The sequence below is a fragment of the Pseudoalteromonas sp. Angola-4 genome (assembly GCF_028599265.1).
In the GTDB taxonomy this organism is placed as follows: domain Bacteria; phylum Pseudomonadota; class Gammaproteobacteria; order Enterobacterales; family Alteromonadaceae; genus Pseudoalteromonas; species Pseudoalteromonas atlantica.
Window position 1 is genome coordinate 1 of the sequence record NZ_JAQREK010000016.1, and the last position, 57,671, is coordinate 57,671.

The 57,671-nt window shown below is 41.3% G+C and carries 51 protein-coding genes, 5 tRNA genes and 1 riboswitch (1 of these 57 running past the window's edge); of the genes, 13 read left to right on the forward strand and 43 right to left on the reverse strand.

The features are described from left to right. Positions 1-775: 775 nt before the first annotated feature. The 18 genes from PSH48_RS16075 to xerD all read right to left on the reverse strand — a co-directional run bounded on the left by PSH48_RS16075 (position 776) and on the right by xerD (position 18,534). Positions 776-2,518: a potassium/proton antiporter gene (locus PSH48_RS16075; RefSeq protein WP_004587502.1), complete on the reverse strand. Its 1,743-nt coding sequence runs from the start codon at positions 2,516-2,518 to the stop codon at positions 776-778. 210 nt (positions 2,519-2,728) lie between these two features. Continuing rightward, the gene (locus tag PSH48_RS16080) at positions 2,729-3,439 is read right to left on the reverse strand and encodes a hypothetical protein (protein ID WP_138576921.1); all 711 of its coding nucleotides are present in this window, start codon (positions 3,437-3,439) and stop codon (positions 2,729-2,731) included. Positions 3,440-3,641: 202 nt separating this feature from the next. Further along, on the reverse strand, positions 3,642-4,499 hold the full coding sequence (locus PSH48_RS16085; RefSeq protein ID WP_138576923.1) for a hypothetical protein: 858 nt from the start codon (positions 4,497-4,499) through the stop codon (positions 3,642-3,644). A 14-nt stretch (positions 4,500-4,513) separates the two neighbouring features. Then, the gene (locus PSH48_RS16090; RefSeq protein WP_138576925.1) at positions 4,514-5,536 is read right to left on the reverse strand and encodes a LysM peptidoglycan-binding domain-containing protein; all 1,023 of its coding nucleotides are present in this window, start codon (positions 5,534-5,536) and stop codon (positions 4,514-4,516) included. Positions 5,537-5,756: 220 nt separating this feature from the next. After that, positions 5,757-7,133, reverse strand: a complete 1,377-nt coding sequence (locus tag PSH48_RS16095; protein ID WP_029773935.1) for a Na+/H+ antiporter NhaC family protein — start codon at positions 7,131-7,133, stop codon at positions 5,757-5,759. Between the two features lie 187 nt (positions 7,134-7,320). Then, positions 7,321-8,985: a penicillin binding protein PBP4B gene (gene pbp4b, locus PSH48_RS16100; protein WP_273611870.1), complete on the reverse strand. Its 1,665-nt coding sequence runs from the start codon at positions 8,983-8,985 to the stop codon at positions 7,321-7,323. A gap of 9 nt (positions 8,986-8,994) precedes the next feature. Next, positions 8,995-10,170 carry an exo-beta-N-acetylmuramidase NamZ family protein gene (locus PSH48_RS16105; RefSeq protein ID WP_273611871.1) on the reverse strand — a complete coding sequence of 392 codons (1,176 nt, stop codon included), beginning with the start codon at positions 10,168-10,170 and terminating at the stop codon, positions 8,995-8,997. Positions 10,171-10,421: 251 nt separating this feature from the next. Beyond that, positions 10,422-10,498 (reverse strand) — tRNA-Arg (locus PSH48_RS16110). Between the two features lie 138 nt (positions 10,499-10,636). After that, positions 10,637-10,713, reverse strand: a tRNA-Arg gene (locus PSH48_RS16115). A gap of 147 nt (positions 10,714-10,860) precedes the next feature. Continuing rightward, a tRNA-Arg gene (locus PSH48_RS16120) sits at positions 10,861-10,937 on the reverse strand. A gap of 149 nt (positions 10,938-11,086) precedes the next feature. Continuing rightward, positions 11,087-11,163 (reverse strand) — tRNA-Arg (locus PSH48_RS16125). Positions 11,164-11,197: 34 nt separating this feature from the next. Next, positions 11,198-11,290: transfer RNA gene (locus tag PSH48_RS16130), tRNA-Ser, on the reverse strand. Positions 11,291-11,418: 128 nt separating this feature from the next. Next, positions 11,419-11,601 carry a hypothetical protein gene (locus tag PSH48_RS16135; RefSeq protein ID WP_024031585.1) on the reverse strand — a complete coding sequence of 61 codons (183 nt, stop codon included), beginning with the start codon at positions 11,599-11,601 and terminating at the stop codon, positions 11,419-11,421. A gap of 396 nt (positions 11,602-11,997) precedes the next feature. After that, positions 11,998-13,533 carry a lysine--tRNA ligase gene (gene lysS / locus PSH48_RS16140; protein ID WP_004588007.1) on the reverse strand — a complete coding sequence of 512 codons (1,536 nt, stop codon included), beginning with the start codon at positions 13,531-13,533 and terminating at the stop codon, positions 11,998-12,000. A 26-nt stretch (positions 13,534-13,559) separates the two neighbouring features. Next, positions 13,560-14,658, reverse strand: a protein-coding gene (gene prfB, locus PSH48_RS16145; RefSeq protein ID WP_096041210.1) for a peptide chain release factor 2 whose coding sequence is annotated in 2 segments (ribosomal slippage) — positions 13,560-14,582 and positions 14,584-14,658 — 1,098 coding nt in all. Because the reading frame shifts where the segments join, the coding sequence is not laid out codon by codon here. 144 nt (positions 14,659-14,802) lie between these two features. Then, positions 14,803-16,524, reverse strand: a complete 1,722-nt coding sequence (recJ, locus tag PSH48_RS16150) for a single-stranded-DNA-specific exonuclease RecJ (RefSeq protein ID WP_273611872.1) — start codon at positions 16,522-16,524, stop codon at positions 14,803-14,805. 294 nt (positions 16,525-16,818) lie between these two features. Further along, the gene (dsbC, locus tag PSH48_RS16155) at positions 16,819-17,547 is read right to left on the reverse strand and encodes a bifunctional protein-disulfide isomerase/oxidoreductase DsbC (RefSeq protein WP_004588004.1); all 729 of its coding nucleotides are present in this window, start codon (positions 17,545-17,547) and stop codon (positions 16,819-16,821) included. Positions 17,548-17,607: 60 nt separating this feature from the next. Next, the gene (xerD, locus tag PSH48_RS16160) at positions 17,608-18,534 is read right to left on the reverse strand and encodes a site-specific tyrosine recombinase XerD (RefSeq protein ID WP_054983744.1); all 927 of its coding nucleotides are present in this window, start codon (positions 18,532-18,534) and stop codon (positions 17,608-17,610) included. 106 nt (positions 18,535-18,640) lie between these two features. Between xerD and fldB the strand changes: the two genes are divergently transcribed. Continuing rightward, positions 18,641-19,162: a flavodoxin FldB gene (gene fldB / locus PSH48_RS16165; RefSeq protein WP_004588002.1), complete on the forward strand. Its 522-nt coding sequence runs from the start codon at positions 18,641-18,643 to the stop codon at positions 19,160-19,162. A gap of 34 nt (positions 19,163-19,196) precedes the next feature. Here fldB and PSH48_RS16170 read toward each other — a convergent pair whose 3' ends face one another. Continuing rightward, a complete protein-coding gene (locus PSH48_RS16170) occupies positions 19,197-20,144 on the reverse strand; it encodes a DMT family transporter (protein WP_273588921.1) in 948 nt (315 codons plus the stop codon). Between the two features lie 192 nt (positions 20,145-20,336). Between PSH48_RS16170 and PSH48_RS16175 the strand changes: the two genes are divergently transcribed. Next, positions 20,337-21,251, forward strand: a complete 915-nt coding sequence (locus tag PSH48_RS16175) for a LysR substrate-binding domain-containing protein (RefSeq protein ID WP_054983746.1) — start codon at positions 20,337-20,339, stop codon at positions 21,249-21,251. A 2-nt stretch (positions 21,252-21,253) separates the two neighbouring features. Here PSH48_RS16175 and PSH48_RS16180 read toward each other — a convergent pair whose 3' ends face one another. The 3 genes from PSH48_RS16180 to PSH48_RS16190 form a co-directional block, all read right to left on the reverse strand. Next, complete coding sequence (locus tag PSH48_RS16180) at positions 21,254-21,700, reverse strand: DUF2147 domain-containing protein (RefSeq protein WP_273611873.1); 447 nt, start codon at positions 21,698-21,700, stop codon at positions 21,254-21,256. 177 nt (positions 21,701-21,877) lie between these two features. Further along, positions 21,878-23,884 (reverse strand): alpha-amylase, encoded by a 2,007-nt coding sequence (locus PSH48_RS16185; protein ID WP_273611874.1) that lies wholly within the window; start codon positions 23,882-23,884, stop codon positions 21,878-21,880. 155 nt (positions 23,885-24,039) lie between these two features. Beyond that, the gene (locus tag PSH48_RS16190; protein WP_273611875.1) at positions 24,040-24,738 is read right to left on the reverse strand and encodes a tRNA1(Val) (adenine(37)-N6)-methyltransferase; all 699 of its coding nucleotides are present in this window, start codon (positions 24,736-24,738) and stop codon (positions 24,040-24,042) included. A gap of 76 nt (positions 24,739-24,814) precedes the next feature. On the opposite strand from PSH48_RS16190, the gene srmB reads away from it, so the two are divergent. Together srmB and PSH48_RS16200 are read left to right on the forward strand one after the other, a co-directional pair. Next, a complete protein-coding gene (srmB, locus tag PSH48_RS16195) occupies positions 24,815-26,044 on the forward strand; it encodes an ATP-dependent RNA helicase SrmB (protein WP_004587997.1) in 1,230 nt (409 codons plus the stop codon). 229 nt (positions 26,045-26,273) lie between these two features. Next, on the forward strand, positions 26,274-26,594 hold the full coding sequence (locus PSH48_RS16200) for a BON domain-containing protein (RefSeq protein WP_004587996.1): 321 nt from the start codon (positions 26,274-26,276) through the stop codon (positions 26,592-26,594). An 807-nt stretch (positions 26,595-27,401) separates the two neighbouring features. Here the strand turns inward: PSH48_RS16200 and PSH48_RS16205 are convergent. Together PSH48_RS16205 and yaaA are read right to left on the reverse strand one after the other, a co-directional pair. After that, on the reverse strand, positions 27,402-28,358 hold the full coding sequence (locus PSH48_RS16205; RefSeq protein ID WP_273611876.1) for a mechanosensitive ion channel family protein: 957 nt from the start codon (positions 28,356-28,358) through the stop codon (positions 27,402-27,404). A 123-nt stretch (positions 28,359-28,481) separates the two neighbouring features. Next, positions 28,482-29,261: a peroxide stress protein YaaA gene (yaaA, locus tag PSH48_RS16210; RefSeq protein WP_273611877.1), complete on the reverse strand. Its 780-nt coding sequence runs from the start codon at positions 29,259-29,261 to the stop codon at positions 28,482-28,484. A gap of 254 nt (positions 29,262-29,515) precedes the next feature. Here yaaA and tal point away from each other — a divergent pair, with 254 nt between their 5' ends. Together tal and PSH48_RS16220 are read left to right on the forward strand one after the other, a co-directional pair. Continuing rightward, entirely contained in the window at positions 29,516-30,466 is a 951-nt protein-coding gene (gene tal, locus PSH48_RS16215) for a transaldolase (protein ID WP_054983753.1), read from the forward strand. A gap of 305 nt (positions 30,467-30,771) precedes the next feature. Further along, positions 30,772-30,960: a DUF3545 family protein gene (locus tag PSH48_RS16220; RefSeq protein ID WP_004587992.1), complete on the forward strand. Its 189-nt coding sequence runs from the start codon at positions 30,772-30,774 to the stop codon at positions 30,958-30,960. 180 nt (positions 30,961-31,140) lie between these two features. Here the strand turns inward: PSH48_RS16220 and ung are convergent, their stop codons facing one another. The 8 genes from ung to PSH48_RS16260 all read right to left on the reverse strand — a co-directional run bounded on the left by ung (position 31,141) and on the right by PSH48_RS16260 (position 38,856). Continuing rightward, on the reverse strand, positions 31,141-31,803 hold the full coding sequence (gene ung / locus PSH48_RS16225; RefSeq protein WP_154945553.1) for a uracil-DNA glycosylase: 663 nt from the start codon (positions 31,801-31,803) through the stop codon (positions 31,141-31,143). Continuing rightward, positions 31,800-32,660 (reverse strand): cobalamin-binding protein, encoded by an 861-nt coding sequence (locus PSH48_RS16230; RefSeq protein ID WP_273611878.1) that lies wholly within the window; start codon positions 32,658-32,660, stop codon positions 31,800-31,802. The genes ung and PSH48_RS16230 overlap by 4 nt, the downstream gene beginning before the upstream one ends. Then, positions 32,660-33,259, reverse strand: coding sequence for a cob(I)yrinic acid a,c-diamide adenosyltransferase (gene cobO / locus PSH48_RS16235; RefSeq protein WP_273611879.1), 600 nt, complete (start codon positions 33,257-33,259; stop codon positions 32,660-32,662). Before cobO ends, PSH48_RS16230 begins: the two co-directional genes overlap by 1 nt. Beyond that, positions 33,243-34,733 carry a cobyric acid synthase gene (locus PSH48_RS16240; RefSeq protein WP_273611880.1) on the reverse strand — a complete coding sequence of 497 codons (1,491 nt, stop codon included), beginning with the start codon at positions 34,731-34,733 and terminating at the stop codon, positions 33,243-33,245. Before PSH48_RS16240 ends, cobO begins: the two co-directional genes overlap by 17 nt. A 5-nt stretch (positions 34,734-34,738) precedes the next feature. After that, entirely contained in the window at positions 34,739-35,743 is a 1,005-nt protein-coding gene (locus PSH48_RS16245) for a FecCD family ABC transporter permease (RefSeq protein WP_273611881.1), read from the reverse strand. Positions 35,744-35,747: 4 nt separating this feature from the next. Further along, positions 35,748-36,557 carry an ABC transporter ATP-binding protein gene (locus PSH48_RS16250; protein ID WP_273611882.1) on the reverse strand — a complete coding sequence of 270 codons (810 nt, stop codon included), beginning with the start codon at positions 36,555-36,557 and terminating at the stop codon, positions 35,748-35,750. 68 nt (positions 36,558-36,625) lie between these two features. Continuing rightward, positions 36,626-36,756: riboswitch (cobalamin riboswitch) on the reverse strand. Between the two features lie 99 nt (positions 36,757-36,855). Beyond that, positions 36,856-37,788 carry a porin gene (locus PSH48_RS16255; RefSeq protein ID WP_064385689.1) on the reverse strand — a complete coding sequence of 311 codons (933 nt, stop codon included), beginning with the start codon at positions 37,786-37,788 and terminating at the stop codon, positions 36,856-36,858. A gap of 198 nt (positions 37,789-37,986) precedes the next feature. After that, complete coding sequence (locus PSH48_RS16260) at positions 37,987-38,856, reverse strand: LysR family transcriptional regulator (protein WP_004587984.1); 870 nt, start codon at positions 38,854-38,856, stop codon at positions 37,987-37,989. A 90-nt stretch (positions 38,857-38,946) separates the two neighbouring features. Here PSH48_RS16260 and PSH48_RS16265 point away from each other — a divergent pair, with 90 nt between their 5' ends. Both PSH48_RS16265 and PSH48_RS16270 read left to right on the forward strand, forming a co-directional pair. Next, positions 38,947-39,321: a DUF413 domain-containing protein gene (locus tag PSH48_RS16265; protein ID WP_004587983.1), complete on the forward strand. Its 375-nt coding sequence runs from the start codon at positions 38,947-38,949 to the stop codon at positions 39,319-39,321. An 87-nt stretch (positions 39,322-39,408) separates the two neighbouring features. Further along, positions 39,409-40,644 (forward strand): response regulator, encoded by a 1,236-nt coding sequence (locus tag PSH48_RS16270; RefSeq protein ID WP_054983768.1) that lies wholly within the window; start codon positions 39,409-39,411, stop codon positions 40,642-40,644. A 52-nt stretch (positions 40,645-40,696) separates the two neighbouring features. On the opposite strand, the gene rarD is transcribed toward PSH48_RS16270, so the two are convergent. Then, positions 40,697-41,614 carry an EamA family transporter RarD gene (gene rarD / locus PSH48_RS16275; RefSeq protein WP_273611883.1) on the reverse strand — a complete coding sequence of 306 codons (918 nt, stop codon included), beginning with the start codon at positions 41,612-41,614 and terminating at the stop codon, positions 40,697-40,699. A 130-nt stretch (positions 41,615-41,744) separates the two neighbouring features. Then, entirely contained in the window at positions 41,745-42,200 is a 456-nt protein-coding gene (locus PSH48_RS16280) for a thioesterase family protein (RefSeq protein ID WP_004587980.1), read from the reverse strand. Between the two features lie 134 nt (positions 42,201-42,334). Here PSH48_RS16280 and recQ point away from each other — a divergent pair, with 134 nt between their 5' ends. The 4 genes from recQ to PSH48_RS16300 all read left to right on the forward strand — a co-directional run bounded on the left by recQ (position 42,335) and on the right by PSH48_RS16300 (position 46,949). Further along, complete coding sequence (recQ, locus tag PSH48_RS16285; protein WP_004587979.1) at positions 42,335-44,158, forward strand: DNA helicase RecQ; 1,824 nt, start codon at positions 42,335-42,337, stop codon at positions 44,156-44,158. A gap of 7 nt (positions 44,159-44,165) precedes the next feature. After that, complete coding sequence (locus PSH48_RS16290; protein WP_029772370.1) at positions 44,166-44,450, forward strand: DUF3630 family protein; 285 nt, start codon at positions 44,166-44,168, stop codon at positions 44,448-44,450. A gap of 146 nt (positions 44,451-44,596) precedes the next feature. Further along, positions 44,597-46,306 (forward strand): POTRA domain-containing protein, encoded by a 1,710-nt coding sequence (locus PSH48_RS16295; protein WP_024031559.1) that lies wholly within the window; start codon positions 44,597-44,599, stop codon positions 46,304-46,306. 70 nt (positions 46,307-46,376) lie between these two features. Continuing rightward, on the forward strand, positions 46,377-46,949 hold the full coding sequence (locus PSH48_RS16300; RefSeq protein WP_273611884.1) for a mechanosensitive ion channel domain-containing protein: 573 nt from the start codon (positions 46,377-46,379) through the stop codon (positions 46,947-46,949). A gap of 74 nt (positions 46,950-47,023) precedes the next feature. Here the strand turns inward: PSH48_RS16300 and PSH48_RS16305 are convergent, their stop codons facing one another. Genes PSH48_RS16305 through PSH48_RS16315 form a run of 3 tightly spaced genes read right to left on the reverse strand, consistent with a single transcriptional unit; the run spans position 47,024 to position 49,413 of the window. Then, positions 47,024-48,082 carry a succinylglutamate desuccinylase/aspartoacylase family protein gene (locus tag PSH48_RS16305; protein ID WP_024031557.1) on the reverse strand — a complete coding sequence of 353 codons (1,059 nt, stop codon included), beginning with the start codon at positions 48,080-48,082 and terminating at the stop codon, positions 47,024-47,026. Continuing rightward, complete coding sequence (gene rimK / locus PSH48_RS16310; RefSeq protein WP_004587974.1) at positions 48,069-48,974, reverse strand: 30S ribosomal protein S6--L-glutamate ligase; 906 nt, start codon at positions 48,972-48,974, stop codon at positions 48,069-48,071. Before rimK ends, PSH48_RS16305 begins: the two co-directional genes overlap by 14 nt. A 10-nt stretch (positions 48,975-48,984) precedes the next feature. Then, a complete protein-coding gene (locus tag PSH48_RS16315; RefSeq protein WP_004587973.1) occupies positions 48,985-49,413 on the reverse strand; it encodes an ATP-dependent zinc protease family protein in 429 nt (142 codons plus the stop codon). 278 nt (positions 49,414-49,691) lie between these two features. Between PSH48_RS16315 and PSH48_RS16320 the strand changes: the two genes are divergently transcribed. Next, on the forward strand, positions 49,692-50,663 hold the full coding sequence (locus PSH48_RS16320; RefSeq protein WP_029772374.1) for a zinc transporter ZntB: 972 nt from the start codon (positions 49,692-49,694) through the stop codon (positions 50,661-50,663). A 54-nt stretch (positions 50,664-50,717) separates the two neighbouring features. On the opposite strand, the gene PSH48_RS16325 is transcribed toward PSH48_RS16320, so the two are convergent. The 6 genes from PSH48_RS16325 to parE all read right to left on the reverse strand — a co-directional run. Beyond that, a complete protein-coding gene (locus PSH48_RS16325; protein ID WP_004587971.1) occupies positions 50,718-51,893 on the reverse strand; it encodes a polysaccharide lyase family 7 protein in 1,176 nt (391 codons plus the stop codon). Positions 51,894-52,575: 682 nt separating this feature from the next. Next, on the reverse strand, positions 52,576-52,911 hold the full coding sequence (rraB, locus tag PSH48_RS16330; protein ID WP_004587970.1) for a ribonuclease E inhibitor RraB: 336 nt from the start codon (positions 52,909-52,911) through the stop codon (positions 52,576-52,578). Then, on the reverse strand, positions 52,911-53,624 hold the full coding sequence (locus PSH48_RS16335) for a 1-acylglycerol-3-phosphate O-acyltransferase (protein ID WP_273611885.1): 714 nt from the start codon (positions 53,622-53,624) through the stop codon (positions 52,911-52,913). The genes rraB and PSH48_RS16335 overlap by 1 nt, the downstream gene beginning before the upstream one ends. A gap of 169 nt (positions 53,625-53,793) precedes the next feature. Continuing rightward, a complete protein-coding gene (parC, locus tag PSH48_RS16340) occupies positions 53,794-56,088 on the reverse strand; it encodes a DNA topoisomerase IV subunit A (RefSeq protein ID WP_121637001.1) in 2,295 nt (764 codons plus the stop codon). 10 nt (positions 56,089-56,098) lie between these two features. Then, a complete protein-coding gene (locus PSH48_RS16345; protein ID WP_024031553.1) occupies positions 56,099-57,193 on the reverse strand; it encodes a PQQ-dependent sugar dehydrogenase in 1,095 nt (364 codons plus the stop codon). 30 nt (positions 57,194-57,223) lie between these two features. After that, on the reverse strand, positions 57,224-57,671 hold the final stretch of the coding sequence (gene parE / locus PSH48_RS16350) for a DNA topoisomerase IV subunit B (protein WP_055254871.1). 1,442 nt of this gene lie beyond the right edge of the window; only the last 448 of its 1,890 coding nucleotides appear in the window; its start codon lies off the right edge, out of view; its stop codon occupies positions 57,224-57,226.

Below are 57,671 nucleotides of genomic sequence, written 5' to 3' on the forward strand. Positions count from 1 at the left end.
AATGGACAATGCCAATCCATAATTGGAATCTGACATTGTCGCAATTGGCCATCCACTTCGAAGGTAGGTTAGATGGTGTGCTAGATATTTAGCAACTTAGGCTGACACAGAATTCTGAACGCTCTCTATGGCTTAATGAAAGCATATCTAATTTTGGTTCTAGTATATTTACTCCCCTAAGTTTGATGCTGGTAACAGCAATTATTTATTATTTTTTAATTTTAGGTTATGAAAATAATTACGTGTATAAAATATATGAACCTTTAAATGAATACATAATTAGTATTTCAAAAAACTTAAATGCCTTAGCCAAAGGAATACCACCATATGGTAGGTTTTTAAAAGAAGGGATGGAGTTCGTAACTTTGATTTACCATATTTTCTTTTTAACTTTTACTTGGCACTTTATAGTGGCAGTAAAACGATGTACAAAAAGATAGGTATATAACCTAAGGAAAAGTTTCTGTGTACTCTTTTAAAAAAGTGAGCTACTTAGCTGACTTTTAAATATTTAAACAATCCAAATTGAATAAATAGTTATTCTCGTTACCAAACAGAACTGACTACAAGCGATAGTAGTCAGCCAAAAACCTTGAATAAGGTTCCATGCTATATTTAGGTTTTGGTCTTATACACAGCGCCAGCAAGCTGTACGCCTACAACATACACTACATATAATTAGCTTTGGGTTTGCTCATTGCATCGGTGATACGTTGGGTTTCGTGTCACTCAACCCAACCTACGTCGCTAATATCTTGTAAATCATCGGTAATGGTTACTGCTTTAAAAGCCGTTGTTCTGGATTGTGTAAGTATTTTAAGCCGATGGTCACTATACGTGTATGTACCATTGTTATAACGCGTAGTTGAACATTACCAATAACCACAATTGAGCCTTTACTGATTTCTCCTGAGAGCTTTTGGTTGATCACCTCTTCCAAGCTTATGCCCTCTGGCGCGTCTATTTTCATGTGATATGAGTAAAATATATCACCTACTAGCGTAACCCCTTTCACTTTAAGTTCGTTGCGCGCTAAGTGACTGTCTTGGTGGTTTGTTTTATCGGTTGCTGTAAAAACTAAATCAACAAAAGGTCTGTTAGCGGGTTTTAAAACTACAAATAAATGATCGTTTGGTTTTAATTTAGTAGAGCCGCGTGGCGGTATGATTGAAGGCCCTCGTGTGATCATGGCTACAACTACACTTTCTGGTAGTGCAGCATGTGACAAACTGCGCCCAGAAACGCGAGAAACCTCACTTAACGTGTACTCTACAATTTCTATATCAATATCATTTAGGGCGGTAATTTCGAGCGTTGCAGCTGCTAAATCGGGTGGCGGCTCTATTAAACTTAACTTTTTAGCCATCCAAGGCATAGTTGAGCCTTGCAACGTGGCCGAGATTAACACCACGAAAAAAACCACATTAAAAATAAGCTCCGCCCCTGAAAGGCCAAACAACAGTGGGAATATAGCTAAAATAATCGGCACTGAGCCTCTTAGCCCCACCCAAGATACAAATAATGTTTCGCGATTATTAAAGCCAAATAATTTTAAAATTGGCGCTACCGCTAGTGGGCGAGCAACAAAAATAAGTGCCAGTGCAATTAACAACCCTTCTAGCCATACATCAACCAACGACGAGGGGTTAATTAAAAGCCCTAACACAACAAACATGGTTATTTGCCCAAGCCACGCTAAACCGTCATGAAACAGAAAAATACCGCGTTTATATACAAATTTACTGTTACCTAAAATAACGCCGGTTATAAATACAGCTAAAAAGCCACTGCCGCCAAGCGTTGCAGAAAGGCCAAAAGAAAGCAGCCCAAATGCGGTTACCATTACTAAATACAAACCTGATGCATTTAATTTTATTCGATTAATAAACCACACCGACACCTTACCAATTAAAAACCCACAAACGGCGCCTACGCCCATTTGCTGGGCAAATAACTGCAGTAAACCCAGCCCTATTGGCATGTCGTTCACTAGCATTTCGAGCAAACCAACCGTTAAAAAAATAGCCATTGGGTCGTTCGAGGCACTTTCTATTTCAAGGGTTGATTTAAGCTTTTTATTTAAGTGAATACCGGCGCTACGTAAAAGTGCAAATACGGCAGCGGCATCTGTAGAGCCCACAATAGCGCCCAGCAAAACGCCTTGTAATACGGGTAAGTCTAAAATATAAGTGGCGACAAGGCCGGTAATTACAGCCGTTAAAAGCACCCCGACCGTTGCTAAAGCCGAAGCAGGTTTCCACACTTGTTTAATTGAACTGGTTGGCGTTTGTAGCCCACCATCAAATAGAATAATAGCCAGTGCTAACGTGCCCAGAGCATGCGCAGCCTCTGCGTTATCGAATGATATACCGGCAATACCGTCTTCACCTGCAAGCATGCCCACCAGTAAAAATAGCACCAGCACGGGTAAGCCAACGCGCGCAGATAGCTTGCTCGAGATAACCCCTAGTAAAATTAAAATGGCACTAACAAGAATGATATTATCTATTACAAACATAGTGTGGGTTTACAGCCTTGTATAAGTTAAAAAGTAAGAATTTATAGCTATTAAAAAGCTTAAAGCTCATGCCATACAATAACCTAAAAAATATAAATACGGGTACTTAACTGCATATTTAAAACAAAAAAACCTGCGATTAAGCAGGCTTTCGTATATTTAGTAGAGTCCTCTCATAAAATATTTAAAACTGTCTTTTCAGCCTTAACTCTATGAGAATCCGTTTTCAATATCCCTAAAAGTCCATTGTCCATTTGGATCAGCTATATCGATTAACTCACACGCTTTTTTATTCCAAGCCGCTAAACACGTAATGTAGTTAGTTAATTGATGATAGGCTCTATCCGGCGCATCAGGACGTATTCTTGACATAGTGAAACCTGAATAAGTAGCGCCACTACCTACCCAACTAACAATAGAGGATACGGCTCCACCTCCAGGAACAACAAAACCAACTGTAGTTGTGACCAGTCCTAATATAGTAGCTGTTCTTTCTACTGCATTACCTGTTTTCATAATATCACTGCTTATTACAGGGTGTAATAAAGCTAACAAATTAACTGCTTGTGGTTGATTAGAAGCAACGGCAACATCATTGGATGTTTTGGAAGTATTAGTTGGTGCGGCTCTCCCACCACGCATTGCAGGTAGTAGGCTATTAAAAGATTTTTGGCTATTATTACTTGTGGAAAAAGTTACTGACTGTGTACTCAAGCCTCCGGCTTTAACTCTTTTTTCATCTCGTGGCGTTACAGTTGATTTATAAGTGCGCTGTAACCTCCTATAAACAGCTGCACTGCATTGAGTCATTTGTATAGCTAATGCTGCTTGCTCTTTGAAGTCTCGACCGATTGCTCGCTCTGATAACTGAGTTAGCTGATTTTTCTTTTTAAGAGCTTGCTGACCAATCATAATATCCATAAAAATGTCCTTATTTATTATTTAATTGGTGAAATCATATCATTTAAAGTTACGTAGAGAAATCCTGACTAGTTACTATTACAATGATTTAAGGTACATAAAAAGCTGCTTCAGAGTATTCGATTTATGCTTCTTTAACAGAGGAATATCTTAAGTATGAACCATGACTATATGTAAAACATAAGCCCTTTACTAAATTTACTTAGTGAATTATTTGAGGCTTAATATTACTAAAATCACTGTGGATTGTAATCTCTACATTATCAGGTTTTATAGCAACATCGCTTAAACCCGTATTAGTGAAATACTCTTCGAAGCCCTGCTGATATTCAGGAAGAACCTGCTTATATGCAGTAATAAATAAACTCAGCTTTTTAGCTATAGTTGGATACTTAGCTGCAAGGTCTCGTAGCTTTTCAGGTTCAGAAAAAGCAAATTCGGCGAAAATATTAAAGTCGTTCTCAATATTAGTTTTACCGTAGGTAGATAAAAATCCATTTTCATAATCAGGCCCTATACTTCTATCTTGCGTTAAAGCCTCATAATTCGAGGAAGCAGGACTCCAACTTTCAGGCAACAGACCTTGCCATGCAAGATTAACAAAAGGGGAGCGTAAATAAATTAAAGAACTAAGCTCGTGATGAACTCCCCGTAACGAATTTTCATAATTGAAGTTAGTACCGTTCTTATCTGAGATATTTGATAATATTATAGAGTTTCTTGAATATGTTCCCCCCGCTTCAGCCCCCTCCATGAGCATAGGTCCTGAAATATAAATAGCATTAATAAATTTGGAAACAAAGCCTTCAGGGTAAACCTCCAGCGCGGTTTCAATGCCATCAAGTGACTCTGAAGAATCCTCCAAAGAAGTGCTTTGCATTTCAAGTGTAGGCGGCTTGCCTTCAATTCCTAAAAATTGTTCAGGGAAAAATAAACGAGTATCGCCAGCTCGGATATCTAATTGGTATGTTTTACCTAAGCGCTTAGCTTGTTCTGATGCACTTTCTAAGTAAGTACATCCACTGAGAAAAAATAAAAAAACAATTGAAAATATTCTCACTAAATAAACCTCTTTTAATGGGCGTGTCTAAGTGTTGCGACTGGGACTATAGAAGTGCTAAACCTAACAACTGCGGGTAATACAGCGGGAATAACTACTGCTCTAGCAGAACCCCATAATACAACTCCCCTCGCTGTCATCCCTGCAGCTGCAGCAAAACTAGCGGGATCATCAGCGACTCCTGCACCTAATGTGACGTAATCTTCTACTAAAGTACCAATAACAATTAATGTAGCTCCAGCAAATAGTCCTATAGCTAAGGGCTTATCCCATACACTACTGTCAGGGTTATGTTCTCTAGCACTTTTACCATCTGAGCCCGTAAATGTTACTTCTAAAACAAACGACACTTTTTCAGCTATATAGTTAAATTGATTAATTTTTCCTTTTAATTGAGGGAGCTGCACTTCATATTTTAATTTTGGTATTGGTGAATTTGATGTGACTTCAATTCCCAGTGATGTAGTTGGGCTGTTTGGAGTAGTACTCTTAGAGACAATATTAGTTCCAAGCGTTAACTTTTTAGTTTTTTCGTCGAAAGCTAATTTTGTTTCACTAATTAATGCTCCAAAAGCTTTATTAGCTTGAGATGTTACCGTCGCCTCTAATTTTTTATCGTTAACTACGTAATTAACAGGATATTTATCTACACTAGATAAAACAATATTACCTGTCATTTTAATTTCCACTATAGCATTAGGGAGTACAATTGGAGGTTGTCTTATATCATCTAACTTATAGCTTAATGAAATTGGCGAAGTGATTTTAGGGAGTTGTTTTTGTGAAGACTCATTAACTGTATTAAATGCTCTGGCATTTTGCTTAATTTTAATTTGAGAAATATCTAAAGAAGGTATGAGTATTTTTTGCCCTGGATAAATTAGGTCGGGATTAGTTATAGGCTTATTAGTAATAGCCACAACTTCTTTTCGGTTATTAAACTTCCATAACCTAGGCCATTCCATTGGAGACCCTAAGTGTTTAGAAGATATATCCCATAATGTATCACCTTTTTTTACAATGTATTCCTTTACCATTTTTATTCCTAATATATTTAAATTCCATTATGGGCATAAATATACGAGGACAAACCCACCATGTCAATTTAGCTTAACTCTATTGGATGATATTCATCTATAATATTAATAAACTGATATTCATCTATAATTTCAGTTTAATTAAGCATTGTATAATATTAAAAAGCCTGCAATTAAGCAGGCTTTTGAGTGTTTGGAATTGTCGTATTCTAAAATGCGTTTATAACACAATTATGCTTGTTACTAAGTACGCTATAAACGTCAGTGCGCCGCCAAATAACGCATACGGTAGCTGCGTTTTAACGTGGGTGAGTAAATCACACCCCGAGGCGAGTGCCGATACGGCGCTGGTGTCGGATATAGGCGAGCAGTGATCGCCAAATATACCGCCGCCTAAAATAGCGCCTACCACAAGTGAAGGTGGTAAACCGAGTGCTTGAATAAGCGGTACACCAATAGGAATAAGTATGGCAAATGTGCCCCATGATGTACCTGTAGTAAACGACATAACCGCGCCGGTTAAAAACAGCACTGGTACAATTAAGTAAATAGGTAGGTAATCGCCCACTAGTGATGCGACAAATACGCCCGTGCCTAGCTCTTTTAAGCTTGCGCCCAGTGTAAGTGAAAGCAATACAATGCTCACCAGCGGTAATAACTCGCCCATGCCTTTAAAGCCGGTATCGACTAATTGATGGTGAGTAAATTGGCGCGAGCTAATCATTAAAACATATGCAACCACAATGGCTAATACCGTTGCGTATAAAACTGATTTAGAGCCGCTGCCTTCTGCAAGTACGCCGTTGCCGGTGTAAAACATAAAGCCTACCATGCTCACAATTAAGGTAAGTAATGGCACGAGCATGTAACGCGCTTTAGAGCCTTTTACTTCTTCCTTTAGGTCGGTTTTTTGTAGCTCTAGTTTTTGCTCGGCTTCTTTCATTGGGCCGTGTACTTTATCAAACGCGATAGTGTAAAACACAATGACTAGCGTGATAATGGCGTAAAAGTTGTACCCTACGCTGCCCCATAAAATAGAAACCGCCGATTCGCTTAGCTCGTAATTGCCAAGTAAACCCAGTACAAATGCGCCCCAACCGTTAAGTAATATTAAAATACACACAGGTGCACTGGTGCTATCAATAATATAAGCAAGGCGGGCTCGGCTCATTTTAAATTTGTCGAACAGGCCACGCGATACAATACCTGAGGTTAATACGCTGAGGTTTGACTCTATAAATACCGCGATGCCGGTAAACATGGTTAAAAAGCCAACTTGGCGCTTACTTTTTGCAATGCCTTTATTCATAAGCATATTAACGGTGGCTGCTACGCCGCCAGATTCGCGTATGTAGGCAAGCAAGGCACCAATCATAATACTAAATATTAAAATGCGAGTGTTACCCGGCGAGCTGGCTACCGATATTATGCGCTCAATGGTATTTAAAAATGTAGCAAATAAGGTATTACCCTCGCCTTGTATAGCGAGTAAAAATTCTGACGAAGCCACGGCCACCAAAAGTGCCATTATTACTTCTTTTCGCCAAAATACGATAGCGATAGCAATGAGCGGCGGTAATATAGAATACCAAGACATAAATTAACCTTTATTAATAGCGAAGTGCGTTCGCTTTATTCACGTTGAAACGCTTATTTTACAGGCCGTTTTAAAAATGAGGCCTGAATTTGTAAACCGCTTAGCTTAATGGATTGGCTTAGTTAAGTCACCTGCAAATAAATCACTTAAGGCACTGCACTTAGGCCGTTTTAGCCTAAACGATAATTTATTGATTTAGTAGTGCTTCGTAAATAAGCGATACCACCGAGCCATATTGCGCGGTCTCATATTGTTTGCCCAAAAACTGGTAATGTTTTTGGCTTCCTTTTATTTTTGTGTGCCGCGCATTGGTCAATAAAATAATGGCTAAATCGTAGGTTGGATCAATAACCGTTACTGTGCCCGTCCAGCCAGTGTGCCCATACGCTTGTGCGCTTGCGTAAGGGCCAAAATGCCAACGCCTGGCTTGGTTGTTACCTGCAAGCCTAAAGCCTAGGCCATAGGTTTCGTTGTTTAATTGTGGCGTTACAAACTGCGCTAAGGTTGATGCGCTAAATAACTGGGTATTGCCAAAACCACCTTGGTTTAATAGTACTTGGCAAAGCACAGCTAAATCGGGTGCATTACTAAATAAACCGGCATGCCCTGCTACGCCATTAAACGAATAAAATGCTCGCTCGTCGTGCACTTCGCCTTGCAAAACATTGGTACGAATATTTTCAAAGGCAATACGGCCATCACGGGTATTGCCGCTAAGCTCGGTTGCTGCAAATTCAGCGCGTTTAAAGCCCTTTTTAAGTGGGTTAAATACCGTATTGGTCAGTTTAAGTGGGGCGTAAATGTGTTGCTCTAGGTAGTCATCAAGTGGTTGCCCGGTTATTCGCTCAACTAGTACGCCTAAAATCATGTAATCAATATCGGAGTAAACGGCTTGTGCGGGGTATTTATTGCTCAGCGGTACTTGCGTAAGTAACAGCTGCTTTGTGGTTTGGCTATTTTGCGAAAAATACGCATCGCCAGTTTTAGCACCTTTACGATGAAAATCAAACACAGGCGGGTAACCCGCTGTATGCGTAAGTAAATTTTTAACTGTGCGCAGCTCGCGGCCATCACCTTTGTATTCGGGTAAGTAACTTTGTACGGAGTTGTTTATATTTAAAAGCCCTTCACTTACAAGTTTCATAAGGGCAAAATTAGTGGCAAATATTTTGGTGTTAGAGGCTAAATCAAACAGAGTATGTGTTTGCATTGGCTCTGGGCGTAGTAGCAGCAAATCACTTTGTTGGTACTGTTTGGCATCGCCATAGGCACTAAGCTTTATGAGTTCGCCACTTTTAATAACGGCTAATACCGCCCCCGGAAAACCTGCTTGTATGTCTTTTTCAATAAGGGCATCGACCTGGCTAAAGTCTATATTACTTTGCGCAGCGGTATTTAAGGTTGGAAACTCAAAGCGCAAGGTAAGGCTTGCGCCTTTAGGTTTAATATTTTCAACCTTAAACGTATTTACCCCGTTGTGGGTGCGCCTTGCTAGCGAATACTCGTATAAAGTATTAGCGGCTAATTGGTTGGTAATATTAAGCTTTTGGTTATTTATAAAAATATCGGCGCTTATCGCGTTATTATTTTGAATTAATAACTGCCCTCGCCCTTTATACGCTTTAAATGTGCCACGGTTATTTACGTACTCACGGCTGCTTGGGTTAGCCTCAGGAAAAGTGACAATAACTTGGGCGTTTGGAAGCGTTACTAATTTGCTTTGCTTAAGCTCACTTGCTGTAAACTCATTTGGCTTATTTGCCATACTACACGCTACAAGAGTCGCGCTAACAAGCGCCAGTAAAGCCGTTTTAAAACAGCTTCTTAATTTTTTGTTTATTACTAAAGCCATTTGCTCCCCTTACTTGTACAGCAAATAAGGCGCTCGTTGCTTTTTAAATGCTGCAAGCCCTTGCTGCCAACTTTGTTTTATTTGCCGCTCTGATTGCCCTGCTTCAATAGCTAAACGTAGTTTGTTAGTGCCAGCCAATTTATCCATAAAATCAGCGCGTTCAAAAAAGGTAATATTGTTTTTAGTTAATTTATTATAAGCCGTTATTAAGTAACTTAAATCAAGCCCGCGCGTGTTTGCTGTGCGTAAATCGAGCCCTTTTACAGGGGTATTTTTAAATTTAGGGTTTGCTGCCGCCCCTTTAATAGAGCGCGGTGTAAAACTAAAATCCCCAAGCGCAACGGGCGAGTAGCCAATTACTTGAAACGCAAAGTTGGTGCCTCTGCCAATACTTACAGGGGTTGACTCAAAAAAGCACAACGACGGATACAGCGCAATCGATTGATCGTTAGGTAAATTAGGGCTGGGTTTTACAGGTAAACTGTAGTCAGTTGAGCGCGTGTAATGATCAACAGGGATCACAGTAAGCTTTAAATCAGCCGCTTTATTGATCCAGCTTTCGCCTTTGATCATTTTTGCAAGCTCGCCTACCGTCATGCCATGCAGCACGGGGATTGGGTGCATGCCTACAAACGATTTAAATTGGCGCTCAAGTATTGGCCCATCAACGTAGGCAATATTGGGGTTTGGCCTATCAAGCACAATTAATTCTATGTCTTGCTCGGCTGCGGTTTCCATCATGTAATGCATAGAGCTTATGTAGGTATAAAAGCGCACGCCCACATCTTGGATATCAAAAATAATAACATCTACTTCGCTCAGAGCCTCAGCGCTTGGCGTTTTGTTTTTGCCATAAATAGAAATAAGCGGGATACCGGTTTTACTATCAACCGCATTTTTAACATGGGCTCCAGCGTCGTGATCGCCTCTAAAGCCATGCTCAGGTGCAAAAATTTTGGTTATGGTTATATTTTTAGTGAGTAAAGCATCAACCAAATGAGTATTTTCAACAAGCGATGTTTGATTTACCACAAGGCCAACACGTTTATTTTGTAGCTGTGGCAAATAATGTTTGTATTGAGCAGCGCCAACAATTGGCGTTGTTTGAGCAGTGTGAGCGTGCGCGCCCACATTAAAAATAGTGATAAATAGTAAAACAAAGGTGATGAATACAGCTTTAAACATACAGCAAGTTCCTTTTAAACAAGGTGTTTAAAATACCACAGCTTAAGTTAAAGAGCAGTGAATGGTTTTGAGCTGTACATAAGTAACTAGAAGCTGCGCTTCTCACGTGAGCACGCTTACGTCTACGCTGAAATTTTTAGCAGGAGTGTTTGTCTGGCTTAACTGATAGCTGATAGCTTTCTCAAAATTCAGACACAAAAAAACCGACTTTTGTCGGCTTCTTTTCTATTAACTTAAGTAGTAATAGAAAGTGGTGGGCGCAGGAGGATTCGAACCTCCGACCGCCTGGTTCGTAGCCAGGTACTCTATCCAGCTGAGCTATGCGCCCACTTTCATTTTTTCTTATTTATACTCTAAGTGGAGTTTCTGAAACAATAAATATAAGTACACACCGTAAAATATGCGCTTAACTTATATGCTATTTCAGACACAAAAAAACCGACTTTTGTCGGCTTATTTATGAAAGTGGTGGGCGCAGGAGGATTCGAACCTCCGACCGCCTGGTTCGTAGCCAGGTACTCTATCCAGCTGAGCTATGCGCCCACTTTCATTAGTTACTTGTTTATACTCTAAGCAGAGTGTTGTAAAAGTGGTGGGCGTAGGACGTAACTTCTAAGAGTGAACCTCCGACCGCTTGGCTTTAGCCAACACTTTCTACTTGTTTATACTCTAAGCAGAGTGTTGTAAAAGTGGTGGGCGCAGGAGGATTCGAACCTCCGACCGCCTGGTTCGTAGCCAGGTACTCTATCCAGCTGAGCTATGCGCCCACTTTTACTGTTTGCTTATTTATACTCTAAGCAGAGTGTGTAAAAAGTGCTGGAAGCAGGACGTATCTTGTAAGAATGAACCTCCGACCTATTTGGTTTTAAACCAAACACTTTAACTTATTTATACTCTAAGCAGAGTGTGTAAAGAGTGGTGGGCGCAGGAGGATTCGAACCTCCGACCGCCTGGTTCGTAGCCAGGTACTCTATCCAGCTGAGCTATGCGCCCAATCTTTACTTTACAAGACTGCCATTAAAAGAAATGGTGGAGAAGGAGGGATTCGAACCCTCGATAGAGCTACAAACTCTATACTCCCTTAGCAGGGGAGCTCCTTCGGCCACTCGGACACCTCTCCGTCTTGTGGGGCGTATAATAAAGATTTCAGAAAATATGTCAAACACTTTTATGCCAAAAATGACTATCTGGTTACAGAACGCACATAAGTCAGCTTTAATTGTATAATTGGTTTGAAAAGTAAACGATTTAAATGTTTTTGTCTTGTGGGTTAACGCCCATTAAAGGCACTAAATCATCTTTGAGCTGCGCTAAATATTGCTCTTGGTAACCTAATTGCTGAAACTCAGCAATACAGGCTCGGTAATAAGCTTGTCGCTTTTGCTCTGTGGTGTCAGTTTCTGGCGATTCTTCAACTCGGTTGTCTTTCATATTATATTCTAAGTCCATTTGAGAATTCATATTTAGAGTGCTATTTTTACCCAGCTCAAAATTTTGGCGTATTTTAGCTAAGTTTTTTACATAAATACAACATAATGTTTAAAAAACAGTCATAAAATTACGTTATAGCACTGTTATTAAGGTTATTTAAAACAAGGCTACATTAAATAACCCAATCTGAATTAACTATTAATAAGTACTAATAACTAGCTTTAAAATTTAGCTTAGTGCTAATTAATTAAAAATCGAACAATCTTATCCTCTCTTTCGTCTGTTTTTATAAAGCAATTTACTCTCCAACTTTTCCTGCATTGGCGCTTATTTTTGTACTCACACAAAAACGCCGCTAAAATTTAGCGGCGTTTATCACATTTATTTTGTTTAAGCTTAGTCAGCTTGTGGGCGCATATGCGGGAACAAAATAACATCTTTAATGGTTGGTGAATCAGTAAATAACATTACTAAGCGGTCAATACCAATACCTTCACCGGCAGTAGGCGGTAAGCCGTACTCTAGTGCGCGTATGTAGTCTTCATCGTAATGCATTGCTTCATCATCGCCGGCGTCTTTTTCTTCAACTTGGCGAGTAAAGCGCTCTGCTTGATCTTGCGCATCGTTAAGCTCCGAGAAGCCATTTGCAAGCTCACGTCCGCCAACAAAAAACTCAAAGCGGTCGGTAACAAATGGGTTTTCGTCGTTACGGCGCGCAAGTGGCGATACTTCCCACGGGTAGCCTGTAATAAATGTAGGTTGGATAAGCATGTGCTCAGCCGTTTCTTCAAATATTTCACATAAAAACTTACCTGGGCCCCATACACAATTTTCAGGAATTTTTACGTGCACTTGTTTAGCGTACGCTTTTAATTCTTCAAAGTGGTTTTCTGGGTCATTAAATACCGCAGCATCAAACTCAGGGTTATATTTTAAGATAGCATCAGCCATGCTTAGGCGCTCAAACGGTTGGCCAAAGTCGTACTCTACTGAGTCGATAACTTCGCCGTTTTCATCTTTAGTGGTATTAACAACAATTGGGCTACCTAAAACGTTTGTTGCAACTGTACGTAGCATGTCTTCGGTAATATTCATCAGGTCGATGTAATCAGCGTAGGCTTGGTAAAATTCAATCATAGTGAATTCTGGGTTGTGGCGCGTTGATAACCCTTCGTTACGGAAGTTACGGTTAATTTCAAATACGCGGTCAAAACCACCTACTACTAAACGCTTAAGGTAAAGCTCAGGCGCTATACGTAAGTACATGTCTATATCAAGTGCGTTATGGTGAGTCACAAATGGACGCGCAGACGCACCGCCAGGAATAACCTGTAGCATTGGCGTTTCTACTTCCATAAAGTCGCGCTCTGCTAAAAAGCGACGAATACCTTCAACTACTTGTGAGCGAATGCGGAATGTTTCGCGCGTTGCTTCGTTAGTAATTAAATCAACATAACGTTGACGGTACTTGGTTTCTTGATCTGATAAACCATGAAACTTCTCTGGTAATGGGCGTAGTGACTTAGTAAGTAGTTCGTACTCGGTCATTTCTACGTATAAATCGCCTTTACCTGATTTATTAAGCGCACCTTTAACACCAATAATATCGCCAATATCTAGTTGGCCATATTTTGCTTTTAAGTCTTTTTGCACATCTTTAGATGCGTAAGCTTGTACACGGCCTTTCATGTCTTGAATGGCCATAAAAGGACCACGCTTAGCTAAAATACGGCCAGCAATTGATACAACGTGCTTAAGCTCTACTAATTCTTCTTTACTCTTATCACCAAACTCAGCCTGTAAATCAGCCGTGTAATGTTCACGACGGAACTGATTAGGATGACCGTTGGCTGGGCAATTTTCGCGAATAGCGTCTAATTTGCCGCGACGCTCAGCGATTAACTTATTTTCGTCTTGGATTTGATCAGTCATTTTTTAGCTCTTTTTTAGCTTGGTGGTTATAGGCCAGATTTTAGGCTGGCTTCAATAAATTTGTCTAGGTTGCCGTCAAGTACCGATTGCGTATTACGGTTTTCAACGCCAGTTCGTAAATCTTTAATACGTGCATCATCAAGTACGTAAGAACGAATTTGGCTTCCCCAGCCAATATCCGACTTTGCGTCTTCTTGCGATTGCTTTTCAGCATTTTGCTGCTGAAGTTCAAGCTCAAATAATTTTGCTTTTAACTGCTTCATTGCTTGGGCTTTATTTTTGTGTTGTGAACGCTCGTTTTGACACTGAACAACCGTGTTGGTAGGTACGTGAGTAATACGTACTGCCGATTCGGTGGTATTAACGTGCTGACCACCCGCGCCCGATGCACGGTAAACGTCTATACGTAAGTCAGCCGGATTAATATCAATTTCAATATTGTCATCTACTTCTGGGTAAACAAACGCAGAGGCAAACGAGGTATGACGACGACCACTTGAATCAAATGGGCTTTTACGTACTAAACGGTGTACGCCTGTTTCTGTGCGCAGCCAACCATATGCGTATTCGCCTACAAAGCGCACTGTTGCACCTTTAATACCGGCCACATCGCCATCGGTTGCTTCTACTAGCTCAACTTTAAAGCCTTTAGCTTCGCCCCAGCGTAAATACATGCGTAATAACATGTTACACCAGTCTTGTGCTTCAGTACCGCCAGACCCAGACTGTAAATCAAGGTAAGCATCGTTTGCATCGTGAGAGCCCGAAAACATACGGCGAAACTCTAAACCCTCAAGCTGTTTATTTAAGCCTTCAAGTTCAGTTTGCGCTTCAACAAACGTGTCTTCGTCTTCTGCTTCTACTGCAAGCTCTAATAAACCTTCTACGTCGTCAGCACCTGCTACTAAGTTGTCGATTGTTTCAACAACGGCTTCTAAGGCTGATTTTTCACGACCAAGTGCTTGTGCGCGCTCAGGTTCATTCCATACGGCTGAATCTTCAAGTTCGGCGTTTACTTCTTCTAGGCGCTCTTGTTTGTGAGCGTAGTCAAAGGTACCCCCGAAGCAGTTCAGTACGTTCGCGAATTTCCTTGATTTGATTAATCACAGGATTCACTTCAAACATGTACATTACTCCAAAATGGCTAGATTATTGCGCGCTAAAATTAGCACTAAACGCAATAAATTATCGTCAAATGATAAAAACGCCCGATTTTAACAAAAAACCGCGCGCTTTATTAGCCTTTTATGCATGCATTGTGCATATTTTTTAATGCACTTTTTCAAGCTCGCGAACAATTAATTGCAGGCTAAACTTGCCTCTAAATTCGTTTATGTCGAGCTGATAAGCCACTTTGACATAACGGGCCTCGGTGTCGGGCCATGCTTTTACATCTATTCCAAATGCAATAGCGTCAACTAAGCGTCCAGATTGATGTTTAAGCACCAGCTTTAAGTGCTTTTCGCCTACTATACGCTGCTGAATAACTTCAAAGGTGTGCTCAAATACCGGCTCAGGAAATTGCTGCCCCCATGGGCCTGATTGCTTTAATAGCTGAGCAAAGTCCATTGTAAAGCACTCGTTTGGCAGCTCGCCATCGGTAAACACAATGCAGCGTTTACTTTCTTCGCTTAACTGTGCGCTTACAGCTGCATCAAACGCGTTTTTAAAGTCATTAAAATTTTGCTCATCAATACTTAGCCCTGCCGCCATGGCGTGGCCGCCAAATTTATTAATTAAGTGCGGGTCGGCGGTATTTAGCCCTTCGAGTAAATCGCGCATGTGCAGCCCTTCAATAGAGCGGCACGAGCCTTTTATTTCACCGTTTTCGCCACCGGCAAAAATAACGGTTGGGCGGTGGTATTTTTCTTTTAAGCGACCCGCCAAAATACCAATAACACCTTGGTGCCAATCTTCTTGGTATAAACAAATGGCATCGGGAATGGTGTCATCACTAAACGCAAGCCTATCAAGCACAGCTTGCGCCTCGGCTTGCATGCCCTGCTCTATTTCGCGCCGTGCATGGTTTAAGCTATCTAACTCGCTGGCAATACGCCTTGCTTGGTTTATATCGGTACTTAATAAGCACGCTATGCCCAAACTCATGTCATCTAGTCGCCCTGCTGCGTTTAAACGCGGGGCCAACGAAAAACCAAAGTCACTGGCGCTTAAACGCGCTGCATTACGATTAGCCACTTCAATAAGCGCAGTAATACCTGGGCGTGTTTTACCGCTGCGAATACGCGCCAACCCTTGGTGTACTAAAGTGCGGTTATTTGCATCAAGCGCAACTACATCGGCCACGGTGCCAAGGGCAACTATATCAAGCAAGTCGGCTAAATTTGGCATAGTATGGCGTTCAAAATAACCTTGCTCTCGTAACGTGCTTCTAAGGGCTATAAGCAAGTAAAAGGCAACGCCGACACCCGCAATTGATTTTGAAGGAAAACGGCAATCATGGCGATTTGGGTTAACAATTGCATCGGCATTAGGGAGCTGCTCCCCTTGCAAGTGGTGATCAGTAACCAGTACTTTAATGCCCACTTTTTTTAGTATGTCTATGCCTGCAATACATGAAATACCGTTATCTACCGTAATGACCAGCTCTGGTTTTATATCAACAATTTGCTCAGCAAGCGCTGGGCTTAAACCATAGCCTAAGCTAAATCTATCCGGTACAAGGTAGTCTAAGTTATTAAAGCCAAACATTGCCAAGCCTTGCATTAAGGTGGCTGTACTGGTTGCGCCATCGGCATCGAAGTCGCCAACAATTAAAATGCGGCTTTGCGCATTCAGCGCATCAATTAATAGCTCGGTGGCTTTGTCGATGTCTTTAAACAGTTTAAAGTCGATTAGCGTGGCTGCACTATTATTTAGCTCGTGGGCATTTTGCACGTTACGCGTGGCATAAATTTGCTTAATAACAGGGTGCAGATCGCTTGGCAGGTAAGAATCGTCTACATTTTCGCGCGCAATGATCAGTTTTTTCATGCTGGTTTTTAACTTATGGTGTTCATAATAAAAAGACAAAAAAAGGCCATAAAGGCCTTTTTAAACCAATTCGCTTAATTAAGTGATCTATTTTGAGGCTGGAAAAACGTGTTGATAGCTAGGCAATAAATTCGCTATTTAGTTGTTCTCGGCAATTGCTCCTGCATTGCTCTATCTTCTGCATCCATGCAGTCGTAAATAAGCATTTTTTAACGCCTGAAGCAGCATGTTTAGCCCCGCAAAATGATTAAATATTATCGCGGATTGGTATTAAACAGTTACTCAGATTTTTAATTAACCTGCTTTGTTCGCCTCAAGCGCTGCACTTAATGCCGCGGCTGGCTGGTAGCCTGGGATCATTGTACCGTCTTCTAAAATAATGGCTGGCGTGCCGCTAATACCAAAGCTTTGGCCTAGCTGGTAATGCTCAGCTACTGGTGCGCTACAACCGGCAACTACTTTAGTGTCTTCGCCTGATTTAGCTTCTGTTAGTGCTTCTTGCTGGTCGCGTGCACACCATACATTCATTAAATCGGCGTAGCCCGAACCTTGCAGTCCACCACGCGGAAACGCTAAATAACGAACAGTAATGCCTGCATCAAGCAAGTCGTCTAGTTCGCGGTGTAATTTACGACAATAGCCACAGCTAATATCGGTAAATACCGTAATTTGGTGTTTTTCGTTAGGCGCTTTATAAACAATCATTGAATCTTGGTATTCTTTAATACCTTCAACACGGACACCATTTAACGCTTGCTCGGTTAAGTTACTGCGGTTGTTTAAATCAATTAGCGTGCCTTGCATTAAAAACTGGCCGTCTGGGCTGGCGTAAAGTACACCTTTATTTGTAATAAGCTCTTTTAAACCGGCAACGGGGCTTGGGTTTATTTGCTTAACTGTTACACCTAACGTGGCAAATTTAGTAACAATAGGATCATTAGCATCTGGCGTTGTGGCTACGCCATTTGCAAATGCACTAATACTTGTGCACAACATTGCACCTGCTAACATTAATTTTTTCATAATTTTCTCTATCTAATAATACGTACTAAATTGACCGCTAAGCTGATATTAAATTTCATATTACGCGCGCGGATGATGCTCTGAGTGTACCGATTTTAATCGCTCATTGGCAACATGGGTATAAATTTGTGTAGTCGATAAGTCGCTGTGCCCTAACATCATCTGCACCACTCTTAAGTCGGCACCATGATTAAGTAAATGTGTTGCAAAGGCATGACGCAATGTATGCGGCGATAAATCTGACTCAATAGACGCCAAAATAGCATAGTGTTTAATACGATGCCAAAAGGTTTGTCGGGTCATACCTACACCGCGTTTTGAAGGAAACACAAAATCGGTGGCGTGTTTTATCATTTGTGCACGCCCCCCTTTTAAAAACTGCTCAAGCCAGTACATGGCTTCTTCGCCTAAAGGTACTAAGCGCTCTTTGTTGCCCTTACCTTTTACAAACACAACCGACTGGCGCAAGTTAATTTGCTCCATACGCAGCCCTACAAGCTCGGTTACACGCAAGCCCGTAGCATAAAGTAGCTCTAGCATGGCTTTATCGCGCAGCCCCATTGGTTCTTCAATATTGGGCGCACTTAATAATGCCTCTACTTCGGCTTCTGAGAGTGTTTTAGGTAACGATTGACCCGCTTTTGGTTGCGCAATGTTTTCAAGCGGTGAGCTTGCGATATGTTTTTCACGTACAAAATACTGATAAAACCGCTTTAAAGCACTTATGCTGCGTGCCGTGCTACGTGGTTTTAACCCTAAATCTACGCGATACGCTAGGTAGCTTTCTATATCTAAGCTGGTTACCGTCATTAAGCTTTCGCCTTTTAAAAACTGACAAAACTTATCTAGGTCACTGCGATACGCGCTAAGGGTGTTTTCGCTTACACCTTGCTCTAAGTACAAGCTATCTAAAAAGGTTTCTAAAAAGTCGCTGTTGCTGTTTAGCTCGGTATTTGGTTCAGGTAAATCGTCAGGTAGCGTTGTCACGTTGTGATCTCATGTTGGTAATACCCACGGTAGAAGGTATCAATTAAAAATACCTTACGGTAAACTGCGCCCTATCATAACAGGCAATTACACAGTGATAAATACGATGCAGATTGGTTTATTTTTTGGCTCTACTACATGCTACACAGAGATGGCAGCAGAAAAAATTCGCGACCTTATTGGCGCCGATGTAGTGACCTTACACAATATTAAAGACGAACCACTTAAAAATGCAGAGCAGTACGACTTTATCATCTTTGGTATTTCAACATGGGATTTTGGAGAAATACAAGAAGACTGGGAGTCTAAGTGGGACGACATTAAAGATGTAAACCTAAATGGTAAAACCATTGCTTTATTTGGCATGGGCGACCAACAAGGTTACGGACAATGGTTTCAAGACGCCCTTGGTATGCTTCACGATGAAATAAATACCCAGTCGTTTACGCAACTTGGTTTTTGGCCAAACGATGAAAACTACGAGTTTGAAGCGTCAAAAGCACTTACCCCCGATGGCAAACACTTTGTTGGCCTAGCGCTTGATGAAGACAGCCAATACGAGCTAAGCGATGAGCGCATAGCCAGCTGGGTTGAACAAATAATGACAGAGTATAGCGAAACGCTATAACGAGTTTGGCCTAAACCATGTTTAGGCCAATACATTACAAATAACTAAGTTTTTTAGCGCACTTTTTTTCACGTATTTTTGCTTGCCTTTGCAATAGCCAATTAGGCGCAAAGGTATTAATAATACATGCCAGTACAATAAGCACTGAGCCTATTACTTGCGATAAACTTAATGTTGTATCGTAAAAAATTAGCTGAAATAACAACGCAAATAATAAGTTAGAATAAATAAGTGGTGCTAACTGCGAGTTAGAACTGGCTAATCGGTACGCCTTTCCTCTAAAAAACTGCGTTGCAGCAGTCGAAAACCCAATTAATGCCACCATCAGTAATAAACTATAATTGCTTATATCGATTGCAAAACCTTGGTAAAATAGCTCACCTTCGCTGGTAAACATTAATACTGGCACCATAAAAATGGCAGCCAGCGTAAAACTCCAACCGTTAATAACCATCATCGGAAGCTTAATTTTACTGGCTCTAAACAAGGTGATTTGCGAGCAGGCATTAAAAATACCAGCCCCTAAACCAATTAATAAGCTCCAGCGCCATTGTATGCCATCGCTATGAATATTTTGAATAATCACACCCGCAAACATCAGCGCCATTGTAGGTAGCAATAACCAATTTAATTTAGTTTTAAAAAGCACCCGTTCTATTAGCGGTATAAATAACGGCCCAGTGCTAAATAAAATAACCGCTTCCACCAGCGTTAAAGTATTTAGCGCCACTAAAAAGCAGTTTTGGCACAGCACTATAAAAATTGCGCGAATAGCGAAGGTTCGCCATGCTGATTTATTAGGTAGCTGCCATTTAATACCTGCCGCCAATGCCAGCATAATAATCGCGGGTAAAAACACCCGTAAAAAAACCACTTCGCTGGTGCTAAAGTAATCGGTAAGTAACTTGGCTATAAAGCTATTTAACGCCAAGGTAAATGTAGAGAGCAGCATAAACACACTAGCACGAGAATTTAACGTCACCGCAGTTATCCTTTGAATAAAAAATGAATGTAAAAAGCAAAATTAAAGGCTTAATTTTTTTAATCTATTTATTATTTTTCAAAAAATTGGCATTGGCTTTTATGGCGCTAATTTTACGTGTACTTTATAAATTTAAAAGCGAATAATATTAAACTAACCTGTAAGTAAAACTTAACTGTTAATAAATAACCTATGATCAAATCAGCGCCGTTAAAATCTCTCTATACGTTTATAGCTGTTGCCGAAACTGGCAGCATGGTGCTCGCGGCTGAGCAGCTAAGTATTAGTCACTCGGCGGTAAGTCAATCTATTAAAGCGTTAGAGTTACAACTTAATACACCGCTTTTTAATCGCATTGGTCGCCGCGTTGAGCTCAACCCTGTGGGTGAGCGCTATTACAAACGCATAGCCCCAGCCATGGCTGAAATTTTAGCAGCCAGCCAAGAGGCAAGTAACACAGCGAATGAGCCAACTTATTTAACACTCAATATGGTTAACTCACTAGCTCTGCACTGGTGGATCCCTAGGGTGGCTGATTTTCAGCGCATTTCGCCAAATAGTGACATTCGTATTTCTAACTTGGTGGGAGAATTTGATTTAGAGCGCGAAGGGATTGATGCAGCGATTATTCATGGCCAGCCCGATAAGTGGCAAAAATATCACTGTGAAAAACTAGCCGACGATCAGTTAATTTTAGTCTGTAACCCACAGCTTTTAGTTGGCTTAAATAAAGATGAGTTAACCGCGCAAAATTTGCTGCAGCGTTTTAAAGCAATCTACGTTACCAACCCACGTAGGCAAAACGATTGGCAAACGTGGTGCGAGGCTAATAATTTAGCGCAGCCTAAGCAGCATAATAACTTAACCTTTAATATTTCAGTGCAAGCAACGCAAGCCGCGATGCGCCAGCTTGGCGTTTTGGTCACCCACAAACAATTTGTACGCGACGATATAAAGCACGGCATGCTCACGCAAATTGGCCAAAGCATTGTTAATCCGCATCAGCAGTTTTATTTTGCAACGAGCCACGCCATGCTTAATCACCCACAGGTAAGCGCATTACGAGCGTGGCTTAAACGCGAGTTTTTAAAAACAGCAAACGAGTAGTGCTACTCCACACGTTGCCAATATTGGTTACGGTAAAAAAAGCCTATATAGCCACGTACTTCTAATGTTTTACCGTCGTTTTGTGGTGTTAGTTGCACGGTATAGGTTTTACCATTTGTAGGGTCAAGTATTTCACCATCGCCCCACACGCCATCATCTTCTGGCTTTACATCAGTGATTATGGTCATCCCTAAAATAGGCTGATTTTTTAATGCCCCATCACACTCTTTACAAATACCGGTTTGTTTAGCTGGGTCTAAAATAGTCTCAACTTTACCACTGAGCACCTTATCGTTTTGAGTAATGCGTACATACGATTTAGCCTCGTTGGTGTCTTCATCTATGGTTTTCCAAAGCCCAACAGGAGTCATGTTTGCAAGCGCACCTTGGCTTAAAAATAAAGCCGCAGCGAGTGTAGTTAGTAACGGTAATTTATTTAACTTTTTCATTGTGTTGCCTAAATTAAAAATGGCGAATAAAACGATAATACCAGCTGATTTATAAACGCACTATTAAATTAAACTGCTATTTAGGTACATATAAAAGTAAAAAACCAAGTACGCGTTAACCCACTTGGTTTTAAATTGGCTGATAGTTTTTTAACGTACGCGTTTTAAAGTACGTATTTAAAAGTCACGTACCTCTACACTTGAGCTGTTAAATTCAAACATATTAATTTTGCCACACTGTGCCATATGGTTAGTACTTGTATAGGGGGTATTTGCTTGGCTTATATCGCCTTCCCACTCTTCGCCATTTTTTATAAATGCTTTTAATTCAAACCATCCGTTAACAGCTTTACTGCAATCCATATCAACATCCAGCATCCAATAGTGTTCGCCCCATATATTAAGGGGTGTAACACCAAAGCCATCTACTGTTACCGATTTTTGGGCGCCATATTCACTTGGCCAAACATTTGTAGTCCAATCCATTGCAGTGCCTTGCGCTTCACCGCTTTGGCCTTGTTCAATTCCATACCAATCTAGGTAGTTATCGTTTGCTTTCCAAGGCGTTGTGGTGTTGTTTTTTAGATTGTTATGGCGAATTGGCATAGCACATTCAACATTTGTTGTTTGGCAGTTTCTAGCAAGGTTTGTATTTGCATAGTTGTGGTCTATACCACCGCGTACAAACATGTCTTGTCCGCTTTGTGTTTGAGCATTAATAAAAACAACGGTTCTTTGCCAGTCGCTATTATTAGGCACTGCCTCTTGGGTTAATTTAGCATTTTTATGAATTGCTATTGCATCCCATGGCGCTACATTTAAATTTATGGTGCCGTTGCTATTAACTGTTATTACTTCACCGCTACAGCTAGTAGCATTACCCAAAAGCTCGCCTTTTAACACATTGCAGTACTGTCCAGGCGCCATATCTGTTTGAATTGTTGCATTAAGCGTTGAGTCTTCTTTATTAATTGCCATATGACCAGAGCTACCACGTCCAAATGCAATCTGGTTATGGGTGTTATCCCACCAATTTGTTACTACCCAGTTGTCGGCTGTGTTATTTCTAAAATCGACACCACCCGCAATATAAGACCAACGATGCTCACACTTCCAGTTACTTGCAAAACATTCTAAATTACCATTATTGTGCACCGGTACACTTGGCCCACCCGCATCTGTATCGCCGTGAAAATCATAACTCGACATTACTTTTGGATACCCATACGGGTATGCCAACATAAATACGTTGGCTAGGTCGTATAAACGGCCATCTTCAAAGGTAATTACATTACCCGCACCACCATGGCCGCGCTGATTGTCGTGGTTATCTACAAATACTACAGCTGATGAACTTGGCATAAAGCCCCAGCCTTCACCAAAATTACTTAACCATGCAAGCGAGCCATTTCTAAAGGTATTACCAAGCTGCGTACTGTATTTAAACTCGGTAACTAGCCCTGTACTTAAATACTCTGAGGCTGCAACCGCTTCAGTACCTTGATCTATCACCTCATGAAACACCACTGGCGAGCCATTTATTTTTGCCATTAAACTTTGAATATCACTTGCAGCAACATGCTTAGCAGCATCAAACCTAAAACCTTTAATACCCATAGCTTGAAGGTCGTTAATATATGCCGCTAATGTATTTTGCACATAATTTGAAGAAGTGTTTAAATCGGCCAACCCTACTAGCTCACAGTTTTGCACGCGATAACGGTTATTACCGTAATCTTCTGGGTTAATAGAGCAACTTTCGTGAAAATCTTGTGGACTATAAATAGGGTATTGTTTATTACCAAAAGTGTTACCTGCAGTGCCCGTACCACTGCCGGCTGCCATATGGTTTATTAATGTATCAACATATATATCGACGCCTGCGGCGTTACAGCGATTAACCATATCTATAAATTGCGAACGGTTACCGCCGCGGCTTTGTAGTTGGTAGCTCACAGGTTGATAGCGAGTCCACCATTGGCTACCTGTAATATGCTCGTTAGGCGGAGACACCTGTACCGCAGCGTACCCTTTTGGTCCTAAAAACTGCTCACATTCTTGGGCTACATCTTGCCAATTCCATTCAAATAAATGCACAAATGTTGTAGGTGCAGCCGATACTAAACTTGGTAAGGTTAAACCTAAGCTAAAACCTGCAGTGGTGATCATTTTATTCAGTTTCATAGTGTGTGTTTCCAGTGTTGGGCGAGTTAAACAACATACTCGACGTTATTTACAAGTGGTTAACACTAGTTTGAGAGTTGCTCAAATAAAAACTGAATACGTATGCATAATGGGTAAACTATCCTTTATTACTAGATAATTACCTGCCTTAAAAATTACATTTTCAAGTAAAACGCTTTACATAACGCAATATAATCATCGCTGTAGCGGTTGTTGTCATCTTTTATGCATAGGGAGGTAAGTTCAGGCAAAGTGTTTACTAAGCTAAAGCGCATCAAACTGCGGCTAAATGCTTTACTTGGTGTGGTTTTTACTTGGCAATGCGCGTTTAAATAAAGCCCGTTTTGTGTTGCCAGTTCAATGAATAAGCCCGCCTCCGTGGTGGGTAAAATCACGTTAAAGCACGAATGCTCATGACTTAAACGCATATAGGCATGTATTAGTTCGTCAAAACTTAAACCATCGGTATGGCGTGCGGTGTTACGGGCATCGCTTAGCCCTTTTAAACTGCGGTTAAAATAAGGGGGGTTAGAAATCACAACATCAAATGGCGCCGCCTGTTTAAACGCTTGTATAGTGGTGTGCTTTACTGTGATATTTGGCCACGGGCTAGAGGCTATATTTTGCTGCGCTTGCTTGTAAGCAGCTTCATCAATTTCAACAGCGGTTATGCTAAGTGCTGGTTGGCGCTGTTTACACATAAGCGCAAGTAAACCGGTGCCTGTGCCTATATCGAGTAATGTGTTGGCACCTTTTAAATACGCCCATGCGCCAAGTAAAATGCCATCGGTTGAGACCTTCATAGCACAGCTATCGTGCTCAACCTTAAATTGTTTAAACGTAAACCCTGACATTTTTTCACCTTTTCATTCACCAACTGACGTATAGCGCGTATAATTGCAGGTAATTGTCCCTTATTTTAGACACTCTATGCAATTTTCTGAATTTGATCTTGATACTAAACTACTCAACGCCATTGATAAAATGGGCTACGAGACACCAACCAGCATTCAACAACAAGCTATTCCTGAAGCGCTGCAAGGTCGCGATATTTTAGCATCAGCACCTACTGGCACAGGTAAAACGGCGGCATTTTTAATTCCGGCTATTCAATACTTAATGGATTTTCCGCGTCGCGACCCAGGTTTTGCACGTGTGTTAATAATGACCCCAACCCGTGAACTGGCTTATCAAATTCATGAGCAGTGTGAACTGCTTGCTAAAGGCACTCACCTTAAAATTGGTGTAGTAACAGGTGGTATAAACTACGGCACCCATAAAGAAATTTTTGAAAACAATAATGATATTTTAATCGCCACACCAGGGCGTTTAATGGAATATCTTGAAACCGAAAATTTCCATGCTGAAAACGTAGAAATGCTTATTCTTGATGAAGCCGACCGCATGCTAGACATGGGCTTTAGAAAAGAAATGCTGCGCATATGTGACGAAGCTAAAAACCGTCGTCAGTGCTTTTTATTCTCTGCGACTCTAGAAGGCGATAGCGTTGAGTTATTTGCTGAGCGTATTTTAAACGACCCAGCTTTACTTGAAGCTGAATCGTCACGCAAAGAAAAAGCAAAAATTCATCAATGGGTTCACCTTGCTGATGATTACCACCACAAGCTTGAGCTGTTGGTTAATACCCTAAACGGCCCAGATGTAAGTAAAGCCATTGTGTTTGTAAAAACCCGTGAGCGCCTAGAAACGCTAATTGGTGAGCTAACTAACAATGGCGTAAAAGCCGCGTGGCTGCGTGGCGAAATGCCGCAAGATAAGCGCATGAAAGCGATGGAAAATTTCCACAGTGGCAAAACGCGCATATTAATAGCAACCGATGTTGCGGCCCGCGGTATTGATGTTTCTGACATTAGCCACGTAATTAACTTTGATATGCCGCGCACTGCCGATGTCTATGTACACCGTATAGGCCGTACTGGCCGTGCGGGTAAAAAAGGGATCGCTATATCATTAGTTGAAGCGCACGACATTGGCATTTTATACAAGGTTGAGCGATACACAGAGCAAAAACTTAAGCGCCGTATAATTAAAGGGCTTGAGCCACAGCATAAAGAAGCTAAGCCACCCGCTAAAAAGCGTAAAGATCCGGTAAAAATGAAAGCTAAGAAAAAAGCCAAAGCTAAAATTAAAAAGAAATAGCACACCATAAATAAACAAGCCGGCAGTTGCCGGCTTTTTTGTACCCGTTACAAATGTAACCCAAGCATGTAACTCATTCCCATTAAAATGTAATTATTGCCCACCTGAATTCTCACTTAATAAAATAACCTTATATTTCAATAAATTAAAACTGGCATCGAAATTGTAACTGAGAAAGTAACTCAGCTAAGAATAGCTGCACGATTAACCGTAATGTAAGGATGAAGTTATGAACCGCTTTAAGTTAACTATCGCTTTAGTATCATTTTGTTGTTTATTTTTATTAGCTTGCGCTACAAAAGTAAGTGCAGCAACTAACTTAGCCGTAGTAAGCAGTGTGGCTACTCAACCTAACTTACAACAAACAATCACCAATACGTTACGTACTAACCCAAACTTAGCATTAAGCGATATTCGCGTGCAGGTTGAAGACGGTGAAGTTGACCTATACGGTGAAGCGCAAACAGGTTTTCAGCGTGCACTTGCGCAAAAGTTTTTAGAAAATATGGATGGCGTTAAAATTATCCGTAATAAAATTAGTGTTATCTGATACAGCATTACAATATTTGTTTATATAACTTATTCCTCTGCGTGGCTTGTTTCTCCAACACAAGCCGCGCTTTTTTATGCTTAACAGCACACTTTAGTATCTAAACTTCTAGCTTTAGCTCCCCTATTAAAAAATAGAGCAAACACTTAGCCGCCCTTTTCCACCCTTTTAAATTAGTGACTTACTACAGCTTTGATAAAAGAATGCTATAACAAGGCTGTAAAGTTCATATAATCAGCGCATTTTTAATACCGTTGGCAACCTACAAGTGTTTGCTAATCAACCTCACCATGAATAGCAGTTAATAATATATGGCTTAACGCATGCAAATGCCCCATCACTTACACAAGGAAGCTAATACATGAAATGGTTTATTTACTACTGCTAAACCCTCTTATTGGCCATGCAGAGGAAGCTATATTTAGCTTTGCTGCAGATGTGTCTGTATCCGGCTTTTTAGCCCAGAAATTAGTGAAATAGATATTATAAAAGTCTTTGCTGATTTGGCAGGATTAAAAGTAGGCGACAAGGTAATAGAGCTAGATAGCTGCCCTATTCCAGATTGCCCTGCTGAGGTTACAAAAAAATCGATGACAAAAAACAGTGGTGAAACGCTTTTACTACTAATCAAAAAAACTCGATGGCAGCGAAAAGCAAATAAGTATTAACTTAAAATAAATTGATTAAAAGTATAGTTAAATTTAACCCGACTTAGCGCTTTGAAATTACTAGCAGCGCACTTTTTATGTAAAAATGCGCTGCTAGTGGGTAACTATTACTGGGCTAGTTTAAACCTGTATTAGTCGCTCATTCGCTTTGATTTGAACCCGTATTACTCCCGCCTTGTTGTTTGGGTGACTGTTGGTTTATTTTATCGCTTATCATGGCATCGAGCTTTTCACCGCCTTTAATGCCAAAATCTAACGTACGTATTGGGAATGGAATACTTATATCTGCAGCATCAAGCGCTTGTTTAACAGCGACTACGCCTTTATGGCGTACTGTCATAAAGTCTGGCTCGCCTGGGTATTTTATCCAAAACCACACCAGTAAATTAATACTACTGTCGCCAAAACCTTCTGCGTACACAGCGGTTTCATCTCTGCGTATTACAAAGTCAAACTCGTTAATTTTATCAACGATAACTTCTTTGGCTTTTTCAATGTCGTCGCCGTATGAAATACCCACCGGTACCTCTATGCGCCTGACGCCTAACGTGGTGTAATTTTTTAACACATTTCTAAATAATACCTTGTTAGGTACCAGTATTAACTGCCCGTAAAAGCTCTCTATTAGCGTGTTACGCAGGTTTATAGAATGTACCGAGCCAAATACGTCGTCGGTTTCAATTACATCACCCGCTTTAAATGGCTTGCGTATCCCCATAGCAATACCGGCAATTAAGTTCTCGGTCATGTCTTGAAAAGCAAAGCCAATGGCTAAACCCACAATACCCGCACCCGCTAGTAACGATGTGACTGTGCCTTTTAACCCCATAAAATCTAAAGCGATAAATAGGCCCACACATAACACAATAACCTTAAAAATAGACGCCATTAAATCAGCAATTTGCTTAGAGTCGAGTGAGCGCCTTAATAGGTTTTTCATTAGCTGGCCGGCAAAGCGCGCTATTATTGAAAATACAATGGCTATCACCACTGCCACAATAAAGTTTGGGATGTGGCTTATTACTACATCAAACCACCCTCCGAGTTTTTCTTCGATGAGTTTTTCGGCTTCGGCTACTGAAGGTATGCTGATCATATTTTTACACCTATCTATTTTTTATCTCATTAATAGTAGGTGAAGTTAGCAAGTTTAGCGCCAGCATAAAAAAAGCCATGCAATGCATGGCTTTTTAACTCATTGTTTGCTGAGTATAAACGCTTAGTTTTGCTCGTCGCGCATAAATACAGGCTCAAGATCTTTAGTGGTTGCTTCAGGGCTAAAGTAATAACCCGCCACAGTAAACTCTTTTAATTGGCTAAGCTGTGTTACCTGGTTTTCTATAATGTAACGGGCCATCATGCCGCGCGCTTTTTTAGCGTAAAAGCTAATTACCTTATATTGACCATTTTTGCAGTCTTTAAAATGCGGGGTAATAATTTGCGCATTGAGTGCTTTTTTATCTACTGCTTTAAAGTACTCGTTTGAAGCAAGATTAACGAGGTATTGTGCGTCTTGCGCTTTTAATTCCTCGTTTAGTTTATTAGCAATAATGCTGCCCCAAAATTCATACAAATTTTTCCCGCGAGGGTTATCAAGCCTAGTGCCCATTTCTAGGCGGTAAGCTTGCATTAAATCAAGCGGCTTTAATAAGCCGTATAAACCCGAAAGTATACGTAAATGGCTTTGCGCATAATCGAGGTTAGCGGCAGTGAGTGTTGCGGCATCTAAACCACCGTACACATCGCCGTTAAAGGCTAGTACCGCTTGTTTAGCATTACTTTGTGTAAATGGTTGCGACCATTCGCTAAAGCGCGCAGCGTTAAGCCCTGCAAGCTTATCGCTAATTTTCATTAGGCTGCCAATTTGCGCTGGAGTTAGTTCACGGCATACTTTCATGAGCTCTTCGCTGTGCTCTAGTAATTCAGGTTGAGTGAACTTATCTGTTGCGGGTGGCGTTTCGTAATCAAGATTTTTTGCTGGTGAAATAACAGTGATCATAGTTAGCTATTGACTTGTAATTTATTTAATGTCAATTTCAACATTAAATGAGACGAAAAGCACGTTTTGTTTATAAAATACCATTGAAAATTAATCGCAATGGCCTAAATCCTACCTTAATAAATCATGCATCGTCGTTTTTCTATTGATAAGGACATAAGACCTATCAAGCATTGTCACACTGTTGCAGTATTGAATACTTATATTAAGGTAGTTTAGATTTTCTTTTAACTTGCTTGGAATGAGGAAGGCAAATGACTAGCGCTCTACAAAGGCTAAAACAACATTCATCTATCGTAGCCGACACTGGCGATATTGAAGCGATCAAAAAGCATCAACCAGAAGATGCAACCACAAACCCGTCGCTTTTATTAAAAGCGAGCGAGATTGAAGCTTACAAGCCTTATTTAGATAAAGCTTGGAGCTATGCAAAAGAAACAGAGCAAGATGCAGCTAAACAGCTTGAACTTGCATGTGACTACTTTGCCGTATTAATTGGTAAAGAAATTAGCGAAATTGTACCTGGTTATATTTCTACTGAAGTAGATGCTCGTTTATCATTCGACACCCAAGCAACTATTGATAAAGCACATACCCTGCTTAGCCTTTATGAAAAAGAAGGTGTAAGCAAAGACAAAATTTTAATCAAAGTTGCGTCTACATGGGAAGGCATTAAAGCGGCCGAACAGCTAGAAAAAGAAGGGACTAAATGTAACCTGACTTTATTATTTAGCGATGCTCAAGCGCGTGCATGTGCTGATGCAAATGTATTTCTAATCTCGCCATTTGTTGGCCGTATTTTAGATTGGCACGTAGCAAATGGTATGGAAAAACCAACCGATCCGCTACAAGATCCAGGTGTTCAATCTGTACGTAGCATTTTTGAGTTTTATAAACGCCATGATTACAAAACCGTTGTTATGGGCGCAAGCTTCCGTAACACTGGCGAAATTATTGCGCTTACAGGTTGTGACAAGCTAACAATTAGCCCTAACCTACTAGAAGACTTAGGCAATTTAGAAGGCGCAGAAGAATACTTACTACAAAGTGATATTCCTAAAGAGCCAAAGCCTGCCCCTCTTACTGAGTCACAGTTCCGTTGGTTACATAACCAAGATGCAATGGCAACTGAAAAACTAGCTGAAGGTATCCGCTCATTCGCAGATGCACAAGAGCAGCTAGAAGCACGTTTTAAAGCAATGTAATACGCGCTAATTATGTATTAAACGCCGCACCTGCGGCGTTTTTTTATGCCCTTAATATAATCCGCACTGCTTTATACTAACCTGCCACAGCATGTACCATTGCCTACACAGCTAAATAACTCACTTTTAGTATTTTTTTATTTATTTTTTCTATCTAAAAATAGCGCGTTCAATAAAGCTAGTTAGTATTAAACTTCATCAACGCATCACATACTTGTAACAAATTCGTCACTTTTTTATTCTATTTTAGCTAGGCCTGTGGTATAGGTATTCTCGAGGTTCACTAAAATCAATAGGAGATAGTCATGGATAGCCTAAACGATATATTAGAGATATTAGAAGGTCCTGATACAACAAGAAAAACCTCTCAAAAGAATAAAAAAAGAAAGTGGCGCGAGATTGAGGCCATAAAAGACAAACAACGGTTACGTAAAGAACTACAGGAGTTAGACTTTTTTACAGACAGCATTGAAATTGATGAGCTAGATTTTTAATTTCAAACTCATTGCGCTCAATTAGGCAATTTATTTTGCGGCAGGAAAACCGTATCGATAGTAAAGCTAACGCCAGGTTTTACCCCTTCAAAATAATTGATAATTATTGCGCATGGGCATTAATACACAATAACTAAGCAAAAGGCTTTCATGATACGAAAGCCTTTTTTAATATATCAATTAAACCTGCCAGTTAATGGGCTTATCGCCTTGGGCTTGTAATAACTTATTTGTTTGTGAAAAGTGCTTACAGCCAAAAAAACCACGATGCGCAGAAAGCGGCGATGGGTGAGGCCCTTTTAAAATATGATGGCGAGCGCTGTTAATATTTTTACCTTTTTTTTGCGCATGAGCGCCCCATAAAATAAACACCACTCCTTTGCAGTGTGCATTTATATGGGCTATCACGTTATCGGTAAATTGCTCCCACCCTAAATGTTTATGTGAATGCGCTTGGCCTTGCTCAACCGTGAGTACTGTATTGAGTAAAAACACGCCCTGCTCTGCCCAGCTTTGTAAGTAGCCATGGTCTGGTATTTCAAAACCGGGAATATCCGTTGCCAATTCTTTGTACATATTTTTTAGCGACGGCGGTAACTTTTTAACCTCTGGCAACACAGAAAAACATAAGCCATGGGCTTGGCCTTCTCCGTGGTATGGGTCTTGGCCTAAAATAACTACGCGAATATTGTTAAGGGCTGTCGCTTCAAAGGCGCTAAATACTTGCTCTTTGGGTGGGTACACAGCAACACCTTCGACACGGCGTTTTGCTACATAATCTAATGTTTGCTGCATATAAGGTTGCTGTAATTCATATTCTAAAAAGGCTGGCCAATCGCTCATTGTATACTCTTAATTTGTTTGCGTGATGCATCTATTTTATCACACATATTTGCCAGTCCATCTAGCATGCGCGGTGTAAAACGATGTAATAAATCGGCATTTACACGTATAAATTGGTTATGTTTTACAGCGGGGACTTCTGGCCATTTTTGCCAATTAATTTTAGGTTGTGGCTTATCGGCTTGCTCATCAGGAATAATAATAATCTGTGGTTTTTTAATCACCACGTTTTCAATACTTATTTGCGGGTAGTCGGTTGGGCTGTGTGCAAATACATTGCTTACATGACATGTTTCAATAAGCTGGTTTATCCATGTGTTTTCACTTACCGTCATCATAGGCTCTGGCCATAATTGATAAAAACCAGTTAATATTTTTTTGCTTTGCTGCTGCTTTTTAATTTTTTTGAGCTTAGTAATAAATGCGTTTGCTACTTGCTTGCTTTGCTCAATACGCCCTGTAAATTTTCCAAAAGCAATCAGCTCGTTTGCAACTTCTTCTATTTTTTTGGGATCACTTAAATGTACTTTTATACCAAGGCGTTTAATTTGTTCTAAATCTTCACTTTGATTACCGCTTTTCCAACCAATCACTAAATCGGGTTTTAGCGCTAATAATTTTTCAAGAGAAATACCATAGTAACCACCAATGCGCTCAATACTTTTAGCTTCATTTGGGTAGTCAGCGTAATCAACAGTGCCAACAATATTACTTCCCGCACCTATAGCAAATAGGTTTTCTACTATATGCGGTGCAAGTGCTACAACGCGCAGTTTATCTGGCGCAGCTGTATCACTGGCCACGGCACTGCCCCCTGAACACAATAACAGCAGTGCAGTAAAAAACGCTTTATACATTAGTAATCAAACCCTTCTAGTGCTTTTATACCCGAGTCGAAGGCGTGTTTAACATTGCGCACTTCGCTTACTGTATCGGCAAGGTCTGTTAACGTGCGGTGCGCTGCGCGACCTGTAATAATAACCGATTGCATGGGAGGGCGATTATTTAGCGCGTTTACTATCTCATCTAAATCAATATAACCGTAAGTCACCATGTAGGTAAGTTCATCAAGTAATACTAAATCAATACTGCTATCTGCAAGCATACGCTTTGACTCTTGCCACGTTGCTTGCGCGGCTGCGGTGTCGGCCTCTTTATTTTGCGTATCCCATGTAAAACCGGTATTCATAACGGCAAATTCAACCCCTGCGCCTTGTAATAAGTTACGCTCTCCACACTCCCATGTGCCTTTAATGAACTGACAAACAGCGGCTTTTTTACCATGCCCTACGCAGCGAGCAACCACACCAAAGCCTGAGGTAGATTTACCTTTACCATTACCCGTAATTACCTGAAATATCCCTTTAACATCTTGCGCATCAGCCACGCGTGCATCTACCTGCTCTTTTACTTTTTGTTGGCGCTGCTGGTGCTTATCGTTATTTGTATCCGTCATTATTATCTCCTTCATAAATCGATATAATCTGTTGCATGTTCAAATGCGCCTCGCACATAGTGGCCAAGCGCTCTAGTTGTTGCTCGCGGTGCGCTACAATACTCACAGGTTGTATGGTTGCATCGCTTTTTACCCACTTTAAAATTTGCAGTGTGGCAGCGGGTTCATCAAACAAGCCGTGTAAATAAGTACCAGCAATGGCATTGTCGTCACTAATAAAGCCATCGTTTTCAAACCCATGAGGGTGCGCGTTAAACGTTAAAAATGGCTTATTAAGTGCTGCGCCTTCACTAATGCCGGCATGAATTTCGTAGCCGCTACACGGTGTTTGCAAATCATTTAACTGCATAGCCGCCGTTACTTTAGTGAGTACTTTTTGGGTGCTAAGTGTGGTTTCAAAATCGCATAGGGCAAGCCCCGTTACTTGCTTTAATGACGACTCGACTCCGCTGGGATCATTTATGGTATACCCCAACATTTGCATACCACCACAGATACCAAGTACTTTGCCACCATAGCGTAAGTGGCGCTTTATTTGCGTATCCCAGCCTTCATTTTTTACAAAACTTAAATCACCCAGCACGTTTTTACTGCCAGGAATAATAATCAGATCAACCGGTGGGATCGCGCGTGTGTGGCGTACATAATTTATATTAATATTTGGGTGCAGCCGCAATGCATCAAAATCGGTATGGTTACTAATATGCGGCAATAAAAGCACGGCTATATTAATGGTGGCAGTCGTCACCGTGTTATCTATTGCTACAGCATCTTCGGCATCAAGTGCTAAATCATGCAAATAAGGCAGCACTCCAAGCACTGGTTTTTTTGTGTAGCGCTCAAGCCAATCTAGCCCACTTTGTAGCAAGCTTATATCGCCTCTAAAGCGGTTTATAACAAAGCCTTTTACGCGCGCTTGCTCGGATTCGCTTAATAACGCAAGTGTGCCCACTAAATGCGCAAACACACCGCCTTTGTCTATATCGGCAATAATAATGACGGGGCAATCTACCGCTTCTGCGTAACCCATATTGGCAATATCGTTCTCGCGTAGGTTTATTTCTGCGGGGCTGCCTGCGCCCTCAACCAATAATAAATCAAACTGCTTTGCTAGGCGTTTATGCGAGGCAAGCACTGCATCCATCGCAACCTGTTTATAGTTATGATAAGCCCCTGCCTCCATATTACTAATGGCTTTTCCATGTATAATGACTTGTGCCCCCGTATCACTATTGGGTTTGAGCAATATGGGGTTAAAGTCGTTTTGAGGCTCTACTTTAGCGGCTATGGCTTGCAAAGCTTGCGCGCGGCCTATTTCGCCCCCCTCTTTTGTAACCGCGCTATTAAGCGCCATATTTTGCGGTTTAAAAGGCGCGACCTTTACACCTTGCTTTGCAAACACTCTACAAAGCGCAGCGACTAAGGTGCTTTTTCCGGCATCTGACGTAGTGCCTTGAATCATTAAGGTTTTCATCAGCACTATGCCTTTGTTTTTCTAAAAAAGAGTAAGCTTAAAAAAAATACGCTACCCATGGCTGCTGTAATTACCCCTACAGGGAGCTCTTGGTTTTTAAGTAATGAGCGCGAAAGCACGTCAACCCACACCATAAACGTGCCGCCCACTAAGCTGGTAATTAGTAAGCCAGCAGTACTGCCCTGAGATATAAAAAAGCGCACTATGTGCGGCACCATTAAACCTACAAAGCCAATACCGCCACATAGGGCCACCAGCGCGGCCGTTATTAACGAGCTCAATACCAACATTAAAATTCTAAAACGGTGCACACGGACCCCAAGCGTTATCGCGCTTTCATCGCCAAGAAGCAGCGCATTTAACTGCCTTTTAAAGCTCAGCATAAAGCTAATACACACCACTATAACCACGCATGGCAACCATAACGTGGCCCATTGTGCGCGGGCAAAGCTACCTAACGTCCAAAACAAAATACCAGCCACTGCTTGCGGGTCACTCCAATACAGCAATAAACTTGTAAATGCGCTAAATAAAAACGACAGTGCCACCCCCGCTAGCAACATAGACTCTACTTGCGTGCTTTTTTGCCGCCCAGCAATAAGTATCAATAAGCCCATTGCTAAAAAGCTCCCTAATAAGGCAGCAGCCGATAACATAAACCCTGCACTAATACCCGCAACGGCCATAAGCAGTACTACCCCAAACGACGCGCCTGACGATATGCCAAATAAATACGGATCAGCGAGCGGGTTACGAGTAACCGTTTGTAAAATAAGCCCTGCAATAGCCAAACCTGCACCCGCCATAAAGGCAAGTAAGGTACGAGGTAACCTAAGCTCATAAATAATACGCGCGTTAAACGAGCCCTCCCCTGCTGATAAAATCCCTGTGAGCACATCACTTAACGGCGTATCTGCGGCGCCAAAACTCAGTGCGCTAAAAAGGCTACCCAGTGCAATTAATACGGCTGCTATAAATATTGTCCACTGGTTTATTTTTGTTATATCCATTTAATTAATAGCCATAAAAGTAAGTAATATGAGGAATAGTTTGACCATTTTCTGTGCGTTGAGGGTGGCTAGTTACGCGCGCACATACCCCAAAAACATCCGCTAGCATGTCCTCACTAAGTACCTGCGCAGGCGAACCTGTATGTGTTATTTTACCTTTATTAATAACCACCAGCTCATCGCACATAGCGGCTGCTAAATTTAAATCATGAAATGAGGCAAACACAGTAACCCCTAGCGATTTTGCCAGTTCCATCACTTGTATTTGGTATTTAACATCTAAATGGCTGGTTGGCTCATCCATGATGAGTAATTGCGGTTGCTGCACTATAGCGCGGGCAATCAATGCACGTTGCTTTTCGCCCCCCGAAAGCGACTCAAAATTTTGCTTACACTGTTGCTCAAGCCCTACGGTTTTTATTGCCTGTGTAATTTTTTGTTTGTCGCTGTGGGTGGTGGCGCTAAATAATGACTTATGAGGTGTAAGCCCAAGGGCAACCACATCAAATAATGTTAGGTTAAATTGCGCAGGCGTTTCTTGTAGAACTACAGCAACATATTTTGCGTAGTCTTCACTTTTAAGCTGCCAAATATCCTGCTGATTAAAGGTAACGTTACCAGCGGTGGGTTTATTAAAGCGATACAAACAGCGCAGTAAGCTCGACTTACCCGCCCCATTTGGGCCAATTAACCCAATAAACTTACCCTTAGCTATGTTTAAATTAATATTGTTTAAAATGGTGTGATCATCGACTTCCCACGACACATTTTGAACGTTTAATAAGGGTGTATTTGGCGCTAATGTAGTTTGCAAAAGTGAGTCCTTGGAAAGCGTGCACTCACTAACACACAGCTAAAAGACTAGTGCATCAATAAAAATGAGTTTACCCGCTCGTTAAAAAGTATACCAATCTAGAACTTCTCATGCTGATTGATATGTCTCATTTGTATCTGACTTAAAGCGTGGTGCTAATTACAGTTACGGGAATAGTTGAGGAATTTCACCCCATTCCAAATGAGGGTCTATTATGGGCGGGTAAGTAAATAATTTAAAGCAAAAAAAAACCGCGCTCATTAGAGCGCGGTTAATAAAGGGAGTGTTTAAGCAACGCTTAAAACTTGTATTCCATACCTAGGCCAACGTAGTCTTGGTCAACATTGTTGTCCATATCAAAGCTTGAGTAAAAACCAAATACTTTAATGTTTTTATTAAACTTATGATCAACACCTACAGAAACTGCCGTTTTGTCGTCGCTGTCATCAAAGTCCATTGCTTGGTATTGCACTTTAAACGTGTTTTTACCCATGCTGTAGGCTGCGTTTAATAAATAGCCGTCAGCTTCTGCGCTACCGTCTACTTTTTCTTGAGTTTGGTACATAGCGCCTAATTTAAAGCTCTCTACTTTACCTTGAATTGACGCACGCACTACATCGTAGCCATTTACTTCGCTATCGGCTGCAACCGAGGCGTATACCGCACTCTTTTTAAGTGCAGAGTCACCGTAAGTAACCGCCATTGAATAGCCGTTATCTGCATCTACGTCATCTTCGGCAACAAATGTAGCAAGTACTTTAAAGCCTTCGTAGCTTTTAGATGTATAAGTGATTGAATCACCTAAGCGGTTTTCACCTTTAAAGACATTTTTAATATCGCCTTCAAGGTCATTAAATAAATCTAACTTACCTTGCGATTGTTTAAGCGCTGTATCGTTACGACCCACAACAACTTGACCATATGCACCTTTTAAACCTACATACTGGTTACGTGCAGAAATATTGTCGTCGTTATCACCTTTAGAGTCAGCATCAGATACATCAACTTGAAACTCAAACTTATAAACCGCTTCTAATCCATCAGTAATCTTTTCAGACCCTTTTAGTCCAAAGCGAGATGCATTACTTTTAATTTCAGTGAAAGACCCTTCGCCATCATCAGACGATTGCACAGTAACATTCGCTTTACCGTATACATCAACGTCTGCAAACGCGCTAAAAGATAAACCACTTACTAGTGCAACACATAAGCTCGATTTTACAAAATTCATGTTATTTCCTCGATAATCACAAGACTAATTTTTAAAACAGCTGCAGTTTGTCACCGTTAAATGACAGATATATTACAAAGGAAACATTTTTGTCTTTTTATTTTAATAAAAGTGTCTAAATTCTGAAAACAAACCGACATGAATATTTAATAAACAAAATTGTACCTATTCAACCTCATTAAAAATCATAGTCGGTATTTAGTGTTCATCAACAGGCTGATAAGCATTTATTTTAGGTAATAAGTTAATCAGGGTTTCTATTAACTCTTTTTGTTCGTTGTCTCTGTGGTAAGCCACAAAAATATCACGCGAAGTATGTTCTACGTCTTTTACATGAAACAGCTCACCCTTTTCTAGGTGAGACTCAACAAGTACCTCAGGAATAAACGCGCTACCACCACACTGAAGAATTAAATCAAGGGCAATACGTCCCGTACTGGTTCTAAAATAAGGCGGCGTTTTACCGGTAAATTGGCGCGCATGCCATAGTGAAAACGTAGTACCCCAATCAACGTATACATATTGGTTATCAAAAAAGTTCTCGTTAGTGGCCGTGTCATAGCCACTAACCGGAATAATTGGCAGCTCGCAAATTCGCTCAACCACAAGCTCGTCTACTTTAGGGGGGTCAAATAAAATGGCTAAATCAAGCGTACGCTCTAATAATAACCGCGTGCTTTCTTGTTGGGCTTTAACCTCTGCGACCAACGACACCCCAGGCATAGCCGACACAATATTAGTAATGCCAAATTGTAAAAACGCATCCCATATATTAGGCGTACCCGCTAAACTTATTTGCTTGTGCATGTTATCGGCAAGTGCCACATCGACTTTGGCACGCTGCATGCCGGTGATGATCATTTTAGCGTGCGGAAGCAATCGCTCTCCTGGCGCCGTTAATTGAATATTGTTACGCTGGCGAATAAACAAGTTTACACCCAACCCCTGCTCTAACTGGCGAATTCGAAAGCTTACTGCCGATTGAGTGATATACAGGTTTTCAGCCGCTTTACCAAAGTGACGCGTGCGCACAACCTCTACAAATGTTTTTAATAAATCTATATCCAATTTTTTATCCTCACGATAAAAATAACTTGTTTAATAAATTGTCAAACTTGCATCATACTCCAGCAATAAACAGGGTATGAGGATACAGTTATGAGCAACGATATTTCACTACTTCGCCAAGCGTTTGTTAGCCAACGTCAATTTTATGATGATCAAAACTTTCCTCGCGGGTTTAGCCGCAGCGGAAACTTCACCTTATTAGAAGCCAGCATATTAGAGCAACACGGCGTTGTACTAAAAGGCCTTTATAATAAAACTTTAGCACCCCAAAATACGCTACAAGAGCAATTTGTTGACGTAGTTTGTGGCAGTAAAGAACCTACAAACCCAATCGAAAAAGCCTGGGTTAAATATTTAAAACTAACAACCTGTAAAACCAAGTTTCATACACTTTTTGGCCGTTCAAAAATGTCAGGGCCGGTACCAATAAGCCAAGACGATTATAGCGAATCAGATAGCGTATAAGCCTCTAAGATATTTGCTTTTTTGCGTTTTAACAGTTACAACTTGTATAAGCAAATACTTTTGCAAAATATCAAACAAGGTTGTTACGTGACGCGAAAAATACTCATAGTTGAAGATACGCCTACTATAGCGCGTGTGCAAAAGCATATCGCGCTTAAAGCAGGTTACGAAGTAGATATAGCCGAGTCTTTAGCGGCAACAAAAGAGCTAATAAAACACAATAGCTACTTTTGCGCTGTTGTTGATTTTATCCTTCCCGATGCTCCTGCGGGTGAGGCGGTTCCGTATACTATTAATGCCGACATTCCCACCATAGTAATGACAGGCAATATAGATAAACAAACTCGCGACACGGTAGAAAAATACCCAATAATTGATTACATAATCAAAGAAAACAAACAAGCTTACCAATACCTAGAAAAACAACTAAGCCGTTTACCACGAAACGAGAACGTAAAAGTGCTGGTCGTCGACGACTCAACCTCTACCCGTAGATACATTTGTAGTTTACTAAAGCGCCATAAGTATCAAATACTCGAAGCTAAGGACGGCAAAGACGCGCTAGAAGTACTTGAAAGCCAAAAAGACGTGTCTGTTATTATTACCGATAACGAAATGCCAAACATGAATGGTGATGAGCTATGCGCCGAAATTCGCCGGCTTTACAGTAATGATGAAAAAGCCATTATCGGTATTTCAGGTGCTGACTCGTCAGCATTATCGAGCCTATTTTTAAAAAATGGTGCCAACGACTACCTCCATAAACCCTTTAACAGCGAAGAGTTTTACTGCCGACTAAGTCAAAACGTCGACATGCTTGAGCAAATCGCAACAATCAAACGCCAAGCAAATACTGACTACTTAACAAACCTGCCTAATCGACGCTACTTTTTTGAAGAGTCGAGCAAGTCTCTCAAGTATTTAAAAAAATCGAATCAAGATGGCGCACTCGCCATGCTTGATATAGACCATTTTAAATCGATTAACGATACATACGGTCACGATTCAGGCGATGAGGTTCTCAAAGGGTTGGCGGTGTGTTTTAAAAAGTACTTTGAAAAGCAGCTAGTCGCTCGTTTAGGCGGTGAAGAATTTGCCGTTTACTTTACTGATGCAACCACAGCGCAAGCGCTAAAACGCCTTGAAGGATTTAGGCAATTTATAGAGCTTAATAGCCAAGAGTTTAGCCAAGAAAAAATTAAATTTACAATTTCTATTGGTTTTGCAAGCGGCCCTATTTACCAAATAGATGAGTTACTTAAACAGGCCGATTTAAAGCTATATGATGCAAAAGAAACCGGCCGTAATAAAGTAATAAGCTAAACCTTAACGCTGCTTTATAGCAACTTGTTTAAACTATTATTGCGCATAGGTATTAAACTTCGGCGGCGGTAACAGCCGCTTTTTTACGCTTACGCGATTGATGATAAGAGTCCCAGGTAAATATAGCCAGTGCACTCCAAATACAGGCAAACGTAATCACCCGCTCTGCATCAAATACTTCATCGTAAAACACCACAGCAAGCATAAACATTAAACTTGGCCCTATGTACTGAAAAAAGCCTAATGTTGTGTACTGCAAACGCTTGGCCGCTCCGGTAAAGCAAAGCAGCGGCAACGTAGTAATAATACCGGCACTAATTAACAGCGCATTGGTATGCCAATCGTTTAGGGCTAAGTCGGAAGTAGGCGTTGGTGCCATTACCCACCAGTAAATTAATGCAACCGGCAGTAAAATTAGGGCTTCGAGTAAAATGCCTGGCAGCGCTTCAACAGGTAACTTTTTACGCAGTAAGCCATAAATAGCAAAAGACGTGGCAAGCGAAAACGCCACCACCGGAAACGAGCCAAAACTGACCAATTGCAATACTACGCCCGCAAAGGCTAAAAACACTGCAAACCCTTGTAACTTTCGCAGCCGCTCGCCTAAAAATAGCATGCCCAACAGCACATTAAGTAATGGGTTTATGTAATACCCTAAACTGGCATCGAGCATATAGTTATTATTAACCGCCCAAATAAACAGCCCCCAATTAAAACCCAATATAGAGGAGGTAAGTACTAACATTAAAATAATTTTTGGCTGGGCAACTATGCGCTTAACCTTATCCCAGTATTTAAGCACACTGACCACAAGCACTAAAAAAACCACAGACCAGACAACACGGTGAGTTAAAATTTCAAAAGCAGAAACATGTTGTATTTGTTTAAAATAAATAGGCGCTAAGCCCCACATTAAAAAAGCTAAACAGGCAAAAATACCGCCTTTACGCTGCTCGTTTGCAATCGACATACATACTACTTATTCATACTAAAAGGCCGACAGTTTATACCAATTCGCGCTATTAAGTGATTTATTTTGCGGTAACTAAAGCTCAGCGTAAGGCAAAGCTTTTTATTTTAGCCGTGCGTAATTAGCAGCTTTAACCTACTAAATACGTACCTGTACCAAAGGCGATTTGGATTGCCTTTTCGTTGTGTAGCTCCATTCTACATACACACACTTTATTTCCAGAGCGGATCAAAGTAGCACTGGCTGTAAATGTCTCCCCTTTGCCAGGGCGCAAATAATCTGTGCGCAAATCAATAGTGCCTAAGGTAGCCAGCTTTTGCTGAACGCTAGGGATATCGAGCTCGGTTAATTTATCAATAACACTGGCTGCTGCAAGCATGCCGCCCACATTATCGAGCACCGCCGATATAATACCGCCGTGAAGAATTTTTTGCGCAGGATTGCCTATAAATACATCCTGCCAGGGAAAGGTAATTTTAGCTTGCTCAGGGCTGAGCGACTCTACCGAGATATTTAAAAACTGATTAAATGGCATGCCATTTACAAACAGTGCGCCAACTTGTTCAATTAACATTTCTTTATTCATTATTATTCTCTATGTTTAAATTAACACTGGTACGATGAGTTAAGCATACCTGAAGCAAAACCACGAGGCACTAATTAAATCATTTACCTCTAAGCTAAAGACATCCTATTAAAAAAACACTAAAATAGCCGCCGATGAATACTCTAACCCCTACACCTAGCACATTGGTCCGCAAGCCCGACACGGTTCTTAAACAAGTGTTTGGCTACAGCGAGTTTCGTGATGGCCAAAAAGCGGTGATCGACGCGGCCATTAATGGCCAAGACTCTTTGGTACTACTGCCTACAGGCGGCGGTAAATCAGTGTGTTACCAAGTACCAGCGTTAGTGCTCGAAGGGGTTACTGTGGTAATCTCACCGCTTATCTCGCTCATGCAAGACCAAGTAACGCAACTGCAAGCATTAGGTGTTAAAGCCGCTTACATTAATAATAGCTTGGCTCGCGAAGAGCAACAATTAGTGTACCAACAATTGCACCAAGGGCTAATAAAATTACTGTATGTTGCCCCTGAAAAAGTGCTTCAGCATGAATTTACCGAGCGACTCAGCCACTTAAATATCAGCTTATTTGCAATTGACGAAGCACATTGTGTATCGCATTGGGGGCATGACTTTAGACCTCATTACTTTAGATTAAATGAGCTTAAGCAGCGCTTTCCCCATGTACCTATGATGGCACTGACCGCCACGGCCGATAAAGCGACCCGCTTTGATATAGTTGAGCAATTAAAATTACAACAGCCCTATATACATACCGGCAGCTTCGACAGACCGAATATTCGTTACACCATCGAAGAAAAGTTCAAGCCCATGGCGCAACTACTGCGCTATTTAAAAGAGCAAAAAAATCAAAGTGGCATTATTTACTGCACTAGCCGTAAGCGCGTTGATGACATTGCCGAAAAACTCGCTGATGCAGGTTTAAATGCCGCCGCGTACCATGCTGGCATGAGCAACGAGCAGCGCCAATTTGTGCAAACCGGGTTTGCCCGTGACGACATTCAAATAGTCGTTGCGACCGTTGCCTTTGGTATGGGCATAAATAAACCAAATGTGCGTTTTGTTCTGCATTACGATATTCCAAAAAGTATTGAAGCCTACTATCAAGAAACCGGCCGCGCTGGGCGTGATGGCTTAGCCGCAGAAGCCATTATGTATTTTGATCCCGCCGATATAGGCCGCGTTAGGCGCTTTTTTGAAGACATAGACGATGAACAACGCCGCCGCGTAGAAGAACAACGCTTTAATGCCATGGCCAGCTTTGCCGAGGCGCAAACATGCCGCCGGCAAATACTATTAAACTACTTTAGCGAGTATAAACGCGAGCAATGTGGCAACTGCGATATTTGCATTAACCCACCAAAAAGCTTTGATGGCACATTAGTAGCGCAACAAGCGCTTTCGTGTGTGTATCGAGCTGGGCAGCGTTTTGGCTTAGGCTATATTGTAGAATTATTACGCGGGGCTAATACCAGCCGCATACGCGACAACAACCACCACGAACTCAGCACCTATGGCATAGGCAAAGACAAAAGCAGTGAATTTTGGCTCAGTATATTACGCCAACTTATACACCAAGGCTTGTTAAGCCAAGATATTACCCAAGGCGCCTCGCTGCGCTTAACCGAAGCAGCACGCGCAGTGCTTAAAAGTGAATACGCTCTACAGCTTGCCGAGCCGCGCTTACAAGCTAAACACGTATACCAAGATAAACTGGCGCAGTTTAACTACGACAAAAAACTATTTGCCCGCTTACGGGCTCTGCGTAAAGAACTCGCTGATGCCGACGATGTACCGCCGTACGTTGTATTTAACGATAAAACCTTAGCCGAAATGGCGCAATTAATGCCCACCAACGACAGCGAATTTTTAAAGGTATCGGGCGTTGGCTTTACCAAACTCAATAAATATGGCGGCGAATTTTTAACGGCCATTCGTAATTACCTTGCTAGCAATTAAGTAAACTATGACCCAAATTGAATACAATCACGCCCATAAATGCATTGTTATAAGCCCGGTAGAAGCCCCACACGATGAAGACTTTGAGCTGTGGAGCACGCTGTTTTTACACGCAGATGAAATAACAATTATTGACTACGCAGGGGGTGCTGACCGTCATCAATTGCGCTTTAGCTATCAACAGCAAACCTTTAATTTAAATTTTGAACACTACAGCGAAAGTATTTGGATTAATGGCGAAGGCCAAGAAGCCGAGCATTTATTAGCAGCCCTTGCTTTTTACTTAAGCTAAAACGCCTCGCATATGCACTAATTAACAAAGGTGCGTAACGGTAACAATTAATTAGTTTCAAAATCCATACCTTTTACTTACATTGTAATAACAATGATGTAAGCTGATATTACGACTCATATTTGCAGTAGTATTGAAGAGGTTGAATGGTGAATAGAAAATGGATTGCACACTGTTGTATAAGCTTAGCCCTTGTAAGCTTTAGTGCGCCTAAGGCCTTTGCACAACAACCACCCAATAAAACTAACACCTGCTCCGCTGTGCAAACTCACTCTGACAAAAGCAATAATTTACGCCGTGAGGTTGAAGATAAAACCACACTGATTAATAGTCGCAGCGACGCCCAAATAACCTCAATTACCCTTAAACAACTTAACGTTTTTAATACCGAACTGGAGGAGGAAAATAACGCGCTTTTTCGTTTTGCCAACCGCGCGCATATTCAAACCGAGCCAGACGTTATTAGTAATATTTTGTTATTTAAACAAGGCGATAATTACAATGCCAGAAAGCTCGCTGAGTCAGAGCGCTTATTACGCCAACAAAACTATTTATATGATGCGCAAATAAGCGCGGTTGAAAACTGCGACGGCAACGTAGATGTAACGGTGGTAACTCGCGATTTATGGACCTTACTACCTGAAATAAGCTTTAGCCGCAGCGGTGGCGAAAATAAATCGAGCATTGGCTTTCGCGAGTCCAATTTACTGGGTTGGGGCAAGCGCTTGTCGTTTTCACGTACTACCGACAGCGATCGTAATGGTTATTTATTTGTTTATGACGATCCTAATATATTATCTAGCCGGTATCGCGGGCGCTTAGAGTATGCCGACAACAGCGACGGTAAACGCCACTTATTAGAGCTAACCTATCCGTTTTACGCCATAGATACACCTTATAGCTATGGTATTAAAAGCTTTTCTGAACAGCGAGAAGAGTCGTTGTATCGCCGTGGTGATGAATACAGCGAGTTTGATCAAACAACCGATTTTTTTAGCGCTTTTTTAGGCCACTCTAAAGCATTATCTGATAGCTGGACACAGCGCTTAACGCTTGGCTATGTAAACCAAAAAGACAGCTTTGCAGAAATAGAAACAACCTTTGCTCCCTTGGCCAAAAACAGACAACTAAGTTACCCCTATGTGAGTGGTCATTGGTTTGAAGACAGTTATATAAAAGTGCGTAATTTTGACAGTATTTCGCGCACCGAAGATTTAAATTTAGGGTGGAATATTAAAGCCCTATTAGGCTACTCAGATGAGTCACTAAGTAATGATGACAGCAGAGCCGTGTATTCGTTAAAAGCTAAAAAAGCGCACTTTACTACCGACAGAACGCTGTGGCGTTTTAGTGCTCAAGTGGATGGTTATTGGAATAAAGAGCAAAAACAACTAGAAAACTTTTTAGCCACCAGCGAAGTGCAGTACTACTTAAATACCAGCGAAAACCAATCTTGGTTTGTTAAAGCCCGTGCTCAGTATGCTAAAAACCTAACCGCCGATAAGCAGCTAACACTTGGCGGCGAAACGGGCCTTCGTGGCTACCCTATGGATTACCAGCATGGCGACCGAAGCTTTTTAGTCAGCTTAGAAAAACGCTATTACTGGGAGTACGATTTACTGCAGCTATTTAAAGTAGGTGCAGCGGGCTTTGTTGATGTTGGCCGCGCTTGGTTTAACGATGAAGACAACGGCGAGAACGATCATGTTTTAAAAAATGTTGGTGTGGGTTTGCGTTTAGCACCTAGCAGAGCAAACTCTGGCACCATGATCCACCTTGATATTGCCGCCCCGCTTGATAGCTACGACGATGTTGATTCGGTGCAGTGGCTCGTAAGTGTTAAAAACACCTTTTAAATAGCGAGCAATAAACGAAAGCGTTACACTAGCGCTTTAAATTTTCCTAAAAAAAGTACGGGATCACACTTTGGAATTGTTTGCACTTTTAGAGCTAATGGGTACGCAATATAAATTGATTGTTACCCTTATGGCCATTTTACTTTTTCCTCTTTTATTAAAAGTCACTAAAAAGTTGCTCGAAAAAGCCATAAAAGGAAAAGTAGATGTTCATCGTAAATTTAGAGCGGAGCTGTTATTAAAAATAATACTCGCGTTTGTAGTACTGTGCTTAGTGCTTATATTTTGGGGTATAGAGCTGCGCGGGCTATTAGTTTTGGGCTCATCATTATTTGCTATGCTCGGGGTCGCTTTATTTGCCGCTTGGTCACTGCTTAGTAACCTTACCGCTTTTTTACTCATGTTTATTCAAAATGGTTTTCATGTGGGAAATTGGGTGCGTATTGTTGATGGCGCAAACCATATAGAAGGGCGCATTGTCGAATTAGGTTTGATGAACGTGCTACTTGAGCATGTGGATGGGCACCGAGTTGTTTACCCTAACAACCTGTTTGTGACACGCCCGGTTATGGTATTAAATAAAGAACCTAAGCCTACAAAGGCACCGGTAATAAAACGGATTATTGGCCTTAAAAAGACATAGTTTAAAAAGTCATATCCGCAAAAAAGCCGCAGTAAGGCAAACCTCACTGCGGCTTTTTAGTAGCTAACATAGTGCTAATTATTTAGCTCAGCTGTTTTAAGCTCTTCATCTAAATCATTTATTTCGTCAATAAAATGCTCTAATTGCTGTTCTACTAAGCTGTTATCATTTGCAAAGTAAGCAAGGTGGAATACCGCATCCCCTTCATTTACTAATGGCATAGTTTGCTGGCCTATCACAATACCGCCCTTAGGCGCTAAAAGCTCAAGCTCGGCATCACCTAATGGGCTACTTATGTACGCCAGCACTTGGCCTTTTTCTACATGTTCACCTAGCGATACTTGCGCACGCACAATGCCATCTACCTCAGCGCGTATCCAACTTGTAGACCCTGCAATAATAGGATCGGGCAGTTTTTTAGGACGCTTGCCGCGGATCATTTTTAAATGCCGCATCACATAATCCACACCCTGCACACCTGCTGCAATGGCAATAGGGTCAAAGCGTAGGGCTTCACCAGCTTCGTAAGTAATAACCGGTATACCTAAATTAGCGGCTTCACTACGTAATGAGCCATTACGAAGGGATGCATTTATAACCGCTGGCGTACCGAATGCTTTAGCCATATCAGCGGTTGCTTCATCATCTAAGTTAGCGCGTATTTGCGGTAAGTTAGTACGGTGAATAGCCCCCGTATGTAAATCAATAATGTGGGTACAATGTACCGCCACCTGATTAAAAAACATATGTGCCATACGCCCAGCAAGCGATCCGCGCTCAGAGCCCGGAAAGCTGCGGTTCATATCACGTCTATCGGGTAAATAACGTGATTTATGAATAAAGCCAAACACATTAACAATTGGCACAGCAATTATGGTTCCGCGCAGTTGGCTTGCATCTATTTTTGAGAGCAGCTGGCGTACAACTTCTACACCATTTAGCTCATCACCATGAATAGCGGCACACACCATCAGCACTGGGCCTTCCATTACACCATTAACCACTTCAATAGGAATATTAAGCGGTGAATGGGTGTAAAGTTTAGCAGCCTCTAAAGCAAGGGTTTTACGCTCGCCCACGCCAACACTTTCACCTAATAAGGTAAAAGGACGATTAATTTTAACCTTTGCCACGGGTTGCGGTTCCTTTAATAGCAGCATTTTTTTCGATGAAATCAATCACCATACCGGCAATATCTTTACCTGTTGCCACTTCAATCCCTTCAAGGCCTGGAGAAGAGTTTACTTCCATTACCAACGGCCCACGAGATGAGCGAAGTAAATCAACGCCCGCTACATTTAAGCCCATTGCTTTTGCTGCAGCAACGGCGGTTTTACGCTCTTCTGGGGTAATGCGTACTAATGTAGCGCTACCACCACGGTGAAGGTTTGAGCGAAACTCGCCTTCTTGCGCTTGGCGCTTCATGGCCGCTATTACTTTATCGCCAAGTACAAAACAACGAATATCGGCTCCGCCGGCTTCTTTAATGTATTCTTGAACCATAATATTGGCTTTTAAACCCATAAACGCTTCAATAACACTTTCAGCCGCTTTGCGTGTTTCAGCAAGTACAACACCGATGCCTTGTGTGCCTTCAAGTAATTTAATAACCACCGGAGCACCGCCTACCATTTCTAGTAAGTCTTTAACGTCATCTGGTTTGCTGGCAAAACCGGTTACCGGCATGCCTACGCCTTTACGTGATAACAGCTGAAGTGAGCGTAATTTATCGCGCGAACGAGAAATAGCCACCGATTCGTTAACAGGATAAACCCCCATCATTTCGAACTGACGTAAAACAGAGCAACCATAAAACGTCACCGATGCACCAATGCGTGGAACAATGGCGTCAAAATCTTTTAAATTTTCACCACGGTAGTGAATTTCTGGCTGTTCTGAGTTTATATTCATATAGCAACGAAGCGCATCAATCACCTTTACCTCGTGACCGCGTGCCTCTGCCGCTTCAATTAAGCGACGCGTTGAATACAAATTTCTGTTGCGAGATAAAATACCAATTTTCATAGTTAAAACCTTAACTATCTAATAAATGAGATAAAGCCGGATCAACGACTATACGATTTTCCATGGCTGTACGCCCTAATAACATTCTAAACTTCATGGTTGCCCGACTCGTTAAAGTAACTTCTATAGGCCAACTATGGGGCCCTGCAGACAACCTTGTTTCTATAAAGTACCGTAACTCTTTTTGCCCACTTGAGCTGGTTACCGCCTTAATTTTTTTAACCTTTGCAGTGCAAGCAACCTGAGTGTGTTCGTCATCTTGCAATGGTTGGACTATAAATTTTACCCACTTTTCTTCGCCTTCTTTGTACTCTTCAATGTTAATTGCATGAATACATGAAGTGCGGGCGCCAGTATCAACTTTTGCTTTTATCTTTTCGATGCCAAGCTCGGGTAAACTTAACCACTCACGCCAACCAACAGTTAACTTTGCTGTCATAAATGTGCCCTTAATAAAAAAGTGACTTATACGCTACGGCGCAAAAAACACCAGCGAAATAAATTTATCTAGTCGATGAGTAAATTAAATTGATCTTTTATAGGAACTAATCACACAATGCGCGCCTTGCTGTTTAGTGCCTTATTTAGCAATTAAAGCCTGCATATAGGTTTTACCTTAACGCTAACTAATTAAAAGTTAAGGTAAGTTTGTAAAGCACTATGCAGATACACTATAGTTAACTGTATTAAAAATACACTATTATATGAGTTTAAAATATGATTAATGGTTTACTGCATGCACTGGTGCTTGATGAAAAAGGCGGCGCGCACGCCATAGAAAACACCCGCGATTTAAATAACTGGCACCCTAGCCAAGGTAAACTGTGGATACATATGGACTACAGCCAAAGCGAGGCAGTAACGTGGCTTAAAAGCCAGGCTCACCTTACCGACTTTGAGCTTGATTCGCTTATTGCTGATGAAACTCGCCCTCGCTTAACACCTAGCACCAATGGCCATATGCTGTTTTTGCGTGGTGTAAATTTAAACCCAGCGCAAAGCCCTGAGGACATGGTGTCAATTCGTTTATTTATTAGCGAATCTGTGGTTATCACAACGCGCAAACGTCGCTTACTTTCGATTCAAGATATATTAGCAGAGCTTAATGCTGGCCACGGCCCATGCTCAATATCAGAGTTGGTCGGCTCTATTACGCAAAAACTGACATCACGCATGCAAAGTGTCATTGATACGCTTGATGAAACCCTTGATGAATTTGAAGAAGAAATAGACGAGCCAAGTAAAAAGTTTGATAACCAAGGTTTATCTCAACTGCGCCGTCAAACTATTGCCTTAAAGCGTTACTTAAAACCGCAAAAGGAAGCGTTAAGTTTAATGGTAAATAACCATTACCCCTGGCTTTTAGATGAAGATAAAGCAAAGCTAAACGAAACCACTAACTTACTTATTCGTTATTTAGAAGAGCTAGATAGCGCCATAGAGCGTGCGCAAATTATTCAGCAAACCATTACTAACCAGGTGTCTGAGCAATTAAATCAACGCATGTATGTAATGTCGGTTGTGGCTGCGCTTTTTTTACCACTGGGCTTTTTAACGGGCCTTTTAGGGGTAAATGTAGGTGGCATACCTGGTACCGAAAACCCTTATGCATTTAGTGCATTTGTGATTTTTTTAATTGTGCTTACTGGCGGTATTGGCGTGTACTTTAAAAATAAAAAATGGTTATAAGATAAAGTTTTTTTATTATGGCCACTCAATTGAGTGGCCATAATAAGTCACTAATTAATTAGTTTCGCGCGTATAACTCACATTGGTCATCGTCACTTTTGACTCTGTAATGCCTAAATCCTCAAAACAGTTTTTAAACGAGTTAGAGTTTCCGGCCTCACCACATTTGTCTAATGTGTATGGGTCTTGCGATTGCAGGTAGTTACCAAACTTAAAGTATGACTGCGAATCATCCTCTACTGGTATACCGAACGAGTTACCGAATGCCGTAACCTCTACATCGCCGTAGTTATTAACTACCCGCAAGTTAAATGTCTCACCGCTGGTCATTGTACCCAAAGCAAATTTTTCTTCATTACCGCTGGTATTACGTAAACGTACGTACACATCAAAAATTCCGTTGTTCGCTACGCTATCATTAAAGCCCGATTCATCAGTATCCGACACATACACTTTAGATATAGTGCCGGTATCACTAGCATGGTGCTGCGATATAATTGTTTTTCCGCCATCAGACATCTCAACTTTTACCGTAGCTTCGAACACTTCATAGGTTTGAGTCATCGCAACGCGTAAACTTTCTTTAACCTTATACTCATGACGCCAGCCATTACCATTAGGCGTAATATGTTGTGCTTCTAACGGCACAAACACTAAGGTGCTATCGTCAACGAGAGGATTTGGGTTATCACCTTCTAAATCAAAAATGCTACCACTGGTTATGCTGCTAGGAATTGTTGAACCATTTGAGTTATCGCTGCCGCCATCTGAGCCACCATCATTACTGCCGCTGCCCTCAACCAAGGCAAAATTATCAAACCTTACATCGCTGGTGTTGTTGTAATGTTTAGCAAAAACCTGAAGTGAATTGGTGTTTGCTGAGGTAAATGTTTTTGTTACTTTAGTCCACGAAGAAACATTAAAGGTTTGGTTTTTAAATAAACCATTTAAATCGTTTACACCAATTTGCCCTTTACCCAGCACATAAGCACTTAGGGTGTATTCAGTGTTAGGCTGTATATCTACCACTTGATAAACCCGTGCTGGACTGCCCTGAATTTTTAACGATTTTGAGCCACTGTAAGCATCTGAAGAAATAGCGGCTGGGTCGGTTTCGTTCCAGTTACTAAAGCCACTTTCAAAGCCTGCATTATTAATTGTTGCAGCATGAGATAGCGCTGAACTTGTCGCAATTGCGCTGTAAAAAAACAGTTTTTTATGGTTAATCATTATCTTTATTCCTTTAAACCTGAATATAAAAATAACCTAACTACCTAGTTTTGTGTCAGTCACTAAAACTTAGATCACCCTGTGTAAACAGGTTTCTATTTTTGTGTATGAATAGATTTGGCAAGAACACTCGGGTTACAAAAATCAATCTAAAACCCTTGAATTGGCCTTACCAATATTAATGCCATATGGCGAGCTAAAGGCTATATTTTTTGTTACCAATATGTCAACAGAGGGTGTAATAGCAAATAAGTATTAGTTTTATTAAATATTGCATTTACAACTTGTAAATAGTTATAACTATTCAACAGGTTATATATTAGGGACAGGTTAGTAATAAATAAAAATATTTTTTCAATTTAATGAATAAGTAGTACGTCGAAACAAGCTCTATTACCAATAGGAATATGAACAAGCTTAACTTTTAATGAATAAATTAAGGAGAATTAAGTTTTTTATATGAAAGATAATAATTGGTTATAACAAAAATGAAATTGGTAACACGAAAAGTATTAAATTTTTGCCGTTAAATAAGGCAAAATAAAGGGGGGTATTAATGCGCCATTACACTAAAAATGAATTAATATCTGAAAATAGGCTGCGGTTTAAAGAGTCATATTTACTCTGTGCACAAAAAAAGCGAGCATATATAAATGCTCGCCTTTATCAACTAGCTAACGCCTTACTCTTGAAAGTAAGTGCCCCAACCGTCGTATTCAACGTCACACTCAACAGCTAGCGCTGCAAGTTTATCAACGTCTTCCATTATAACTTCAACGTCTAGCTCAGCTTCGACTACAATATCAAAGCTCCAAATTTTGCTGCCATCTTCTAGCTCAAGCTCTGCCGGTTCTTCAACATCGTAGCCTAATTTAAAGGCAGCCAGTGCCGCTTGCTCTAATTTGCTAAAATCTTCGCATACAAAATGATGCTCAACTTCATAAAGTATTTCAGGATCAGAGCCATCTTCAAGTAGTGAACTTACGATGTCTTCACTTATTTCACGCCAGTTTTCCATTATTTATCTCTCGCTTGAGCATCTAATTCAGTTATTTTAGCAGCCATAATACTATGCACTTGGGTGGCCTGTTCACGGGCACTCACTTTTTTATCAAGTGATATAGGCGCTAACATTTCAATGTAAATTGTACCATTATCCCAGCGGTTTAGCTTAATAGTTTTATCAGTTGTGCTCATACATACCGGTACTATGGGTACATCTGCGCTTAAAGCAGTGTGAAATGCGCCGGTTTTAAATGGCAGTAAACCGCGGCCATAGCTTCTTGTACCTTCGGGAAATACCCAAATAGATAGGCCTTTTTGTTTAATTTTTTCAGCGGCTTTTGAAATTGTACCTGCCGCTTTTGAGCGATTGGCTCTATCAATCAATATGTTGCCCGACAACCAGTAAAGTTGTCCAAAAAATGGGATCCACTTTAAGCTTTTTTTGCCTAAGCTAACGCAGTTTTTAGGCACCATAGCCGATACAGTAAATAAATCGTAATTGTTTTGATGGTTTGATAGGTAAACCGCAGGGCCAATATTGAGCGCATCAGGGTGGCGTTTAAGGACAAGTTTAACCCCTAACATTTTAGCCATTGAGCCAAACCAGCCGGCTATCACATGCACATTATTAGGGTGAAACGGTCTCACAATCGACAATAACAACCCAAACACGCAGCTGAAAAATATAAACAGCACCATAATTAAAACACGTATAACAGCTAACAAACTTCTCTCCAAAATGTGTGTGCAATGCGCTATAAGCCACGCATATTTCACTATTATAACGTGATTTTATGACGATCACGAGACAATAGCGAACAGCTGTAAGCTGAAAAATACAGGATAAACAAAAACGGCCTGCAAAAGCAGGCCGTTAGAGGTATATATTACGGGTTTATTCTTCGGCTAATGTGTCATCACTTTGCTCATCTGCCGGCGTAAACTCCACCACTGCTTCATCAACACGCTGTAAGCCTCGCGGTAACTTATTACCTCTACGCCCGCGCTCACCATGATAATGCTCCAAGTCGCTCGGTTTAAGCGTTAGCTTTCGTTTACCAGCATGAAGGGTAACGCTACTGCCTTGTGGTACCACCGCCAGCACTTTGACAAACTCTTCACGTGCTTGCACTTTAGCCCCTGGTATAGAGATAATTTTATTGCCTTTACCTTTACCTAGTTTTGGTAAGTCGCGCAGTGGGAACAACAGCATGCGTCCTTCGTTCGAAATGGCCATGCAGTAATCGGTTGCTACATCGTTTACTCTGATTGGTGAGAGTAAAATTCCGCCCTTAGGCACGCTCACTAAGGCTTTACCGTTTTTATTTTTACTTACTAAATCTTTAAAGTCAGTAATAAAACCATAACCCGCGTCAGAGGCCATAAGTAGCACCTGATTGTCTTCACCCATTACCACATGCTCAAAATTAGCTCCAGTGGTGAGGTTAAAGCGCCCAGTCATTGGCTCGCCCTGGCTACGTGCCGATGGCAAGCTGTGTGCATCGGTTGCAAATGCACGCCCTGCTGAGTCTAAAAATACCGCAGGCTGATTACTCTTACCTTTAGCGGAGGCTTTGTATTCATCGCCAGCACGGTAATTAAGCCCTTCTACGTCAATGTCATGGCCTTTACCAACACGTGCCCAGCCTTTATCAGAAAGCACGACTGTTACCGACTCTGAAGGAATTAAATCTTTTTCACTCAGTGCTTTAGCTTCTACGCGCTCAATAACAGGTGAGCGGCGATCGTCGCCATACATGTCGGCCGCTTCTTGAATTTCTTTTTTAAGAAGCGTTGACATACGACGGTCTGAGCCAAGCGTTAGCTCTAACTTGTCACGTTCTTTGGCCAGTTCATCTTGCTCGCCACGTATTTTAAATTCTTCTAGTTTTGCTAAATGACGAAGTTTTAATTCTAAAATGGCTTCGGCTTGAGTATCGGTTAAATCAAAGCGCTCCATCAACACAGGTTTTGGTTTATCTTCTGTGCGAATAATTTCAATCACTTCATCAATATTTAAAAAGGCAGCAAGTAAACCTTCTAAAATATGCAATCGTGCCAGTACTTTATCTAAACGGTGCTGTAAGCGCCTACGTACTGTTTCGCGTCTAAACGTTAGCCACTCAGATAAAATACTGCGTAGGTCTTTTACTTGCGGGCGGCCGTCAAGGCCTAGCATGTTTAAGTTTACACGGTAGTTTTTTTCAAGGTCGGTGGTGGCAAATAAGTGCGCCATTAACGGCTCAGCTTTAATGCGGTTTGAACGCGGTACAATCACAATACGGGTTGGATTTTCGTGATCAGACTCATCTCGTAAATCAGCGACCATTGGCAGCTTTTTAGCATTCATTTGCGCTGCTATTTGCTCAAGCACTTTAGCCCCTGAACACTGATGCGGTAGCGCAGTAATAACAATATCGCCATGTTCTTCAGTATACACCGCGCGCATTTTAATTGAGCCTCGGCCGGTTTTGTATATTTTATGAATATCGGCTTTTGGGGTAATTATTTCAGCGTCGGTTGGATAATCAGGTGCGTGTACAAGCTCAAGTAACTCATCAAGCTCGGTTTTAGGCTTATCAAGTAATAAACAACAGGCACTGGCTACTTCACGCACATTATGTGGTGGAATATCGGTTGCCATACCTACTGCAATACCCGTTACGCCATTTAACAAAATATGCGGTAAGCGCGCCGGTAACACTAATGGCTCGTCCATAGTGCCGTCAAAGTTTGGCGTCCAATCAACGGTGCCTTGCCCTAGCTCTTTAAGTAATACCTCAGAGAACTTTGATAAGCGTGCTTCGGTATAACGCATTGCTGCAAACGATTTAGGGTCATCTGCTGCCCCCCAGTTACCTTGCCCATCGACTAATGGGTAACGGTAAGAAAACGGCTGTGCCATTAATACCATAGCCTCGTAACAGGCACTGTCGCCATGCGGGTGGTATTTACCTAATACATCACCTACCGTACGAGCCGATTTTTTATATTTAGCAGCGGCCGATAAACCCAGCTCACTCATAGCATAAATAATACGACGTTGAACCGGTTTTAAACCATCACCAACATGCGGTAATGCACGGTCCATAATTACGTACATAGAGTAATTTAAGTAGGCGTCTTCAGTAAAACGCCCCATTGTTTGTTGTTCAATTCCTTGCATTAGCAAGGTATCTGTATCACTCATTAAAGCTTACCTAGTTTTTCTTATAGCTTACGCGGTAGATCACGTTTGCGTAATCGTCGCTTATTAGCAGACTGCCGTCATTTAATTGTGCAAATGCAACTGGGCGTCCAAAGGTTGTTTCGTTATGCATAAAGCCGGTAATAAATGGCGTGTATTTAGTAATACGCCCTTGCTCTACATTGGCTACAGCCACTTTATAACCTGATTTTTTAGTACGATTCCACGAGCCATGTTCAGCAACAAATAGCTGCTCTTTGTAAGAGCCCGGGAACTGTTTACCGGTATAAAAATGAATACCAAGGGGCGCAACGTGAGCACCTAGCGCAAGCGCTGGCGGGCTGTAGTCACTAATGTTTTTACCTTTACCAAACTCAGGATCTGCAATGGCACCGGCGTGAACGTAAGGAAAACCAAAGTGCTCGTTTTCTTTACTTACGCGGTTAATTTCATCAGGTGGAATATCATCACCCATCATGTCGCGGCCATTATCACTAAACCATAATGCTTGCGTGCTTGGATGAAAGTCAAACCCCACTGAGTTGCGTACCCCTTGGGCTATTGTTTTAATTTGTTTGGTTTCTACATCAAGTGCAAAAATACGCCCGTAACGCTCATCTTCGGCGCATATATTACACGGAACACCAACCGGAATAATAAGCTCGCCAGTGGGTGCAAAGCGTAAAAACTTCCACCCGTGGTGACGATCCGATGGCAACGCGTTGTAAACTACGTCAAATTTAGGGTCTTTTAACTGCGTGTCTACGTTTTTAAAGCGAATAATACGGTGTACTTCACCTACGTATAGGTCGCCATCTTTAATTGCTAAACCAGAGGGCATGTTTAGCCCCTCAGCAATCACCATTTTTTTATCTGCTACGCCATCACTGTTATGATCGATTAACGCATACACATTTCCTGCTTTGCGAGAACCTGCGTAAACAATGCCTTTTTTTGATACTGCTATTTGGCGTGCATTTTCAACATCATCAGCAAATAAGCTTACCTCAAACCCAGGTGCTACGGTGAGTTTATCTAGTATGTCTTTTGCCATTGCTGGTGCTGTTGTTAAGCCAAGCAATAATAAACTTCCTAGTATTTTATTCATTTGCCTCTCCAAGTGTTAAACACAAGCCTATTATACCTGTGCTTTATTACCGTGATCTTCTAGCCACTGGCGTCTGTCTGACGAGCGCTTTTTAGCAAGTAGCATATCCATCATTTCTAATGTTTGCTCTTCTTCATCTAGCGTAAGTTGCACTAAGCGGCGAGTATTTGGGTCCATTGTCGTTTCGCGCAGCTGCAGCGGGTTCATTTCGCCCAGCCCTTTAAATCGTTGCACGTTTACTTTACCGCGTTTTTTCTCTGCTTCTATGCGGGCCAAAATACCTGTTTTTTCATCTTCATCGAGGGCGTAATACACCTCTTTACCAATGTCGATTCTAAACAGTGGTGGCATAGCTACGTATACATGTCCTGTTTTAACCAGTTGCGGAAAATGACGCACAAACAAAGCACACAATAAGGTGGCAATGTGTAGTCCATCCGAGTCAGCATCGGCCAATATACAAATTTTATTATAACGC

What these genes read in the sequence shown, in the direction of transcription:
- PSH48_RS16080 (WP_138576921.1), bottom strand. Translation starts at nt 3,439, where the DNA reads ATGGATATTATGATTGGTCAGCAAGCTCTTAAAAAGAAAAATCAGCTA.
- PSH48_RS16135 (WP_024031585.1), bottom strand. Translation starts at nt 11,601, where the DNA reads ATGAAAGACAACCGAGTTGAAGAATCGCCAGAAACTGACACCACAGAG.
- fldB (WP_004588002.1), top strand. Translation starts at nt 18,641, where the DNA reads ATGCAGATTGGTTTATTTTTTGGCTCTACTACATGCTACACAGAGATG.
- PSH48_RS16090 (WP_138576925.1), bottom strand. Translation starts at nt 5,536, where the DNA reads ATGGTAAAGGAATACATTGTAAAAAAAGGTGATACATTATGGGATATA.
- recJ (WP_273611872.1), bottom strand. Translation starts at nt 16,524, where the DNA reads ATGAAAAAACTGATCATTGCGCGCGAAAATGTAGACGATTCTTACCTG.
- pbp4b (WP_273611870.1), bottom strand. Translation starts at nt 8,985, where the DNA reads ATGGCTTTAGTAATAAACAAAAAATTAAGAAGCTGTTTTAAAACGGCT.
- PSH48_RS16075 (WP_004587502.1), bottom strand. Translation starts at nt 2,518, where the DNA reads ATGTTTGTAATAGATAATATCATTCTTGTTAGTGCCATTTTAATTTTA.
- PSH48_RS16190 (WP_273611875.1), bottom strand. Translation starts at nt 24,738, where the DNA reads ATGTCAGGGTTTACGTTTAAACAATTTAAGGTTGAGCACGATAGCTGT.
- PSH48_RS16205 (WP_273611876.1), bottom strand. Translation starts at nt 28,358, where the DNA reads ATGATCAGCATACCTTCAGTAGCCGAAGCCGAAAAACTCATCGAAGAA.
- PSH48_RS16265 (WP_004587983.1), top strand. Translation starts at nt 38,947, where the DNA reads ATGAGCAACGATATTTCACTACTTCGCCAAGCGTTTGTTAGCCAACGT.
- rimK (WP_004587974.1), bottom strand. Translation starts at nt 48,974, where the DNA reads ATGAAAATTGGTATTTTATCTCGCAACAGAAATTTGTATTCAACGCGT.
- PSH48_RS16290 (WP_029772370.1), top strand. Translation starts at nt 44,166, where the DNA reads ATGACCCAAATTGAATACAATCACGCCCATAAATGCATTGTTATAAGC.
- rraB (WP_004587970.1), bottom strand. Translation starts at nt 52,911, where the DNA reads ATGGAAAACTGGCGTGAAATAAGTGAAGACATCGTAAGTTCACTACTT.
- PSH48_RS16105 (WP_273611871.1), bottom strand. Translation starts at nt 10,170, where the DNA reads ATGTTTAAAGCTGTATTCATCACCTTTGTTTTACTATTTATCACTATT.
- yaaA (WP_273611877.1), bottom strand. Translation starts at nt 29,261, where the DNA reads ATGATCACTGTTATTTCACCAGCAAAAAATCTTGATTACGAAACGCCA.
- PSH48_RS16345 (WP_024031553.1), bottom strand. Translation starts at nt 57,193, where the DNA reads ATGAATAAAATACTAGGAAGTTTATTATTGCTTGGCTTAACAACAGCA.
- PSH48_RS16175 (WP_054983746.1), top strand. Translation starts at nt 20,337, where the DNA reads ATGATCAAATCAGCGCCGTTAAAATCTCTCTATACGTTTATAGCTGTT.
- PSH48_RS16280 (WP_004587980.1), bottom strand. Translation starts at nt 42,200, where the DNA reads ATGAATAAAGAAATGTTAATTGAACAAGTTGGCGCACTGTTTGTAAAT.
- PSH48_RS16320 (WP_029772374.1), top strand. Translation starts at nt 49,692, where the DNA reads ATGATTAATGGTTTACTGCATGCACTGGTGCTTGATGAAAAAGGCGGC.
- parC (WP_121637001.1), bottom strand. Translation starts at nt 56,088, where the DNA reads ATGAGTGATACAGATACCTTGCTAATGCAAGGAATTGAACAACAAACA.
- cobO (WP_273611879.1), bottom strand. Translation starts at nt 33,259, where the DNA reads ATGACGGATACAAATAACGATAAGCACCAGCAGCGCCAACAAAAAGTA.
- PSH48_RS16220 (WP_004587992.1), top strand. Translation starts at nt 30,772, where the DNA reads ATGGATAGCCTAAACGATATATTAGAGATATTAGAAGGTCCTGATACA.
- srmB (WP_004587997.1), top strand. Translation starts at nt 24,815, where the DNA reads ATGCAATTTTCTGAATTTGATCTTGATACTAAACTACTCAACGCCATT.
- PSH48_RS16295 (WP_024031559.1), top strand. Translation starts at nt 44,597, where the DNA reads ATGGTGAATAGAAAATGGATTGCACACTGTTGTATAAGCTTAGCCCTT.
- PSH48_RS16200 (WP_004587996.1), top strand. Translation starts at nt 26,274, where the DNA reads ATGAACCGCTTTAAGTTAACTATCGCTTTAGTATCATTTTGTTGTTTA.
- PSH48_RS16245 (WP_273611881.1), bottom strand. Translation starts at nt 35,743, where the DNA reads ATGGATATAACAAAAATAAACCAGTGGACAATATTTATAGCAGCCGTA.
- PSH48_RS16240 (WP_273611880.1), bottom strand. Translation starts at nt 34,733, where the DNA reads ATGAAAACCTTAATGATTCAAGGCACTACGTCAGATGCCGGAAAAAGC.
- recQ (WP_004587979.1), top strand. Translation starts at nt 42,335, where the DNA reads ATGAATACTCTAACCCCTACACCTAGCACATTGGTCCGCAAGCCCGAC.
- PSH48_RS16315 (WP_004587973.1), bottom strand. Translation starts at nt 49,413, where the DNA reads ATGACAGCAAAGTTAACTGTTGGTTGGCGTGAGTGGTTAAGTTTACCC.
- ung (WP_154945553.1), bottom strand. Translation starts at nt 31,803, where the DNA reads ATGAGCGATTGGCCAGCCTTTTTAGAATATGAATTACAGCAACCTTAT.
- rarD (WP_273611883.1), bottom strand. Translation starts at nt 41,614, where the DNA reads ATGTCGATTGCAAACGAGCAGCGTAAAGGCGGTATTTTTGCCTGTTTA.
- PSH48_RS16230 (WP_273611878.1), bottom strand. Translation starts at nt 32,660, where the DNA reads ATGTATAAAGCGTTTTTTACTGCACTGCTGTTATTGTGTTCAGGGGGC.
- lysS (WP_004588007.1), bottom strand. Translation starts at nt 13,533, where the DNA reads ATGACTGATCAAATCCAAGACGAAAATAAGTTAATCGCTGAGCGTCGC.
- PSH48_RS16325 (WP_004587971.1), bottom strand. Translation starts at nt 51,893, where the DNA reads ATGATTAACCATAAAAAACTGTTTTTTTACAGCGCAATTGCGACAAGT.
- tal (WP_054983753.1), top strand. Translation starts at nt 29,516, where the DNA reads ATGACTAGCGCTCTACAAAGGCTAAAACAACATTCATCTATCGTAGCC.
- PSH48_RS16185 (WP_273611874.1), bottom strand. Translation starts at nt 23,884, where the DNA reads ATGAAACTGAATAAAATGATCACCACTGCAGGTTTTAGCTTAGGTTTA.
- PSH48_RS16180 (WP_273611873.1), bottom strand. Translation starts at nt 21,700, where the DNA reads ATGAAAAAGTTAAATAAATTACCGTTACTAACTACACTCGCTGCGGCT.
- PSH48_RS16095 (WP_029773935.1), bottom strand. Translation starts at nt 7,133, where the DNA reads ATGTCTTGGTATTCTATATTACCGCCGCTCATTGCTATCGCTATCGTA.
- PSH48_RS16255 (WP_064385689.1), bottom strand. Translation starts at nt 37,788, where the DNA reads ATGAATTTTGTAAAATCGAGCTTATGTGTTGCACTAGTAAGTGGTTTA.
- dsbC (WP_004588004.1), bottom strand. Translation starts at nt 17,547, where the DNA reads ATGAAAAAATTAATGTTAGCAGGTGCAATGTTGTGCACAAGTATTAGT.